Genomic DNA, 57671 nt, shown 5'->3' with positions numbered 1-57671 from the left:
ATATAGATGCTTTTAGTGATGTTTATATCTTTTATTTCCGTAAAGATGCAAGTGAGTTTGGTCCTATTAAGTCTGGTAATATCTTAAATACTCAACAAAAAATGATAATTGGAAGACTGTTATTTAATAGCCTAAAAACTATTTTAACTCAATTAAATTCCAATAGAGAAGCCATGATGGAATATAATAAAAGTATTTCAGAAATGGTTCAGTACCAACAGCAACAATTGAAAATACATAAACAAGAATCCGATGATTTTAAATCTCAATTGGATGTCATTCTTTTTAAATTGGTAGATTCTGTTAAAAGCCCTGGTGATATTATTGTTTTAGAGGATAAAGCTAAGGAATTACTAAGGCCATTCTTATATGATTATGATAAAGTTAAGCTGGCTTTAAGAAAAGCTTTAGTTTTTGTAAAAACACTTCAGTTTGGCTTAAATCATAATCAAATTATTCTATCTGCAGTTCATTTTAAAGAATTTGAAAAAATAGAGGAAGCTGCAAAAGATCAAATTGAGCAAGGAAAAGGATCCTATGTAACCCATACTAAGACCTATCAGTTTTTGGAGGATTTAGAATTTGCTGCAGAACAATTGACATTGAAAGGAGTAAAGTTGACGAGTGCTAGGGTAGGACAAACTTTAGAGAATTCAATTACAGCGGCAGCTATTTCTGATAAGATTAAAAACCATAGGCGTAAGATTATAATGTTATTGGAGCAGTACCCTGAGAAATGGAATTTGATAAGAAATAGGTTTAGGCCTATTATTAATATTCAAGAAAGAGCTAATGAATCAAAGGTAGCTTAAAAATTATCTTCTTCTTCGACCAAAAGCAGATGAGCCTTTTGTGTCTGCAAAGCCAAATCGATATCTCAGCCCAGCTTTCAAATACATGAAATTATCTTTCCCACCATCAGTGGTGAGATCCAATTCGTCCGACATTCCATAATGGTAATCTAGTTCAACTAATATATCTATTTGGTTAAATATCTCATAGGAGACACCAAGCCCAATATTAAATTCTAAAGTTGAAACTTTAGTGGCGTAGTTGAGGCTGTCGATAGGGGTTCCGTATCCTTCTTCTTCTATACTATAAAGAATAGGCTTTGTGCTTGCTAAGCCAACTCCTACAATTCCATATACAGAGAATATTGGGATATAATCTGTATCGCCAAATATGCTAGAGAAATTGATTAAGAATTGACCACCATAATTTGTAAGGCTAGCATCATATCTTATTCCTCTTTCATTATTAGTGGCTTTGAATCCTCCAGAAGTGAAATAGGCTCTTGCTGAAAGGTATTTGTTAAAGCTTTTTCCAGCAGTTATACCAAATGCAAATTTACTTTCCTCTTTTATTTTTAAGATGGGATCATAATTGAATACTCCAAGGGTGCCATAAAAACTTGTAACACCTGTGTTTACATCTATAAACCAGCTGTTTTCGTTTCTTGAGTTATCTTGGCGAAATTTCATTTGTGCATTGGAACTGATGTATATTCCAAGTAAAAACAGAGCCAGTAAGCTATATTTAATTTTCATCAATTGTATAAATTATATAAAAAATCCCCTTGGGGCAAAAGTAAAAGATTTCTTGATATATCGTTTCTATTAATGTGTAATAATAAAAGATTGGCTGATATTCAACACAGACTTCTGAAGAGCTATTGGGATAACTAGAGGAAATTTGAGGAAGATAGTGAGCTAAGTATAGAAATCCACTTGTGGAAAAGCCAATAATATGTCATTTTTCAACTAAAAACAATTTGATATCGCCTGGTATATCTTCTTGAATTTCAGATTGAACCTAATGTGTTTTTTGCTTTATATGGAAGCTATTTATTAATTGACCTCAGGTTTTTAGGAATATATTTGAGCAAATATATATTACTGTACTTTTGAATTCATTAAAAAATATCACTTATGCAAAGAGATACAGTTGGGGTATATCCCTACAGAATTAAATCTTATGAATCTGATTTTAATGGCAAAATGTCATTAAATGCAAGTTTTTTATTTCTCCAAGAAAGTGCTTGGCAAAATGCCTTAGAAAATGGTTTTGGATACGAATATCTAGAAAAAGAAAATGCCATATGGGTATTGACAAGGGTTTTGATTCAAATTGATAAATGGCCCTCTTGGAAAGATGAAGTAATAGTAAAGACTTGGCCTCGAATTGCTGAAGGTTTATTTGCTTTGCGTGATTATCAGATCTTATTGGGGGAGCGTGTTGTGGCTAAGATTGCTAGTTCATGGTTGGTTTTAGATAAAGATACTAAGCGTCCTCGTAGAATAAGTGATTTTGACTTTGGAAGGCAGGATTTTCTAAAAGCTCAGGCCATTGATAAACCACTTAGGAAACTTGGTTTATCTATGCTAATGACAAAAGTAGACCATAGAAAAGTATATTCCAGCGATCTAGATATTAATAAACATGTTAATAATGCCACCTATGTTAAATGGATAATGGATGCCTATTTTAGTGCGGAATCAGAATATTTAAAAGAGTTCGAAATTAATTTTATAGGAGAGTTGGTTTTAAATGATGAATTCGGAATTTTTGAGGGCCAAATAGAAGGGGAGTATTTTTATCAAATTAAAAGTATAAAGGATAAAGAAATCTGCAGGGCTCGTATTCGTATAAAATAAATATGAAGCTCTAAAAAAGTTAGTTTTAAATCTGCAGGTTTTTCTCTAATGTTTTAACTTAGCTCTAACATTGAGTTTACCTACTTTTTTCTAAATCCACCTAATCTTGCTTTATCAAAAAAGCAAAGATGAAAAGGACTTCAAATTATTCTATATTTCAATCCCAACTTCAAAAAGGGCTTGAAGATTTTACCGCAAAATAATTCCAATTTGCAGGCTCTTCAGAAATTATAAAACTCGATATGCACTGTCACGACTATAACAGTGATAAGCCAGATGAGATATTGGGGCGGATTTTAAATGTTTCTGAAACTTGGTTAGAGTCGGAAACCCTCCTCCAATCATTAAAAAAGCATGGCTGCAATGCTTTTACCATCACCAATCATAATAATGCGCGTTCTTGTTGGGAGATGCAGGATAAAGGATTTGATGTTTTATCTGCTGCAGAATTTTCATGTCATGTCCCCGATTTTAATGTTGGTATTCATGTTTTAGCCTATGGTTTTACCCCCCGTGAAGAACAGGTATTACTCAAATTAAGGCGAAATATTTATCATTTTCAAGAATATGCACTGCAGCAAAATATTCCCACGGTTTGGGCGCATCCATTATATTTTTATGCTCCAAAAGGCTTGCCTTCCATAGATTTTTTTAATAAAATGCTATTGGTTTTTGAACGATTTGAGGTGTTGAACGGGCAAAGAGATACCTGGCAAAATATGTTAAGTCTAGAATGGTTGAAAACTTTTGATGAGGAAAAAATGATTCACTATGCCAAGAAATATGATGTTCAACCCCATGATTATTGTTTTAAACCTTTAGAGAAAAGCTATACAGGTGGCTCTGATAGCCATATGGGTATTTTTGCAGGATTAACAGGTACTCAGTTATATATTCCTAACTTGGCTGTTAGGAAGCTTGATGAGTCCATGTCTTCATTGGCATTAGAAGCCATTATAAATGGAGATATGATCCCTTTTGGGGCTAATAATAGCAGTGAAAAGATGGCCATAGCTTTTCTTGATTATGTTTGTCAAATAGCCATTCATCATAAAGATCCTGGTTTGTTTAGGATTCTTTTACATAAAGGAACAATGGCAGATAAATCCATAGCGCTTTTGGTGACGAATGCTTTTGGTGAGATTCGTAGACATAAAGTAACCATGAATTTTATAGAGTTGTTTCACAAGAGTTTTTTAGGGAAAGTGCCGAGCAAAACTAAAAAGTGGTTTATTCCATCAGTTTATAAGCCTGTCTTTGATGATGCTAAAAAGATAGCGGATACTTTTAATCATAGGCCGACTGATATGGTGAAGGATTATGATGAAGCCATTAGTTCGATTAGTAATCAATTAAATCTTGTTTTGGCGCAGCGATTTGGGCTTAAGATGCAAGAAATGTTGAAGGATGGGCAATTGCAAAAACTGAAATTGAGTACCATCATCGAGAAGCTTGAGCTGCCTTCTGAACTCAGGGTATATTTGGATGAAAATATAAAATCTAAAAATAAGAGGATTCATAAACCAGACATAGGGAAGTTTTTAGATGGTTTGAATTTTCCATTTTTGGCCTCCTCATTAATACTTTCGGCTCATTTTACTTCCGCTAAAGTATTGTATAGTAATAGACCTCTGTTGAATAGTATTTCTGAAATCACTGGAAAATATAAACATCCAAAGCGTATGTTATGGATGACCGATACCTTTAACGATCAGAACGGGGTATCCATGGTTTTGAAATCGGTTTTGCAGGTCATTAAAGAAAGAAATTTGCCTATTGATATTTTAATAGCGAGTTATAAAATAAAACCAGAGGAGCATTTGAAAGTGATTAAACCTATTTCGGAATTTGATATTCCCAATTATAGTTCACAATCCATAAGGATACCTAATTTCTTAGAAATACATCGTTTGTTTCAAGATGGAGACTATGACCGCTTAATGTGCTCAACAGAAGGGCCAATGGGTTTGGCTGCTTTATATTTGAAACATGCTTTTTCAGTGAAATCATTTTTTTATTTGCATACTGACTGGATGATGTTTGCCAAAAAGGTTCTTAAATTCGATCGGCCAGCCTCGAGTCGATTGAGAAGAATACTTCGGACTTATTATAGCAATTTCGATGGTTTGTTTGTGTTGAACAAGGATCAGAAGAAGTGGTTGAGTAATAAACAAATGAACCTAAAAAGTAAACACCTGCATCTTACCGCTCATTGGGTTGATGAAGCTTTTAAGCCTCAAAAGGTGAAAAAAGAGGAGGTCTTTGGAATTGCAAGTGATGTGCCCGTGTTGTTGTATGCAGGACGTGTAAGTAGAGAGAAAGGAGTAGACGAGCTTGTCGAGATATTTACGCAGGCTAAAAAGGATATTCCGAAATTAAGACTTCTCGTAATCGGAACTGGGCCTTTTGAAGAAGAAATGAAAGAAAAACTACCCGATGAATTATTTTTTGGATGGGTGGAGCGCCATGAATTACCTAGATATTATTCCGCTGCAGATCTTCTTGTTTTGCCAAGTAAGTTCGATACTTTTAGCATGGTAGTTCTTGAGTCTATTTCTTGTGGATTACCTGTTGTAGCATATGATTCAAAAGGCCCTAAGGATATTTTATCTGGAACAGAGGCAGGGTTTCTTGTCAAAAGAAAATTAGAAATGAGTGGGCAGATTGCAAGCTATTTTCAAGATGAAAGCTTAAGAAGTAAAATGATAAAAGCGGCGGTTTTGCGTTCTCAAGACTATTCTTCAAAATTAATTATGGACGACTTGCTTAAAGTGGTAGAGCTCTAAAAATGAAAGAAAATCAAGTTAAGAGGGATTTTATTTGGTGGAAACATGGAGTTATTTATCATATATATCCACGTAGCTTTTATGATACCAATAATGATGGTATTGGGGATTTGCAAGGAGTGATAGAAAAAATCCCTTACCTTAAAGAGCTTGGCGTCGATGCTATTTGGCTTTCTCCTGTTTATCCATCACCATTTAAAGATTCAGGCTATGATATTTCAGATTATACTTCTATTGATAGTAGCTATGGTGATTTGGCTGACTTTAGACTTCTGTTGAATAAAGCTCATGCATCAGGTATAAAAATTATTATGGATTTGGTGATGAACCATACTTCTGATCAACATCCATGGTTTTTGGAATCTTCATCTTCTATTGATAATCCTAAAAGAGATTGGTATATCTGGGGGAAGCCAAAGGATGGTCAGGTTCCGAATAATTGGAAGTCGGTATTTGGTAAAAGTGCTTGGCAGTATGAAGAGCAAACTCAGTCTTATTATTTGCATAGTTTTTTTAAGGAGCAACCAGATTTGAATTGGAGGAAAAAGGCAATGAGGGAGCAGTATTTTAAAGAGATTGAATTTTGGCTGAATTTGGGTGTAGATGGTTTTAGGCTCGATGTGATCAATATGATAGGTAAGGATAGAAAGCTTAGAGATAATCCATCTTTATTACGTTTTCTCTTAACTGATTCTCATTGGTTTAATAGAAATAGGCCTAGATCCTATAAAATTGTAAGGAAATTGCGAAAATTAGTCGATTCTTATCCTGATAAGGTTTTGATTGGGGAGGTTTTTAATCCACCACCTGGGGATGCTAAACTAGTAGCTTCTTATCTTGGAAATGGTAAAGATAGCTTACATATGGCTTTTGATTTTTCCTTGTTCTTTAAGCGCTGGGATGCTAAAAAATTCTATAAGAGCATTGCGAAATTGCAGAAGGAAATACCTGTAAAAGCTTGGCCCTGTTTTGTGCTTTCTAATCATGATTTGAGTAGGGGGATGAATAGATTTGGTAAACATAAATATGAAAAAGCCAAAATTGCTGCATTGCTTCTGTTGACCATAAGAGGAACTCCCTTTATTTATTATGGCGAAGAAATTGGAATGTCTAATATCAAATTAAAAAGGAATACCATAGTAGATCCTTTGGGGTTAAAATATTGGCCTTTTTATAAAGGCCGAGATCGGTCTCGTTCACCTATGCAGTGGAATGCCTCTAAAAATGCGGGATTTAGTTATCATGAACCTTGGTTGCCCATAAATGATAATCATGCCTTTATTAATGTTGAAGATCAGAAAAATGAGCCTGATTCAATATTGAATTTATATAAAAGTTTGATCAGCTTGAGAAAGCAGTATAAGAGTCTTCAAAAGGGAAAGTGGCAAACCATTTTAAAAGGTGATGACCAGCTATTGGCTTATTATCGTTCTTATAAAAAGGAGAAGCTTTTAATTGTTCTAAACTTTTCGGCTAAAACTAAAAATATGGAACTTCCCAAAGGTAAATTTGAATTGATTTTCAGTATAGCGCCTCGATATTCAGATTTAAACAATGAAAACCGATTTTTTGAAATCATTCCATACTCAGGGCTAATTTTTAAGAAAGAAATGAATCGATAATGGCATAATGAATTTGGTAATTTTGTTATCATTTTCCAAATTAGCTCTAAATAGGGCCGTTTTATATAAAAGGGTAGAATTTCATGATAAATTATCTCTAATTTTATTTATCTTTGCCCTCGAAATGAGTGGAAAGATTTGATTTGCTTGCAACCACATTAAAAAAATGCTAAAACAATAATGTCTTTACATTTCCTTGCAAGCGTCTTTCCCGTAAATATTTAAAAAATTATAAAATATAAATAAAATGGGATATTTATTCACATCCGAATCTGTTTCCGAAGGTCATCCAGACAAAGTTTCTGATCAGATTTCTGACGCATTATTAGATGCTTTTATCGCTTATGACGCTGATTCTAAAGTTGCCATCGAGACTCTTGTTACTACTGGTCAAGTAGTTTTAGCAGGAGAAGTTAAATCTAATACCTATGTTGATGTTCAGCAGGTGGCACGTGAAGTCATTAATAAAATAGGATATACCAAGAGCGAATATATGTTCGATGGTAATTCTTGCGGTGTTTTATCGGCTATTCATGAACAATCGGATGATATTAACCGTGGAGTAGATAAGGTAAATAAAGAAGACCAAGGTGCTGGTGACCAAGGAATGATGTTTGGTTATGCTTGTAAAGATACTGATTCTTACATGCCTTTAGCATTAGAGATTTCGCATATTCTTCTTTATGAAATGGCTGCTATTCGTCGTGAAGGTAAAGAAATGACTTACTTACGTCCTGATAGCAAGAGTCAGGTAACTGTAGAGTATGGTGATGATAACCAACCTGTCAGAATTGATACTATCGTTGTTTCAACTCAGCATGATGAATTTGATGATGATGAGCCTATGGTTCAAAAAATTAAAGAGGATGTTATTAATATTTTAGTGCCTCGTGTAAAAGCTTTATTGCCTGAAAAAATACAATCATTATTCAATGAAGAAATCATATATCATGTAAATCCTACAGGAAAGTTCGTGATAGGTGGTCCCCATGGTGATACTGGTTTGACAGGCCGTAAGATTATTGTTGACACCTATGGTGGTAAAGGTGCTCATGGTGGTGGAGCTTTCTCTGGTAAGGATCCTAGTAAAGTAGACAGGTCTGCGGCTTATGCTTCTCGTCATATTGCAAAAAACATGGTGGCAGCAGGAATAGCTAATGAAGTATTAGTACAGTTGAGTTATGCTATTGGAGTCGCGCAACCGGTTGGTGTTTATGTAAATACTTATGGAAGTTCTCAGGTAGAATTGTCTGATGGTGAAATTGCAAAAATGATTCAAGAAGTATTTGACCTTCGTCCAGCTTTTATTGAAGATAGGTTAAAACTTAGAAACCCAATTTATGCTGAAACAGCATCTTATGGTCATATGGGAAGAACTCCAAAAACTGTGAAGAAAAAATTCCATAGTCCTTATCAAGGTGATAAAGAAGTAGAAGTAGAATTGTTTACCTGGGAGAAATTAGACTATGTTGATGTATTAAAAACAGCATTTGGTTTATAATCTATGCAAAATTTAGATATTGAAAGCCTGGCGGATGTCAGGCTTTCTTTTTAGGTTTGGATCAATTTATCATATTGGCTGACTATGCTTATTATACCAATTAAATATCAAACTTACTCAATTGTTCTAGGGTATAACTTATTTTAGGTCATATATACAGATTTCATTAGATCGCTTTTGTTAAACTTGATATTTTTTTTAAAAAAGTGGTGCCCATTTAAATAGGCACCACTGAAATTGAAATTAAAACCAATCTTTTTAAAGCTCAAGTTTATACTTTATACCTCCAAGCATCCAAAGCCCAGGCTGAGCCACACCAAACTCTACAACTTTAACATCGTTTATATTGTTGGCTTCTGCAAAAAACTCCATGGATTTGTATTTATAGCTCAATTTAGCATTGATAGACCAATAATCTTCATAAGGATGGTCTTCGTACGTAGACTCCTCAAAATTATAAGTTTGATAAGAGCCTAATCTATCTTTATAGGAAGATGCAATCTGAAGATTTAGATTCTTAATCAATTTAAACTGAAAGACCAGATTAAACTGATGGCGAAGATTATTCAAGGCATATTTGCTCTGAAGGTCTATATCTTCTTTTTTCATATCCAAATAGGTGTAGTCTAAGTTCATCTGCTTCCAAAACTTCACATTCCACAATACATCGGGTTGTATTCTTGTGGCCAATTCTATACCATTGGTGGTAAGGTCTGTGATGTTTTCTGTTCTCCAAATGGTGTCATGCCATACCCAATCAATGATATCGTTTCCATAACGGCGGAATACTGCTGCTTGAATCTGATATCCTTCTTTTTGGTATTCAGTACCCATTTCTAAAGTGAATGATTTCTCTGGATTTAATTCTGTATTACCCATATTAGCAGGTCCAGAATAGAATAAATCAGTGAATGTAGGAAGTCTCATGGCATGATTAGCGGAGGCTATTAATTTGAGTTCTGGATTCAGTTGATAGCTTATGTCTAAACCAGGATAAACGGAGATATCTTGGTCTTTAGTGGAATACCAGTGGGCCAGTAATCCAAGTGAAATCTGCCACTTTTTACCCAATTCTTTAGATTGTTCCACATATAAACCTGCATGGTCGCGCTCAAAAGAATATTTAAACTCTTGGTCTTTTGCCCAGCTGATATTTTCTGGCTCGTCCAGCTTTTCTCCCATACTCGAACTCAACAAATGCTCTCTTTTGATATTTAATCCCACCGAAGTTTTTCCCAATTTAGAATAGAATATCATTTTTACCCTTCCTCCGTAAACATCTGTTTGGTGGAAGTTCTGATAGAGCTCTGGCTTCTCTCTGGTGAGTTGCCAATTGTCTCTATGCTGACGATAATAGGGGAGCACAGAAAGCCTCAACTTGTTGCCAAAATGAAACCCAAGTGCTGCATTTCTGCTCTGGTTGCTTTCGTACTGCAAAGGATATTTGGGAGAGTAAAAAGAGTTGGCTCCAAAGTCCTTCTGCATAAATCCCAGTTGGGCATCCATCAATAGGGCTTTCAATTGTAGACTTGACTGTAAAAAAGCATTATAGCTTTTAAAGTCGGTATTTTCCATATAACCATCACTGGCTTTCTGGTCGTAGGAAACTCGTGTTTTCCAGTTTTTCACTTGGAAGTTTCCCGTAGCTCCATAATGATATAAACCATTTTGTCCACCCATCAACCTGGCCGATAGATGGTTTCCTTCTTCAGCTTTGGTAATAATGTTGATGGCACCACTAAAGGCATTGGGTCCGAAAACTCGAGCACCAGGGCCTTTCAGCACTTCTACTTTTTGAATATCGGAAATATCAACCGGGATATTCAAATTAAAATGACCAGTTTGGGGGTCAGAAACGGGAATTCCGTTGATTAACACTAAAACTTGATCGAATGAGCCACCTCTGATGCTCACATCTGCTTGTACTCCTTGGCCTCCTCTTTGGCGGATGTCTACCGACTGTACAAAAGAGAGAAGCTCTGCCAAATCGCTGACGGGCGCCGACTCAATCTCTTGTTTAGTGATGGTAGTAATCATCCTTCCATGTTGCGAGAAAACCAGAGGTTCTGCTTGTGCGGTCACTTCTAATTCTTCCAACTCCACATCTTCACCTGGAATAGCCAAGGTGGCGCTTTGTGCTACAACAGCACTAGCAGCCAGTGTCAAAATGCTGAAAGTAAGCTCCAATCTTCCGATTTTCACTACGCTTTTCAAACTATTAAACACTGCATAGGCTTTTCGACTCCATTGACGGAAATGAATAGAACGAGGACCACTAAAACTTCTAGATTTCATAATGAAATATTTTAATGATTATTAAGCCGGCAAAAGTAGTCTAATTTCAAAAAATGAGAAGTTTTTTGAGAAAAATAATGAGTTTTTTTAAAATTGTATCTTAACCTAATTTCTCAGCATGTTCCCATATGCCATGAAGATTACAGCCAGCTTCTACTTTTACAATATCTCCTGATTGTAGTTTTAGGTAATGCTCACCATATCCTCTTATAGGGCCATTTTCTAAAACTAGATTAGAGACCAATTTGTCATTTTTATATATAGTCAGGTAATCTATCCAATGGTTTTCTTCGGTAGGATGTATGATACCACCTTGCCCAATGGTGATGATAACTTTTGTAAATCCTTTTGAGTCTTGTTCTCCAAAAGTAATTTGAGGAGTGTGTTTAAGTTCATGTGGAGTAGGGTTTTTAGGATCGGCAAAACTCATTTTCATGCGATTGATAATAAGCTTCTCTTGCTTTTGTTCTTGAGCTTGGGCTGAAGAAGAATTTAAAAGAGCTCCTCCGACTAATATGCCAGCACTTGCTGCACTTATTTTCTTAAATAAATCTCTACGTTTCATTCTTTATAGGTTTTTTGTGAGTAGCAAAGATAAAACATAAAAACAGGCTATAAAAAAAACCGTCCTTAACAGAATGTTAAAGACGGTTTTTGAATAGTTGATGCTCAACTATAGGTATTTTTTCTTTAAAAGCTTACCGAATTGTTGAGCAGCCGTAAAATAGGCATCACCAACTCTAAGCCCTGTATCTGGAGCTGCAGCTCCAGGAGCTTTAGTAATTTTCACTACAGCAAGGGCCTCATCAGTAGCATCTGTTTTTACAAAAGTGATTTCTAGGTCGATGGCAGATTTTTTGTTCTGAAATCCCATAAAGAAACCAGGCTCTGTAAAAGTAGTTTTTACTATCATGGTGTATTCATAATCAGAATCGTCTTGTGCTACAAAAAGGTCACCAGCATACTTTTCCATTCCTTCCATAAACATGGGCTCATAATGGTCTTCTCTATCTGCAAAATAAGAATCTTTCCATGCTTCTCCAGCACCTTCTTCTTTTTCCTCAGCATCAGCCATTTTCTTCTCAATATATTTATCTTGAGTAGTTTTGCCAAATTTCATATCCTCTGGATATTCGAAAGTAACATTCAGTTCTGCTAAGTCTTTCATAAAACCCATATCACCACTAACGATTTTAATTTTTTGTGCTTGAGTGAACCCGATCATCATAAATGATGCGATGAATACTAGAATAATTTTTTTCATAAGATTTTGATTGTGTTAATATTAATACGCAAATGTATAAAATGATTTGAGAGATTAATAATTTAGATTATAATTTATTTGAATATTTTTTCTTTGTTTAAAAACTCACGATAAGCATTGGCATTATTAATATGTTGTTTGCTGTTTTTTGCAAAGTTATGATAGCCAGAATAGTCAGGCTTGGCACAGAAAAAGAAGTAGCTATGCTCTTCAGCATTTAGTACTGCATTTATCGATGAAATACTAGGGATGCATATGGGGCCAGGTGGAAGGCCTGTATACTTATAGGTATTATAAGGTGAGTCAATTTCTTTATATACATTTAGAACTCTTTTAATATTGAAATCCCCTAATGCATATATAAGAGTAGGGTCTGCTTGTAGCCTCCAACCACTTTCAATTCTGTTTATATAAACCCCAGCAACCCTTGCTTTCTCGTCGTTCTTTTGGGTCTCTTTTTCCACAATACTTGCTAAAATACTTACTTCTATAGGGTTTAGGTTTTTGTCATTAGCTTTAGTCACTCTTTCTTCTGTCCAAAATTGCTTATACTCAAAGCTCATTCTGTTTAAAAACTCATCAGTGGTGGTATTCCAATAAACAAAATAGGTGTTGGGCAAAAACATGCTTTTTACGGTTTCAGTACTAAAGCCAACAGAATTACAATAAACAGAATCGTTTAATTTTTCAAGAAGTAAATCTTCGTCGATATTAATTTGCTCGGCAATTCTTTTTGATAAATCCTCTTTTAATCTTATGTTGTTGAAAATGAGTTTTATGGGTTCTTGATTACCGCTTCGTAATAGGTTAATCAGTTCATTATTATTCATTCCATTTTTTATGGAATAGCGACCAGGTTTAATATTGTCAGCGTATTTCTTGTAATCAGCTAATAGCTCAAAATTATTGCGGTGGATGATGTTCCCGTTGGCATATAGTTGATTCTTAATGCTTTCAAAATCATCCTCATTATTAATATAGATGTATTGTTCTTTTTCTTCTTCGGTCCAAATATTAGGTGCCATCACTATTTGATAAGCCATATATGCAGCAATACCACCGATTATAATGATTCCAATAAGTAAAATGAATAAGACCATGCGGAATGGATTTTTCTTTTTCCTAGAATTACGGCGATAAGAACTATGATAATTAGACATAAATTTAGTTTTTCCTGATTAATTGCAATAAAATCTCGTCGTGATATTTACCTTCAATAAATACCCAATCCTGTTTTACTCCAATTTCGGAAAAATGTTTCTTTTTAAACAGATTTAGACTCTCGGTATTTGAACTTAAGATATTGCAATACAATTGATGCAGTTTCAATTGTTTAAATGCGTAGCCAATAATCAGTTCCAAAGCTTCACTGGCCCAACCTTTTTGTCTATATTTCTCATCAATTAAAATCCCCAAACCAGCCCGCTCATTATGGGCATCAAAATCAAATATATCCACACAGCCTAATACTTCATCATTTTCTTTATTAGTGATCATGAAACGAAATTGTTTGTCAGCATAGATATCGTGATTTCCTTGTAGAATAAATTGCTCTATATCGAATCGAGAAAAGGGGAGGATAGTATTGCTTAAATACCAAAATTCAGATTGGTTTTCCCAATCAAACAAAATTTCTAAGTCGCTAAGCTCTGGAGCTCGTAAAGCTATTTTATGGTTTTCTATCATATTAAAAAGGGATATTTATATGGCCTTCGTATACAAATACTGCAGGACCTGTAAGATAGATAGAATGAAAAAAATTACCATCCTCTGTTTCAAATTTTACATTTAATTGGCCACCCAATACTTTGATATTGAAATTTTTATAAATCAAATTTTGGCGAATTGAAGAAGCGATAGCTGCAGCTGTTACGCCAGTTCCGCAAGCTAAGGTCTCATTCTCAACACCTCTTTCATAGGTTCTTACATAAAGCTGATTCTTTTTTTGCTCTACGAAATTTACATTAATACCTTCTTCTTGATAAGCATCGGAATAGCGAATAGCTTTCCCTTCTTCAACCACATCTAGTTTTTCCACTTCTTCGCGAAAATCGAGATAATGAGGAGAGCCAGTATTGATTTCGAAGTTGTTGTTTAAAGATTTAGTCTCATGAACATCACTCATTTTTAGTTCGACGAGTTTTTCAGTGGGATGCTCTTTTAAAATTCTTCCTTCGTGATTTCCGTCAATGGCTATAAAGCGATATACCTCCTTTGTAATTCCCATATCATAAGCAAATGCGAGCATGCATCGACCACCATTTCCACACATACTGCCTTCTTTGCCATCGCTGTTATAATACTTCATTCTGAAATCAGAATCCTCCGAATTTAAAAGCATCATTAATCCATCAGCTCCTATACCTTTGTGTCTATCACATATAAACGCAATTTGCTCAGTTGTTAGTGAAAAGGAGTTTTTTGTCATATTAATAATGACAAAATCGTTACCGGTTCCGTGATATTTGTAAAAGTGAATCATTTGCCAAATTTAGTAAATAATACAAATAGATAAGTCTTAGTAAATCACTATCATTTGTGGATTTCTCAAATTAACATAATGCCATAGAAGTAAAAGACCCATCACAAGTCTTAAGTTCCTCTAATTTACCTGAAAAAATCAATTCTCCACCAGCATCTCCACCTTCTGGACCTAAATCGATAATCCAATCAGCTGCTTTAATAATATCTATATTATGCTCAACAATAATAAGAGAATGCCCTTCATCTACTAATTTTCTAAATACTTTTAAAAGTAGTTCCACATCTTGTATATGTAATCCTGTAGACGGTTCATCAAAGATAAAGAGGGTTTTGGAACTGCTTTGCTTGTTCAACTCATGGGCTAATTTCAACCTTTGGGTTTCGCCCCCCGATAGGGTAGAAGTGGCTTGTCCCAGCTGTATATATCCAAGTCCTACCTCCTCTAAAATGTTTAAAGCAGGAGCTGTTTTCTTTGCATGAGAAAAGAACTCTTTAGCTTCTGAAATACTCATTTTTAAAACCTCATCAATAGATTTCTCTTGGTGCTTCACCTCGAGAACTTCCTCTTTATACCTTTTACCATCACAGATTTCGCAAGTCACCCAAACATCGGAGAGGAAATCCATAGGGACTTTATTTTGTCCCATTCCCTTACAAGCGGGGCAGCTGCCATCTTTGCTATTAAAGGAAAAATGTGATTTCTTAAAGCCTTTTGCTTTGGCTTCTGACTCTTTGGCAAATATATCTCTGATGTCTTCAAAAATGCCAGTATAAGTGGCGCAATTACTTAGTGAAGATGTTCCAATGCTTTGCTGGTCCATGATGGATATGGAATTGATATTATCGAAGGAGATGGATTCACAATTTTCTGCTTTACCACTTTTATAGGATTTGGCAATCACAGTGAAAACCAATGAGGATTTCCCCGAACCTGAAACACCAGTAACCGCAACCATTCCTCCACTAGGGATTTTGAGATCGATATTTTTTAGATTATGAGCATGGGCCGCTTTAATTTGTATTCCAGTTTGGAGCTGTGCTTTTGATACTGGAATATTGATTTCTTGATGGAGATATTTTCCAGTGATAGAATCCTCAGAATTTTTAATTTTCTCTATATTTCCTTGAGTGATGATTTCGCCACCATTATTACCGGCTTTTGGACCTAAATCGATAATATGGTCTGCATTTTTAATCACTTCCATATCGTGTTCCACCATGATAATGGTATTACCGTTTTCTTTGAGTTGAGAGATGGTTTTTAGAAGTTTTTCAGTATCTCTAGAATGTAAGCCCACTGTTGGCTCATCTAAAACATAAGTTAAACCGCATAAGTCAGATACCAGCTGACTGGCAATCCTTAATCGTTGAGCTTCACCACCAGAAAGGCTTTGTATGGGGCGATCTATATTTAAATATCCCAATCCTAATTGCTGAAAAATATTGAACTTCTCATTTAATTGTGTAAAGATTTGTGCAGCGGCTATGTCTGATGATTTTGCTTGTTCTTTAAAATAATCTTGCGCTTTTTGGATATTCCAAGATGAAATATCTGAAATATTAAACCCTTTAAATTTAATGGACAGGGCTTTCTCTTTTAATCTTTTTCCATGGCATTTCGGGCATTTTATTTCACTCATGATAAACTCATAAATCTCACCTCTTTTGCCATCCTTTTTTATTTGGTAATCTTCGTTAAGCTCATTGATAAATCCATGCCAAGGTATTTGTAGCTGATGCGTTCCACTTCTATTTCCTCTTTTAAACTGCCATTCCACATAGAAAATTCGTTCTCCACATCCATAAAATGCTATTTCTTTGGCTTCCTCGGAAAGTTCTTGATAGGGAAGAGAAAAATCAATAGCTAATTCCTTTCCAACTTGAACTAAAGTGGGAACAAACTGACCATGGATATCTCCAAAGAATTTCCCTGGTTTATTTCCATCCATGGCGCCATTCAATAGTGATTTATCAGGAAAACTAATGAACTTTTGTGGGTCAGCAGTAATCATAATTCCCATTCCATTGCAATGTGGGCACGAAGATTCAGCTCTGTTAAAAGAAAAATCGGACATGGTTAAATTACCCTTTTCTCCTTTTTCATTTTCTCCAAAACGAGAAAATAATAAGCGGTATAAATCATAGATTTTGGTAGCGGTTCCTACAGTGGAACGAGGATTTTTCTGAAATCGATTCTGACGAAAAGCTATGGCAGGAGTGAGGCCAGAACATTGTTCTAAATCTGGCTTTTTTACTTTATTCATCATTCTTCGGGCATAGGAAGAAAGGTTTTCGGTAAAGCGGTTTCTGCTTTCTGAATAAATAGTATCGAAGGCCAAGGAACTCTTTCCGCTACCCGAAACTCCTGTGATGACGGTAGTTTGGTTTAGAGGAATCTCCACATCGATATTTTTCAAATTATGAGTATTCACGCCGTAAAAATGAATATTCTGTTGCTCAATGGCTGGACGAGAAGTTGGAGTTCCCCACTCTTTAGGCTCGTACTTCTTTTTCAACTCCTGTCCGGTAATGGATTCGGAGCATTTTATTAATCCTTTAGGACTTCCTTGAAATAATAGCCTTCCTCCGTTTTCTCCTCCTTCTGGGCCTAAATCTATAACTCTATCAGCCTGTTCTATAATATCCAAGTCGTGTTCTATGACGATAACCGTATTTCCTTGATTTACTATTTTCTGAAGAGCTTGAATCAAATAGCTAATGTCTTTTTTATGCAATCCCACCGAAGGTTCATCCAAAATATAAAGCACATGACCTTTCGAACTTTTATAGAGTTCCGAAGCCAGTTTTATTCTTTGCGCTTCGCCACCAGAAAGGGTGGTCGATGCTTGTCCGAGTTTCAAATAACCCACATCGAGTTGAATGAGTTGGTCGAGGATTCTAGTGATTTTACTATGCCCTTGAAAAAACTCAAAAGCTTCTTCTATGGAAATTTCCAATACCTCATATATGTTTTTTCCTTGATAAGTGACTTCTAAAGTTTCCTCCGAAAATCGCTTTCCATGACAATGCTCACATTCAATTTCCACATTTCCTAAGAAATGCATACCGAGCTGAATTCTACCAGCACCTTGGCAATGTTCGCATCTTCCTCCTTTATTATTAAAAGAGAATTGTCCTTTTTTATATGCTCTATTTTTCGATTCTTCTTGCTTAGAAAATAAATCTCTGATATGGTCGAATAAGTCAGTATAAGTTGCAGGATTACTTCTGGGAGTTCTTCCAATGGGAGATTGATCGATTTCAATTACTTTTTTGATTTCTTCAGAGGATTCTAGCTTACCAATTTCTGATTCTGTTTGCTTGTTACGCAACATATGGGCAAGAATTTGATTCACTAAGGTAGATTTCCCAGCACCAGAAACTCCAGTCACCACATTGAGTAGGCCTAATTGAAAATCAACATCTATATTCTTCAAATTGTTTTTGAGGAGTCCGGTGAGTTTGATTTCACCAATGCTTTTTCGGTTTTTGCTAGTAATAAAAGTAGAATGAGTAGTGGAAAGTGATTGAGCGGTTATACTTTTGGGATATTTCTCTGGGTTTTGAAGTAATTCTTGGGTTTCCCCTTGAAATAAAATTTCTCCACCATGAACTCCTGCTTTTGGTCCAATATCTATTAAATAATCAGCAGCCTTTATGGTTTCTTCATCGTGTTCCACCACGACTACGGTATTCCCATTGTCTCGTAAATCTCGTAAAACCTGAATCAATTTCTGATTGTCACGAGCATGTAAACCAATGGAAGGCTCATCTAAAATATATAGAATCCCCTGTAATCCTGTTCCTAGTTGAGAAGCCAATCGTATTCTTTGGGCTTCGCCACCCGAAAGACTTGCGGATTCTCTTTCCAAAGTGAGATAATTCAAACCCAATAATTCTAGATGATATAATCTCTTAAAAATAGGTTTGAGGATATGTTCGAGTACATCTTGTTGAATGTCTTCATGTTTCAAATTATCCAGAAATGATTTTAGGTCCGCTACGGTCATAGCACTTAAATCGCTGATGTTTTTTCCTAAAAGGTGTACATTTCGTGCTTCTTTTCTCAGTCTAGTACCCTCACAATCAGTGCAAGTAAAAGAGCTGGCAAATCGGAGAATATTATCATTTCTATCTCGTTTCAAGATTTCCTCCATAATAGGAAGCATGCCTTTATAAAAAGCTTCTTCACGAGGTTTTGCAGTAATTCCTTTCCATTTTAAACGAGATTCTAAGGAGTGTTTTCCAAATAGGATTTTCACTCTGTCGCTACCATACCAAATAATATTTTGTTGCTCTAAAGTCAACTGCTTCCAGGGGATGTCTACCGAAAAATCATGAGCTCTACAAACCTTATCCAGCTCATCTACTCTCACCTGAGAATAAACAATATAGCCAGTAGGAGTAGTGGGGACGAGTGCACCTTCTGTTAAGCTTTTTGTTTCATCAGCAATGAGTTTTTTTGGATCTATTTGCTCTGTTAGTCCTAAGCCTTTACAAGTAGGACAAGCTCCTGCACTGGAGTTAAAAGAAAAGAGTTTGGCCCGTATCTTAATATTTGAATAACCACAATTGGAGCAGATATTTTCCGCTTTGCTTTTCATTTCTGCGCCACAGTTTAGGCATTTTACTTCTCCTAAACGAGCAAATAGCAAGCGTAAATAATCATAAATACCAGATAAGGTGCCAACTGTAGAGCGAGGATTTGAAACTGCGGTTTTCTGGTGAATAGCCAAGGCTGCATGTAAACCTTTTATTTCCTCAACTTTTGGTTTCTCCATTTTGCCTATATACGACCTGGAATAGGAAGAAAATGATTCTAAAAACCTCCTCTGGCTTTCATTAAATATCACTTGGTAGGCTAAACTCGATTTCCCAGAACCCGATACCCCAGTAATTACGGTAAGAGAGTTATGAGGAATTTGAACATCAATATTTTTGAGATTGTGTTCTTCAGCATTTTTAATGATGAGCTTATTGTTCTTGGAATTCATCCTTTGATTTGTTTTGCGAAATAATCAGTACAAAAGTATGGTTTATGGGAGAAAGAGAAAGGGCAATTTTTTAGTTTTTCTAAATTTATAATATGTGGGAGGGGAATGAATAAAGGAATGATAGAATGTTAGAAAAAAATAACCATGTATAATGAAAATAAAATATTCAATATACATGGTTAGATTATTCTGTTTTGCTTGTTGAATAATGCAATAGTTGAATGAGTAGCGCTTATTACCAGTTTAGTTGGTTGATTTGTTCTTTCACAAAATTCTCATCAGGGTCAATATCAAAAATCAATGTAGGCTTTAAGTAGAATAGTTCTTTTTCCGATTTGAATCTTTCTTCTCCACCACCAGTAATATTGAGCATGATCAAGTCATCAGTATTTACTTTTTTATCTTTAACAGCAGATATTAAAGTGGCAACAGCAACTGCAGCGGCTGGGTGAATATCTATTCCTTCTGATTCTAAGAATAATTGAGCTGCATTTCTAGCTTCTTCATTGGTCGCTAAAAGTACTTCACCTCCAGCATCTTTCATGGCATCATATAAACCACCAGCTAATGAATAGGGAGGTTTTCTATTGGATAATACTTTGGCATCAATGATTTCAACTTGTTTGCGTGCTTCATCGTTGTTGAAATCTAATAAAGGACGAGAATCAGCTTCCCAAGCATCGTAAATAGGGTTAAAGGGAGAATTCTGAGAAACCATTAATTTGGTTTTTCTGTTTCCAAATCTACCATCCTCTAATAATCTTAAATTGGCTTCCCAAGCTGCAATGGCGCCTGTTCCACTACCTATGGCCTGGAAATAATATTCTGGGATTTCTCCAATGGTAGTAGCTGCCGATAGCATGGTTGTTGCCATTCCATCTCGTCGGGCTACATTTTTGGCTCCACCTTCTGCGAAAAAACCATTCATCTCACATGCTATATTAGATAGATGGATGGCATCAAAATAGTCTCCTCCAGTTTTGCTGGCGATAAGTTTCACACAATCGTTTAGAGGTGCATCAAACCAAAGGGCGTTCAAATTATCTTCAGGGACACTTAATAAAAGAGGTATTTGGTTGTCTGAGCATACTTGGGCAAAGGCACGAGCCGTATTTCCAGCGGAAGCCACCACTAAAACCTTTTTCTCATCATTATCCATTCGAGAGCACACAGAATAACTTTCCGTTTCCTTAAAAGAACAAGTTTTCATTTCTATGTTCTTTTCTGGCCAATACCCACTAAAAGTAATATATAAATTATTGAGTCCGATTTCTTTTGCTAAACCTTCGCTTTTAAAAGTGACTGGTGCAAAGGAGCCTTTAATCATTTTGTGGATAGGCAGCCAATCAGCAAATTTGAATAAACCATAGGAATCATCCTTGACTTCCAATTGTTTTTTTTCATAAATAGCTCTCACCAAACCGGCTTGAGCTTCATTGGGAGCATTTAATGTCCAGCCCTCGTCATTAAAGGTTTTCTTTGTGGCTTGGGATTCTAAAATATATTGGGTTTTGTCAATTTTCAGACTCATAATATTGATTTTAAAAAGATGCGCAAATATAGAAATTTATGATTGTTTTAATATTTTAGATAGACTTTGTCATTCTGTAAATGTGTGCCAGAAACATAATACCATTTTCCATCTATTTTCTCAAAATTAGATTGTTCGTGCAGTGCTTCTGTATATCCATCCTCAATATAAATGGCTCTAAATTCTACCATTCCAATTTCATCATTGGCTTGTCCAGCTTCGGTTTTTACAATAGATAATCCCAACCATTCTATGGAATTCATCCATCTTTGCATCTTTTTTCTTTCTTTAACGGGACGTATTTTCTCTATATGAGTATTAATTATATAATCAACTTTGCCTAGTGTAAAAGCAGTATAGCGAGAACGCATTAGCTCTTCTGCAGTATCTGGGTATTCTTTTTTATCGATGAATGGTTTGCAACATTCTTCATAAACTTTGTTGTTTCCACAAGGGCAATATTCTATCATAATTATTCTTTTGATTTTAAGCAGGGCAAAATTAAGCTTTTAATTCATATTTATGGGTTGCGGTGAATTTTTTGAAGTGCAGTTCGCAAAGAACAATGGGGAGAAAGGGGTTCACCACTTCTGTACTTCATTAAAAGCTTAACAGATTCTTGTGCTAGTTGACGTCTTACAGCTCGTCGTTCTCCTTTAATTCTTGCAATATTAAGATGGTCGTAAGCGGTAGTTTGGTGCCTCATCCAGGCGATAACGGCTTTTGCTGCTCGTTCTTCTATGGGAATCATGGCTGTTCTTGCAACGGTGCCACTACCCACAGGAACGGCATGTTTGGTAATAGCTTCTGCCATCAGTTTCTCCATGGTTTTATATTTGAGGTGGAATTTTAAATATTTCTCCACTTCTTTCTGAAAATCCTCCTCATATTCGTCTTGCTTTTTGGCTCGCCTTTTTAAATCGCTAAGTCTTTTCTTTTGGTAGGCATCGGTGTTTCTAGTTTCTTCTACTTCTTTTTTTGCCCACGCAATGGTTTCACTGGGCGCCCAAACGCCTTTTGAAATCATTCGTCTGCCCTTTTTATATTGAACCCTCCAGAACAATCCTTTGGCTGTTATCTTTCTGGTGATTCCAGCATCTCCAGCAGCTAAAAAACTCCATCCTGCAGGAGGAGTCACTTTTTCTCCATATTTATTGAGGAGTGTATTATTTGGGCCTGGACTTACGATTTCTTGATTCATTCTTTGCAATCTGTATTTTCTGCAAAAGAAGGGATTTTTGAGGAATAAAGTAAGTGAAAGTATATTTATTAATGACTATAATATAATCTTCATCCCAAATAAAGGGCGAAGAAACTTCACCCGCCTTAATACCAATTCATAAACCATAAATGAAGCAAGAAAGGTAATAAAAAAGACCAATAAGTATTTAATAAAGGCAGAGATTTCCAATGGGAAAATATAATACGAAATTGCATACTGCATGATCATGTGTATGATATAAACAGGATACACAGCTTGACTTAAATAGCTTAGTGATTTGCTAGGACGGTTAAAATATTGATTAGCAAAACCGAAAACAGAGGAGGTCCAGAATACTGTTTCTAAACTCATTAATATATTTGGGGATTCTAAATCATAAATAGATAGTCTGATTACAAATAATACATTTGCAAAAATGAGAAATATATATTTCCATTTTTTCAGCATATGCCAAATGTTTGACCCCGACATTACAAATGTAAAGCCCCATAGAAATGCCAATCCTCCCATAATAAAGCCGTGTAAAGACATGGCATAAAAGGTATACATTTCGGGATTTACTAAAACACTCTCAATAACAAATGTAAGAGCCACCAATAGTAATGACAATGGATTTTTGAATATGGTATTTAGCTTTTCGGGGAATTTGGAATTTCTATTTTTATCCATATAATAGAATATGGAGCTAAACAGAAAAACATAAATATAGATAAAGCCAAGAAACCATAAATGTGCAGCATGAGGAGCATAGCTGAGTTCTTGAGAATAGTAATCTTGCCAAATGAAAACATGAATGGGTACAATAGCTATGACTCCAAAAACAAAAGGCATCAGTATTCTAATGGTTCTGTCTAAAAAGAGTTGTTTAAGGTTTCTATTGCGCATGGCAAAGGCAATCCCCATTCCTGATACAAAAAACAAAAGTGGGATTCGCCAAATGTTTAACATGGACATAGGATACCAAATCCATTCTAAAAAAGTATTATTTTGTATGAACTGGATAAATACACCCCAGGGTTGAAATCCAATTGCAGTGTGATAAATAATTAAAAGGCCAATAGCAATTACTCTCAACCAATCTATATCATGTCTTCTTTCCATCATTATTATTTAAAGTGATTTTAGCTATTTGTTGTTTTTGGTTAATGATTCCCCTTTATTAAAACCTGTTTAACTGCTTATGGTTGATTGATTTAGTAGCTTAGTCAAAAAAGGGAAATCATTTTGTGTCAGAGGTCAGTTTTAAATACCAATTCTTTTATTTTGATAATAGAACAGCAACCTCAGGTCTTGTATTCTCTAGTCTCTCTAAATCTAATCTTAAACCTAATGCTCCTAAATCTTTTGCAATTTGCTCGTAAATAGGTTGAACATCGCTAAATGGTCCAGAAACAGATTGTAAAGCAGTAGAACCATATTGATTGATAAGTGTTTTATCTGCTCCACGAGTCAATAATTCTTTTACAATTTCTGTTCTACAATAAAAAGCAGCGGTGTGTAATGGAGAAGAGCCATCGGCATTAGTTGCATTAATGTCAGCATTGGCATCCATCAGCATGATAGCGATATCTGTTTTGCCAAAAGTACAAGCAATATTTAAAGGAGTTGAACCATAAGCGTCTCTTCCATTTAACTCGGAACCTATTTTTATATGTTGTTCTACAGCTTTTTTATTGCTCATAAACACCGCTGCAAAAATATCCATGCTTGGTTTTTCTACCTTCTCCGTTTTTGTTTTTTGTTCTTCAGGAGTATGACATCCTTCACATGAATACCCTCCTATAATAATAAGAGAAAGTGAAATAATAAAAGCTGTTTTTCTTAAAATGTTGATTTTTGTTGTCATCGTTTTATTGTTTTTTAATTTTGAGCAAATATCTGTCGAATAATTCTAAGTGATTAAATAACAGTGTTTCATAAAGTTTAAACTTTCATTCATTAATAAAAATGATGCATCATTTGTACAAATGATGCATCATTTTTTAATTAAAGTCTGAAATTGTGATTAAATATTTTCAATTTTCTTCCATTTATTAATTCAAGGATAATACTACCTTTGATGAGCTTAAAAATGACAACAAATGCCAAATCAGGAATTGATAGATAAATTGAAACAGATTATTCTCAAGCATATTTCCAATGAGAAATTTGGAGTGGCAGAACTAGCAGAAGAATCTGGTATGAGTCGTTCTACTTTGCTCAGGAAAATGCAAAAGGATACAGGTTTATCTGCCAGCCAATTTATTAAGAAAGTGCGTTTAGAGGAATCTAAAACTCTTCTTGATGAGACTGATTTGAGCATATCTGAGATAAGTTTTAAGGTAGGGTTTAACAGTATTTCATATTATATTAAATGTTTTAAGGAGGAATATGAACTTTCGCCAGGAGAATATCTGAAGAAAGAAAAGACTGCAGGAGAGCAGATTGAAATAGAGAAGGTTCATGTTAATAGAAAACCATATGTTTGGTTAATTCCTCTTTCGGTTATCATCATTGGCCTTTCCATTTGGGTGGGAACGATTTTTAGTGAAGAGGGTAAGCCCATTGACAAGTCCATAGCTGTATTGCCTTTTAAAAATGACAGTAAAGACTCTAGTAATGTATATATAGTCAATGGTTTAATGGATGCCATTCTCAATAATTTGCAAAAGGTGAAAGACCTAAGGGTGATTTCACGCACATCAGTCGAGAAATACAGAAACTCAAATAAAACCATAGCTGAAATAGCTGAAGAACTTGGGGTGAGCTATTTTGTGGAAGGAAGTGGTCAAAAAGTTGGAGATCAGATTTTATTGAATATTCAATTGATAGAAGCACAGAGAGATAAGCACATATGGGCGGAGCAATATGATAGGAAACTGAATGATATTTTTGAAATTCAAAAGGAAGTAGCCTCGAAAATTGTGCAGCAAGTAGAAGTGAAAATTACACCTGCTGAGATGGAAAGGATTGAAGAAATACCTACTGATAATATTGTAGCCTACGATTTCTTCCTACAAGGACTTGAATTATTATATAATCCTACTGGAACTAGTTTAGATTCCGCTATTGTTTTCTTTTCACTTGCCATTGAACAAGATAAAGATTTTGCAAGAGCCTATGCTGCCACTGCTATGGCCTATTATTATCTAGATATCTTTCAGGTTCAAAAACAATATATAGAAAAGACCGAGTTTTATGCTGAAAAAGCGTATTTGCTTGACCCTCAATCACCACAATCATTGGTAGCCAAGGCATTTTCTTATATGACGAAGAAAGAATATGAAATCGCGGTTTCTTATTTTGAAAAGGCTTTGGAATATCATCCCAACTCGGCTTTTGTACTCAATTTCTTATCCGACTTTTATACCAATTACATACCCAATACAGAGAAATATTTAGAGTTCGCCCTAAAGGGATTACAAGTGGATAAGAGCTCTAATGACTCGTCTGCTAGCTCATACCTTTATTTACACCTGAGTAATGCTTTTATACAAGCAGGATTTATAGAAGAGGCTTTAAAATATTCCAATCAGTCTTTGGCCTACTATCCTCAGAATATCTATTCACATTATTTGAAAGTTTATATTGAGTATGCAGAGCATAGGAATATGGAGATAACGAATGATAAACTACTTGAAGTATATAATATGGATACCACACGTTTAGATGTAATACAAGAAGTGGCAAAAAGCTATTATATATTGGGTAATTATAAGATGGCTTATCATTTTTATAATAAATTAATTGTAGCTAAAGAGAAGTACGATATTTATTTATTTGTACATGAAAATATTAAAATCGCATGGACCTGTAAGGAGTTGGGCTATGAGCAAGAGGAACATGATTTGCTGGAAGAATATCGTGTTTATTCCGAGAACGATCAATCCATATACCAACCATTATTAATGTGCGGCTATTATGCCTATATAAATGATACAGAAAAAGCCATGGACAATTTGAGGTTGTTTTCAAATTCCGATAATTATCACCTTTGGACTTTGTTCTTAATCAATGAAAGACATCTGGAAAGTATTTCTTCAAGTCCTGAATTTATTGAAATTTTGGAGGGTTTGGAGAAGCGGTTTTGGGAAAGACACGAAGTGTTAAGTACAAAACTGGAAAGTGAAGGATTGATAAAAAAACGGTTCTAATTTCTTAGCCTTAGAAAGTTTTCAAATTCTCTACAGATATTATTAAATAATTGAGGTGTTCAATTACTTACTTATTTTAATGGTGTCTATTTCAAGTAGGCTATAAGTTTGTTTTTTACTAAACTGTAGAACTAATTGTTTTGGAGTATGCTTTTTTCGCTCCCCTTGGGGTTGGGGCAAACGAAAAAAAGACTGAATATCATTGTATTAGGTGTTTGTCTTCTAGTTTTGAATAAGTACTTATCTAAATACTTCAATTAAATAAATGGAATGTTTCTGATATTAGCCCCAAGTTATTCTAGTTTAAATCCAATGAATTTGTCAATATTTTTCGTTAAGAAATCGCTAAATTGAACCTGTTGTATTTTATTTTGTACCTTCGGGAATCCAAAAAAAACTAATCAATGAAATCACTTCTCAATAAAGTAGTTATCCTTTTGATAGCGCTAATCTTAGGTCTATCTGTACAAGCTCAAAAGAAAAGTAAAGAAGAAAAAAAGAACCCTATCAATTCCCAATTGCTATCAGGGATTAAATTTAGAAACTTGGGTCCTGCATTTATGTCTGGACGCATTGCAGATATTGCTGTAAACCCAAATAATCCAGTAGAATGGTATGTGGCTGTGGGCTCAGGAGGGGTATGGAAGACTTCCAATGCAGGTACAACTTGGAACCCGATTTTTGATAAATATGCAGTCTATTCTACGGGTTGTATTACCATAGACCCTTCTAATGAAAATAGAATTTGGTTAGGAACCGGAGAAAATGTGGGTGGCCGACATGTAAGTATCGGAGATGGAGCTTATCTCAGTGAAGACGCCGGAAAATCCTGGAAAAATATGGGATTGAAAAAATCTGAGCATATTTCTAAAATCATTGTTCATCCATCGAATTCCGATATTATTTGGGTGGCCAGTCAGGGACCATTATGGAGCAAAGGAGGAGAAAGAGGCTTATACAAATCTTTGGATGGTGGGAAGACTTGGAAAGAGAGTTTAATCATAGATGAGTGGACTGGCGTGACTGATTTGCAAATAGACCCTCGGAATCCTGATATACTATATGCTGCTAGTTGGCAAAGGCATAGAAATGTAGCTGCCTACATGGCTGGAGGTCCAGGAACTGCGCTTTATAAATCCACTGATGGAGGAGAAAATTGGAGGAAACTGGAAAATGGGATTCCCGAAAAAGACAAAGGTAAAATAGGTTTGGCCATCTCACCAATCAATCCAGATATACTCTATGCAGCCATTGAGTTTGAAAGAAGAACAGGAGCGGTATATCGTTCAGAGAATAGGGGAGAGACTTGGGTGAAAATGTCGGAAACGGTATCTGGGGCCACAGGCCCACACTATTATCAGGAATTATATGCTGATCCCAATCAATTGGATAGAATTGTATTGGTAGATGTGCGAATGCAAGTTTCTAATGATGGAGGAAAAACATTTACGAGAGTTAAGGAAGAATTCAAACATTCTGACAACCATGCCATTGTGTTTAGAAAAGGAGATCCTAATTATATGTTAGTAGGTTGTGATGGAGGTATTTATGAAACCTTTGATAAGACCCTCAACTGGCGTTATATTGATAATCTTCCTGTCACACAATTCTATAAATTGGCTTTGGATGATACAGAACCCTTTTATAATATTTATGGTGGAACACAAGATAATTCTACTCAGGTGGGGCCTAGTAGAACCGTAAATGCCCATGGAATTACCAATGCAGATTGGCAAATCGTTTTGGGAGGTGATGGACATCAACCGGCCACAGAACCTGGAAATCCCAATATTGCTTATGCCGAATCACAACAAGGTTATTTATTCCGATTAGATAGAAAAACAGGGGAGCGTGTTTTTATACAGCCCCAGCCTGGTAAAGGTGAAATGGCAGAGCGATATAACTGGGATGCACCTATTTTGGTAAGCCCTCATCATGCATCGCACATATATTTTGCTTCTCAGTATTTATATAAATCGGAGGATAGAGGAGATAGCTGGAAAAGAATTTCCGGCGACCTCACCAAAAATGAAAATAGATTTAAACTGCCTATAATGGATCAAACTTGGGGCTGGGATGCCGGCTGGGATTTATGGGCTATGAGTAATTATAATACCATTACATCCATTTCTGAATCACCTTTAAAAGTAGGTTTAATTTGTGTTGGAACTGATGATGGTCGCATTCAGTTGACAAAAGACGGAGGTGAGAACTGGCAATTAATTGAAGTGAATCGTTTACCTAATTGTCCAAGTACAGCGTTTGTAAACGATATTAAATTTGATTTGCATCAAGAGAATACTTTATATGTGGCTTTAGATAATCATAAATATGGCGATTTTAACCCCTACCTATATAAATCCCAAGATTTAGGAAAGTCATGGAATCCTATTATCAATGGTTTGGACTCCGTAGATTTAGTTTGGAGAGTGGTACAAGACCACCTTAAGCCTGAATTGTTATTTGCTGGGACCGAATTTGGTCTGTATTTTAGTATTAATGGGGGACAAGAATGGGTGAAGTTCAAAGGTGGATTGCCTACCATTTCCTTTAGAGATATAGCCATTCAAAAGAGAGAAAACGATTTGGTTGCAGCTTCTTTTGGTCGTGGTTTTTTCGTTTTAGATGATTATAGTTTTATGAGAAACCTCAGCGAAGAAATGCTTGAAAAGCAAGCCTATTTATTCGATTCTAGAGAGGGGCTTTGGTATTTTCAAAGCCGACCGATTGGTGGGTCCAAAAAGGGTTCTCAAGGGGCTTCCTTTTATGTAGCAGATAATCCTGAATTTGGTGTCACCTTTACTTATTTATTAAAAGAGGAGTCTTTAACGAAAAAAGCCAGCAGACAAAAAGAAGAAAAGGAATTGAAAAAGAATAAGCAAGACTTGGTGTTTCCTGAGTGGAACGAGATAGAGGAGGAGTTGAGAGAAATAGAAACTAGGTTTTGGATACAAATTCTAGATGCTGATGGTATGATTCTGAGGAAATTGGCAGCTAAAAATAAAAAGGGTATTCATAGAATAAGCTGGAATTATACTAAGGAATCTATAAAACCCATTGATGTACCTGATAAAAGAACAGAGAACTCAACGGGTCAAATGGTAGCCCCTGGAGAATATTTTGCTGTTTTAGTAAAGGAGAAAGAAGGAGAATATATAAGGATGACTGACACTATCCAGTTTAATGTTACGAAACTATTTGAAGGAAGTTTGGCTTCAGCTTCTTTAGAAGAGATGGCCTCTTTTTGGAAGGAATTGGATGAGGTTTCTGCAGAGCATCAGAGTATTCAAATTAAAATGAAAAAGACTTTAGAAAAATCTAAAAAAATACAAATGGCTTATAAAAAGTCAAATCAAACTTCCAAATCTTTGTCGAAAGATATTTATAATTTGATAAAAGAATTACATGCGCTCGATAATAAGCTTAATAATCCAAAGGTTATCAGAGAATTAGAGATAGACTATAGGCCAACCATTTCAAAAAGAATAGGAACGGCATATGCTTGCGTTAGTAATTCTTCTTATGGTCCAACCACATTGGCCAGAGAGAATTTAGAAATAGCCAAAGAGGAAATGGAAGATCTAATGATAAGCCTAGAACGAAGTCAGCAAAAAATAAATGCCATAGAGTTGAGGTTGAAGGGTTTAGGTGCTCTAGAAATCATTGATTAAGGCATTTTGATAAAAGATAAGCCTCATGATTAGTATTGTGAGGTTTTTTTTAATGATATATCATTGGGTTAGCTATATCATTGCTTTAAGCCGTGTACATATTTAACATGAAGATTGGGTATGATTGAGATTAGATTGGAGCGCCTGAGATAGGCTAAAATAGCAAAAGAATCTTTCTAAATCATATGATTTTCAGGTTTATATTATACAGCATCAATAAACTTATTTATCTTTTCTTTTAAATCACAAGCCAGTATAGGTTTTGCTAGATAATCATTACATCCAGCGGCAATAGCCTTTTCTTTATCTCCTCTTAGGGCATAAGCTGTTTGAGCGATAATATATACGTCTTTATTAAACTCACGAATTTGTTGGGTAGCTTCATAACCATTTAACTCAGGCATTTGGATATCCATTAATACGAGGTCAATATCAGGATTCTGTCTACAAGCAGCCACAGCCTCGATACCATTTTTTGCACTGATTATCTCTTTGCCAAATTTCTTTAGCATTATAGAAATATATTCCTCTGAAATAAGGTCATCCTCAGCAATCAGTATTTTTAATTTACGTGCTTTGGTTTCTAATCGAACCATTTCTTCAGGAACTTCTTTGTCAAGGTTTATGGATTCTTTTTGACAAGGAACATTAAAATAGAAGGTGCTTCCTGTTTCTTTTTCTGAGGAATCTTCCATAGAGTTAGATGTTATCCAAATTTTACCACCAAGCATTTCCACATAGGCTTTAGCTATGGAAAGCCCTAAACCTGCTCCCTGTCTTGCTTTTTTATTTGGAACATCGGCTTGAATAAATCTTTCAAATATGTCTTCTTGTCTATTTTTTGGGATTCCAATTCCATTATCTTTCACATAGAATTCAATACATCTGTTATCAGCAGTATATCCAAATTCTATATGTCCTCTTTCGCTATACTTAATAGCATTTTTGATCAGATTAGTGAGTATAGAAAATACTTTCTCGCCATCAGTTTTTATGATGGCCTCCTCGTTTGAGAAGGCTTTTTTTACGCTAAATGTAAATCCTTTGGCTTCTACCTCTGGCTTAAACATGTTATAAATATCATCTAATTGAGTATTGATATTGATGTCATGTAGAAAGATCTCCATGGCACCTGATTCTATTTTGGATATATTGATGATATCATTGAGAATGTTAAGCATTCGAACGCCACTTTTTTCGATGATTCGAATATAGTTTTGTTGTTCTTCTCCACTTAAATTGGGTTCTTTTAAAAGTCCAGCAAAACCAAGTATTCCATTCATAGGAGTTCGGATTTCATGGCTCATATTGGCTAAAAAGGCAGATTTCAATCTGTCAGATTCCTCTGCTTTTTCTTTTGCCTTTATGAGTTCTAGTTCGGCTTGTTTGCGTTCTTTTTTTTCTTTAGCTTCCTCAAGAGCTCTGATAATAGAATAGGGTAGTTTCTCGGGTTTATCTTTTAATATATAATCGACAGCTCCTTTTTTGATCAGGTCAATAGCGGTTTCTTCACCTATAGAACCAGAAACAATGATAAAGGGAATCTCGGGGCATATTTCGAGTGCTTTTTGAAGTGCAGGGTAGGCGCCATAGCCAGGTAGTCTGAAATCGGAGAGGATGATATCGTATTTCTGAATAGAGAGTGCTTTTTCAAATTCTATTTCATTCTCAACTCTATCCATTTCAAATTCGAATTCGGCAAATTCCAATAATTCTTGAATAATCTCAAAATCCATAATAGAATCCTCTATAGATAATATTTTTAATTTCCCATATGTGTGGCTTGATGCGTCCATTTATCTATTTATTTGATGGGATTTCATTAATAAGAGCCCAAAATATTCCAATATTTTTTACTGAGTCTATAAATTCTTTAAAATCAACGGGCTTTACAACATAGGCATTAACACCTAAAGCGTAGCATTTTTGTAAATCAGGATCCTCACGGGAGGATGATAGCATAACGATGGGGAGGGTTTTTAGTGTATTATCATTACGTATAATTTCTAATACTTCTATTCCATCCATTTTAGGCATTTTAATATCCAAGAGAATTACAGCAGGGATTTCCCTTTCTCTATCAGCAAATTTCCCCTGGTAGCGTAAAAACTCTAAAGCTTCTACACCATCATTTACATGGGTAACTCTATTTGATAGATTATGATCTGCAAGAGCCATAATGGTTAATTCGGCATCTCTAGGATCATCCTCAACTAATAATATTGGTTTTAGTTTATTCATTTTTTTTCCTCCTAGCATTTTGGTATTGTGAAATAAAATGCAGCTCCTTTATTAGGTTCTGCTTTAGCCCAAATTTCTCCATTGTGACGTATTATAATTCTTTGAACATTAGCTAGTCCTATACCTGTTCCCTCATATTCTGATTTTGAATGTAGGCGCTGAAATACTCCGAATAATTTATCAGCATATTTCATGTCAAAACCAACACCATTATCGGATAGGCAAAATACAAAATATTTTTCATTTTCTTGATAATCAATTTCAATTATTGCATTTTCCTTCTCTTTTGTGAATTTTATAGCATTGTTTAAAAGGTTAACCCACACTTGTTTAATCAAAGACTTGTCGCAATAAGTAATAGGAAGTTTTTTCTTTTTCCAAATAATATTTCTGTCTTCGGAATTGGAAATGGCTCTTTGGTAGGCTTGTTCAAAGACTAAATTCATATCTACATCTGATTTTTTCATTTCTTGCCGTCCTGTTCGAGAAAACTGTAGTAAATCATCAATTAATTGTCCCATTTCATGAGCAGAATCAGCTATGATATCCATATATCTCATACCTATTGTGGATATGGATTCTGGGAATTGTCTCCTAAGCATATCTATATATCCATTAATATGCCGCAGAGGAGCTCTTAAATCATGTGAAACCGAATAACTAAAAGCCTCCATTTCTTTGTTTGCAGATTCGAGCTGTTGAGTTCTCTCTTTAACTCGTTTTTCTAGGTTCTCGTTCAGCTTTTTAATTTCTTCTCGTGCAAATCTCTCGTCTTCCAAAACACTAAGCAAAACAATTCCAGATTTTTTAGAGGCCCTCAATAATTCATGAATTTCCTCTTCCGCTTTTTTACGTTCTGTAATATCTTCAATACTTGACCAAATGAATTCTTCACCATCTCTTTCTAAGATGATTCCACTAAGATTAACAGGAACTAAATCTCCGTTACGATTGATGAATTCTTTCTCGTAAGGACCATATTTCCCCGTTTTTACTAAGGTTTCAAATTGTTTATCATCCTCCAAATGGTATTTTTTAGGACTGATATCATGATAGCTGAGCTTTAGAATTTCAGGATTATCCATTCCTAATATCTTTTCAAAAGAAGAATTAACTTCTATAAATGTGCCATCCATTTTGCTTAATACGAGGCCCACAGGTGAGAAGTTCAAGAGAATTTGATTGCGTTCTTCACTTTCAATTAAAGCGGACATGGCAATATCTCGTTCTTCTTGTCTGATGTTTATCTGGTTTAAGAAATTATTAAAACCATCATATAGTAAACCTACCTCGTCGTTATATTTTTTTGAAATGGATTCCGAAAAATCTTGGTTAGATGCCATTTTATTAACATGATTACTTAATGTTAATATAGGCTGAGAGATGTGTTTCTGCATCGAATTGGCTAAAATCAATGATAATAGAATTAGAATGATCAGAAGTATAGAAAGAATGATGAGCATGTTTCTTTTAGCCTGAATGAGGGCATTTGAGTTTGCTTTAATAAAAAGGGTTCCATATTGTTCATTTTGGAAAATGACGTTTTCAGTTATATAAAAATAATCATCTTTAAAAGTGTTTGTATTATTAATCGAAAGCGGTGATTTTTTATTGTGATTTTCATCTTCATAATATTGAGCGAATACTTCACCATCCTTACTATACAATATTGCTACTTCGATAAAATTGATGTTTTTTAATTGTGATAAGAGTTCGGTCGCTTGTTGATTATCGTCAAATGTTAAAGGAGCAATACAATAACTAGCCACTAATTTGGCATTCAGTATAAGCCCAGAATGTATTTCATTTTTCAATCTGTTAGTATTCCATAAACTAATGAATGTAAACCCTATACTAATGGTCAAAAAAGTAATGAATAGAATAATGGCTATCATCTTATTTTTAATCGACAAATTATTTATGTAGTTTGGCTTATTCATCTGTTTCTACAATTTTTGCCGAATTGAGTAGGAGACTACTAACATTCAGATTAGAATTTTTAATGGATTCTTCATTAATTTCATAACGGATATGATTATCCTCAATATACATGTTTATGTGTATTCCCTTTACTCCAAACCCTTCTGACCCACTTATGGTGAGTATTGGGTATTCATTTGTGAAAGAAAGGATTTCAGCGATTCTGTTTTTTTCACTTGAAGAGATATATACCAAGTTAGCCTCTTTGATATCTTGTATTTCATTGGTGTATTTTATTTCTACATCTAATTTTTTGATATTGGTGTTTTCAAATAATTCATCAAGAGATTTTTGAATAGGTGTTTCTCCAATGACCACGATTTTAAATGTATCGCTTTCGCTGTTAAACTCCATGGGCCATTCCACAAAACGAGTAAAACGCTCAATAAAAGCGGCTTTAAATTCGTTTTCTGATACTTGAGCTTGGATGGAGCTCATCAGCATAAGGAGAAATAATAAGATTTGAATTTTTCTGATTTTCATTTTCTATTCTATTAAAACTTAGCTGTTAAACGAAAACCAAAACTACGTGGTTCATTAATGAATCCAACTTGTCTGGGATATTGCCTATTATTTCCATCCTCCCAATATTGAAAAACATATCTTACATGATTGACCGAGAATAAATTCATAACATAAGCAGTAAATGCAAAATCAGTCTTACTAATATCGAAGTGATAAGAAATAGAAAGATTAGAAGTAAAGGATGGTTTTGCATATCCTTTATCAGTTACATCATTATATATATCATTCATTTCGATTTGGGTAGGGGTATCACCATAGTTATTATGGATATCTCTAAACATATTTAACATATCTATTTGTCCGTATTCCGAGGCAAATCGTGCATTAAAATGTGCAGAAAAGGACGAATTGAATTGATAGTTTGTGATAAGTTTAATTTGGTGTTGAGGGAAATTATTAATTCTATTATTTCCAGCATCATTCATGGGAATGTCTAAGCTATCTAATCCTATGTTTGATAAATAGGTATTGAGTTCAAATTCTGGATCCCAATTCAATTGTTTGGTAAAAGAATAGTTAAGTCTTATGCCCAATTTCTTTTTTTTATAGGATAAATCCACAACAAAACCTGCTGTATTATAATTACCAATTAATTCTGATTTTTCATTTTCTGTCCATGCTATTTGATTAAGAGACCGATAAAAAGTCGAAAGATTCATGGTGAAGTTTTGTAAAATAAGGCTAGAATAGATTAGCTCAATCCCTTTTATCTTCTCAGGATTAGGATATTCATCATTTGTATATCTGATGGTATATAACTCCCTGAAATTCGGTAATCTAACCGATTGTTGAGCAATAAGTTTTACATAATTATTTTTATTTATTTCTTGAATTAAAGCTATTCTTGGTGAAAATGCGATTTTAGCCAAATTGTGTTTGTCTACTCTACCAGAGAGCAAAATGGTGGTTTTATCAAAAACTTGGTAGTTAAGCTCAAAAAAACTAGATATTTGGTGGGCATCAATTGGCGATTCAATAAGGGTAACAATACCATTTTCATTATACTGTTGATAAAAGCCAGAATTAGAATCTTTAACTGCAAATTTAACAGGTGGTGCAAAGTCCATGACAAAAGAATCTTTGGATTTCCCCCATTCTGTTCCGTAATACCAATAATTATATTCTACACCCAAAGCTAATTTTAACTTTTTACCAGGTTGATAGTTTAATAGGGATTGGAAGTTCAGTCTATTTTCACTGTATGAACCATTTCTTTGAGTGATATCATGAAATGGTTTTTTGTCTCCTTGATAGAGTTGTATATCTCCTATGCTTTGAGATTGGAAGCCAACATTAGTTTGTAATTCGATTTTATTAGAAAACTGATGTTCATTTCTTAGTGAAGATGTAAATTGTTGACCATAATGTCCTGAAAATGCTGGGCCTTCAATGGACTTTCCTTGTTGGGTTTGTTTGACAAAGCTAAAACTAGTGTATCGAGCTAAAAACCGGAACTCCTTTAAGAAGTTGATGTCTAATTGTACTTTTGCTTCTGGTCTATTGTCAAAATCAGCATAAAAGTTTGGCGCAGGACTTCCTTTTCCTTTGTTTCCCCATGTACTTGACATAAAACCATAACCATAGCCATGGGCACGATCGATATAATAAAATTCAGGGTCTTTTATCCCATCAGATTTCCCAATAGAACCAAATATCGAAGCAGAAAATGATTTGTTTTTATGAGAATATTGGCCATTTAAATAAGAATAGCGATAGGTGAAATCATGAGTTATTCCAATATTAGCTTTATCAGCATTTTTTGCAGAAATAGTCGTAATAGAAATGACCCCGCCAATGGCTCCTGGTCCATATGTAACAGAACCTGGTCCGCTGATGATCTCAATTTTTTCAATATCTGAAAGGTCTTTATTTAGGATTTCGAAAAATGGGCCATTATTATATCTCAGGTTCATTTGTTCCCCATTAACTATCAAGAGAAAAGAATTATTTTGATCACTCATAATACCACGAATACCAATGCGAGGACCAAGCCAATGATTTACAAAGGTTCCACTAGGAACATAAATCTCCAGTAGGTCTAATAGATTTCTAGCAGGAGTGCTTTCAATATCTTGCTGTGTAATTATGGTTAGTGTTGCAGGAGTTTTTGAACGTTCAAGACCAGTTAAAGTACCGGTTTTAATTTGAATGTTCATTAATTCTTGAAAAGAGAGCTCAACAAGATCTTTAGCTTTTAAAGTTTCAGCTGTACTTTGTCCCCAAGAGAATGGTGATAGAAAAAACAGACATTGAATGATAATGCAATATTGTATAAGTTTTTTCATATAATTTCATTTAGTTACCAAATATACTTAAATATTTCATTTGTTTATGCTCGTATGCTATCTTTTTAATTTGGAATGGCTTGTATATGAGTTGTTTATTGCGGTTTGCTTTCAGTGCTTATTCCTCTTTTGAATTAACATCCAAAACACTAGAATATTTAATGGGTTGTCCTAATTTCTGGAGTAATCGGTTAATCTCAATTTTTAACTCGATGGTTTTTTCTTCTCTGTTGATCATGGTATCGTGCCAGCGTTGTAATTCACTTAATTGTTTGTTGATTTTTTCTTCTGCCTCCTTTCTTTTTGTAACATCTTGAACAGTTGAAATCATAATGTTTTGATCGATTAATGGAATATTATAAGCTAATACATAGCGTGTCTCACCTTTATTGGTAGTAATCTTTAGGTTGTTCCACCTCATTCTTTTTGGATCGCCACTCTGCATATCAGAAACGATTTTTGTTTTCATCTTATCATGATATTCTTTCTCAGGAAAAACTTTTTCAAAAAATATGCTCGTATTGGTTAATACCTCTTTGGGCCAGCCATAAATAGTTTCGAATAGTTTGTTTAAATATTTAACATTTCCATCATCAATAGTATTGACTGCAAAACCTATGGGCATATTTTCCATAATGGCTTCAATATAATTGTTTCGATTTTCAAGCTCTTCAAATATTTGTTTTCTTTCTGTAATATCTGCGGTGGCCAATAATGCTCGTACCCTTTCTTTTGAGCTTTGGTCAATTTTTAAAGTAATATGGATATTTTTTACTTCTCCAGTTAAGGCCTTTACCTCAGCTTCTGATTCATAATAATTTTCACCATTAAAAACAGTAACTAATTCTTCTCTAAAAACATTGAAAGAATTTTTCGTAAATGTTTTGTCTAACTTCCCAATCAATTGTTCTTTGTTTTCTGCGCTATGTAATGCTAATGTGGCTTTATTAACATCGATTATTTTAACCATTTTTGTACAAGCAGATAATTCATTAGGAAACTCATCAAAGTACTTATTTAAATCTTTTACTCCTTTATTCTTAAGTGTATTAAAGAATTGAGTAAGTTCAGTGAAGTCCTCTTCCCATAAAGGTATAGGCGAATCATTAAATAATGTCTTGTATCGTATTTCACTATTTTGCAATGAAGCCAAGTTTTCCTTTTCTTTAGTAATATCAGTTACAAATGCAAAATAGTATTCAACTTCACCTTTATTATCAAAGCGAGGATGCACTAAAAGTTCTATAGGTACTCTAGAACCATCTTTTTTAAAATACTCCTTTTCATAGCTAACAGGCTTTTTTGTTCGATGAAGTTCTTGTAGTTTGATAGTTTCTGGTTCTTCCCACTCAGGAGGAGTTAATACCTTATTCCAATTCAGGTTTTGTAATTCCTCCTCCGTATAGCCAGTAATGGTTTGATAAGCTTTATTACACATGCCAAGCTTGCCATTAGGATAACCAATGGCTATACCAATAGAAGACTCTTTAACGATATCTGCCATGAGTTTTTCTCTGTCTCTACTTTGTTTTAGAGCCATTTCGGCATTCTTGCGTGAAGTAATATCTTGAACAATTCCTATTATTGATTTAACTTCATTTTTATCGTTTTTTTCAGGTTCACCTACAACATTTATCCATTTGATTCTGCCATCAGGAAATAGTAAACGATGTTCAATTTCCCAAGGAATTCCATTTTCTATACCATTATTGATATGGAGAAGATCCATTTCACTGTCATCTGGATGTACCACCTGCAGGAAGGTGTCTACAGTTAGGTTTCCTTTCTCTAATTCGAAAATTTTCAATAGTTCATCTGAGCCTGTCACCTCATTCGTTTCAATATGAATGTTCCAAAAGCCCATTTTAGCAATGACTTGACCTCTTTTAAGGCTTCTCTCACTTTCTTCAGCCCTTTCTTTGGCTTTTGTTAATTCTATTTCATGAAGTTTTTTCTCGTTGATATCAGTAAAGAGAACACCAAATTGGTTGGGTGCTGTTTGAAAGGCATTCACACGATAAAAAATATTTAATGGGCCAAACATAGCTTCAAAAGAGATGGGTTCTCCGGTAATCCCAACCTTTCCATATCGTTTAATCCAATAATCTTCCGAAGTAGGGAATAATTCGAGGAGGGTATGTCCTAGGGTTTGGTCATTTATTAAACCTGTTTGCTTTTCAAATGCAGGATTAGCCTCCATAAACCTTAAGTCAATAGGGTTTCCAGCTTCATCAATTATCACATCTTGAATGGAAAAACCTTCGCTCATACTCCCAAATATATCACGCAATTTTTTCTCAGTCTTTTTTAGATTCTCTATTTCTTCTTCAGCCTTTTTGAGTAAAATATGAGTTTCATCTACTGGCTTTTTAGCTGTTTTTAATTTTAGTAGTAAATTAACTTGTGCTATCAAATTGACTTCATCTATAGGACTGGATAAAAACGCGTCAGCACCCTCCTCTAAAGCTTTTATTCGTAGGTTTTTATCTTCTTCAGAAGAATAGATAAATACTATTGGAATGTGAGAAACAGAGGAGTCTATCTTTAATTCTTTGCAGAGATCAATGCCATTTTTCTTCGAAGCATTAAAGCTTAAAAATATGATGTCGGGTTGGTGGTCTTTGGCAAACAGGAGCAGGGATTCAGTACTTGGAACATTTATAAAATCCGAATCTGTCCATGTTTTCTTTAAAATGGATTGCAGTTTCGTTAATTGGTCATATAGTCCTTCAATGCTTAAAAAACGTATCATAATCACAGAATAATAGGGTTAAGACAAAATCTTTAAAAAAAATGGTAAGCAATAAATTACTGGCAATGATTGGTTATCTATGTTTGTGGTGATATAAATGTGCTTTAGTCAAGAGAACTAAAATAATAACAAAGTTCACCATTCAAATATAGTGAAATTTTACTTGATTTAAAGTTCTTCTCATGAGTTGATGGATTTCTAGATATTTCAGGTTAATTAGGTGTTTTGAGTGCTATCTTTATAATAAACCTTAAATAAAACATAAGCAAGTTCTTCAAAAATAGTGATGTAAGCAATATTCTTTACAAATTAAAGCAAAGAAAATAGTGCATATGATGAGGATTGGTTTTTGAAAATGACATAGCAAAATAGGGGAGAAATCTGTGATTATGGTTATGGTGCTTTTTTTACAAAAAAATTGCAGCAGTCTTTCATAATTCTGTTCATAATACTTTTGCATTTGATTTCAGGAGGAAGTGTTATCAAAATTTAATGAAGGTTTAATTTCTGATTAATCATTGTTCTATTTTATGTATCGATTAAAGGTGTTTTTATGAGGGATTTTACCATGTTAATTTGCTAGATATAATCGGAATTGTAATAGCAAATTAAAGAGGATTATAAATATGATAAGAAATCTTACATTTCTTTACCTGTAAAAACACTTTACAGCTTCTCTTTTTTAAAAGAAAATCAGCTTATTACAGTCTGTTTTTCATTCTTAATTTTCCCTTAACAAATCGCTTAATAAATTATCTCAATGCTATTAATAATATGACTACTTTTGCAGCCATTTTAAAAAGACCTAAATGCTGGATATTAGAAACATTGCTATTATAGCCCACGTTGACCACGGTAAAACTACCTTGGTTGACAAAATTTTACATCAGGTGAAATTGTTCCGTGACAATCAAGAAGTGAAAGAATTAATTCTTGATAATAACGACTTGGAACGTGAAAGAGGAATTACCATTCTATCTAAGAATGTGTCGGTTAGATATAAAGATACCAAAGTAAACATTATCGATACTCCCGGTCACAGTGACTTTGGAGGAGAGGTAGAACGAGTGTTAAATATGGCCAATGGAGTACTATTGGTAGTAGATGCTTTTGAAGGCCCAATGCCTCAAACTCGTTTCGTTTTACAAAAAGCTATTGAGTTGGGATTGAAGCCTATCTTGGTGGTGAATAAGGTAGATAAGCCAAATTGTGATCCTGAGGAGGCTGTTGAGAAAGTTTTCGACTTAATGTTCAGCTTAAATGCTACTGAAGATCAATTGGATTTTCCCGTTGTTTATGGTTCGTCAAAAGAAGGTTGGATGAGTGAAGATTGGCAAAAGCCAACTGAAGATGTTAAATATTTAATGGATGTGGTTTTAGAGCATATTCCAGTTTCCCAGCATGTAGAAGGTAGTACTCAAATGAGAATTACTTCCTTAGATTATTCTAGCTTTGTAGGTAGAATTGCTATTGGAAAATTAACTCGTGGGACTTTACAGTGGGGGCAGAATATTTCTTTAGTCAAGCGTGATGGAACCATTACTAGATCTAAAATTAAAGAATTATATGTTTTTGAAGGCTTAGGTAAAGAAAAGAAAAAAGATATTGTTCACAGTGGTGAAATAGTAGCTTTACTAGGAGTTGAAAATTTCGATATTGGTGACACTGTTGCTGCTTTTGAAGACCCTGAAGGATTGCCAGCTGTGAAGATTGACGAGCCTACTATGAGTATGCTTTTTACCATTAATAATTCACCATTCTTTGGGAAGGAAGGTAAATATGTGACTTCTCGACATATTAGAGAAAGATTATTTAAAGAGATTGAAAAAAACTTAGCTTTAAAAGTTAAGGAAACTGATTCTCCTGATTCATATAATGTATTTGGTAGAGGGATTCTTCACTTGTCAATTCTGATAGAAACCATGCGCCGTGAAGGCTATGAGTTTCAATTAGGTCAGCCTCAGGTTTTATATAAAGAAATTGATGGGGTAAAGCATGAGCCTATTGAGTTATTGACTGTTCATGTTCCTGAGCAATTTAGTGGAAGAGTGATTGAAATGGCTTCTCAGCGTAAAGGTGAAATGAAGATTATGGATACCAAAGGAGACCGTATTCATTTAGAATTTGAAATTCCATCAAGGGGTATTATCGGTTTGAGAAATAACATGCTCACAGCAACAGAAGGAGAGGCTGTAATGGCACATCGTTTCCTAGAATATCAACCTATGAAGGGGGAGTTGAATACGAGAAGAAATGGTGCTTTAATAGCCATGGAAACTGGAATGTCTATTCCGTTTTCTATAGATAAATTACAAGATAGAGGAGCTTTTCATATTGGACCTAACGAAGATATTTACGAAGGACAAGTTATAGGTGAGCATATCAGACAAGATGATTTGGTGATTAATGTTACTAAAACTAAGAAGATGAGTAATATGCGTTCTTCTGGTGCTGATGATAAAGTGGTTATTGTTCCTCCAATTCGATTTTCTCTGGAGGAAGCAATGGAGTATCTTAGAAAAGATGAATATTTAGAAGTAACCCCAGAATCTCTTCGTATTCGTAAGATTCTATTAAGTGAACATGATAGAAAAAGAGTAAGAAATAACAGAATCTAATTTTAGAATTTTGTTCCTTATAAATGGCTTCTCCTGGTATTAGGAGGAGCTTTTTTTGTAAAAAGAACACTAATGGATACTCAATTGTTTAGTTGTCATTAATTCGCCATTAAGTCTGTATTTAAAATCCTTAATATTTTCCTTACAATTACTTTTTCTATTATAATTAATGTCATACAAAGTATCATACTTCAATGTGCTTTCAATAAGAAGGAGGTAATTTGGTGAGTTTTCTTTAAAGTCAATAAATATGGTGTAAGAATTTTGTTCATTTAATACTCCTAGAGTTAAAGTGTCAATGAGTTCATCAAAATTATTTCTTTCTGTAATATAAGCGTTTAAAATAGAAGGAGAATCGAGATTTGGGTAGGATATAGAAATTGAAGAGCCAAACAATATTTCAAAAACATACAATTATGATCAAAATAATGCTTTAGGCTTGCTTAGCAATGCTAGTATTATAATTGGCAATAATAATGATCCAGACTATCTTGCCAATAATATAGATTATTATGATCCCCTATTTAGATTATCATCAAAAATAGAAAATGTAAATGGTGTAGACTATTCATACAACTATGATTACGACACTTACACCATCTCGCTCGGAAATGTTTTTCGAGTACATATAACACTCAAAACTATTTTATTACCTTTGTTAAATATCAGATAAATATAAAGTAGATGTACCTGATAAAGTGCTTAAAGTTAATAGTTTGGTGTGAATTCAGTCATGGGTTATTTTATGAAAAGCTAAGTATATACACCTCTAGCCTGAGGAGACCAGTGCAAGATATGATAGTTGAAAAAACACAGGATTATTTGTTTAGCTCAGCTAGAAACGATGCTGAATGGCCTTTTTTATTGGATGTTATTTTAGAAACACTTGAATTGAGAATATATGTTAGATAATCATTGTTGTAGACGTTCGGATTAGCATTGCTAGTTCCTTGTAGTCGTTTGCAATCGAGAACCTAGTGTGAGCTCAATGATTTAAACCCGAGTTATTGTGGTATTACACTATAGAAAAGAATTTACCTTAAGTTTGTTTCAGCAATTTCTCTTTTTTGGAGGAGGCAATTCGAATGATAGAGTCTGCTTTAGAATGAAGTCCTTTCTTAAAGTAAATACTTGCTAATAAGTAATAAGGTTCGCTATAGTCTTGGGCATTATTTATGGCTTTCTTTAAGCTTTTCTCGCTGGATAAGGTGTCGCCAAAATAAAGTTCAGCCTGAGCTTTATAATAAAATACCTTATCATGGTTTGGATTGATTTTACCAACAGAATCAAAAATGAGATAGGCATTCAGTCGGTCATCCATATTCCAAAGGATTAGAGATTTCCCAAAAAGGGCAATATTATTTCTAGTATTTAGTTTTAAAGATTGATTGAAATATATAAGTGCAGTAGACCAATCATCTAGATAGTATTGGCAGTAACCCAAATAAGCTATGGCCACATCATTTCTTGGATTTATTCTGGCAGATTTCTGAAGAGGGATGAGTGCTTTTTGATATTGGGCTTGAAAAAACAATTCTTTTCCATTCTCTAGAAGAATAAGATCTGCTCGCATTCCTGTTTGACAAGAAGCCAAGGTGAAAAATAGTGATATGAGTAAAATGGTTTTTTTCATTTGAATAAAAAGAGGAGTAAAATTAGTAAAAAATCAGTTCTAATGACTAAAGCGTATTTATATTCAAAAAAAAAGCTTGGTTTGTATTGTGTTGATAATCAATGGTGTGATAATTATTGATTTGTTTTGAAATTTCTTTTTTATACATTTGTTTTATAATATGTGATCTGTGAAAACTAAATTAGCGTATATCTATTCATTCCTTGTGGCATTTATTTCGGTAAATGGTTACTCACAGTGTGATATGCAAGTTAATTTTGAAGATTATACCACAAATGGAATGTCTTCTTTTATTGAATGGAATACCATAGATGACAATACCGTAGTATGTAGTTCATCTGATTGGCAACCTTCTTTTTTAGTGAATAATGATACCTTGTTAAATGTTAAGATCACAGGAGAGGTTTATGTGAATCCAATCATTAATGATGATGATTTTATCGGCTTTGTTTTTGGTTATAAATCTCCAAACATTAACACTCAAAGCAACGATAATCATTTTTATTTGTTTGATTGGAAAAAAGAAGGTCAATATTGTCCTGTGGCATTTGGTAGTTTTTATGCCAACGAAGGCTTTAGCTTGGTTGAAGCAAAAGGGTTAATAGAGGAGGATCCTGTTTCTACATATCGCCATTTTTGGGGGCATTTGAATAATGAAAATTTCAACTTATTAGATTATCGTTACAGTAGTAATATGGGTTGGGAATACAGCACTATTTATCAATTCGAACTTATTTATACCTATAAAAAAGTAAAGATTAGTATAGATGGTGAGTTAATATTTGAAATGGATGGCTGTTTTGACCCCGGTCTCTTTGGTTTATATAGTTTTAATCAAAATGCTGTTGTTTATCAGAACATATCTATTGAGCAATATTATCAAATTCATATTGATAATGAACAAGATATTTATTGTGAAGGGGAGAGTGTTGGATTTCATTTTATAGATCCAGATTGTGCTGATTTACCGCCTAATACTGTTTCTTTCCAATGGAATTTTGGTGATGATACTGAATTTTCGCAAGATTTAAATCCACAACATACTTTTGCTGAACCTGGAGATTATAATGTAGAATTATATTTAGAGAATCTATTTGGATGTATTGATACTATCCGTCAAGGTATTCACATCGAAGCAAACCCTAGTTTTGTTCAAGTGCCACATGATGTGGAGTGTTTTGTTGGTGATGATATTTATTTTGTGGTAGAGGCGAGTAATGCCTTAAACTACCAATGGTATTATAAAGATCGTGAAATGGACTCTTTTGTGATCTTACAAAACGATGGTTATTTTTCTGGTGTTCGTTCCGATACTTTAAGAATTAGTGATGTGAGGTTGCCATTTGATAAAATGGAGTTTTTGTGTTCTATAAATGGAGATTGTTTAACCAATATCTCATCAGAAGCCGCTGAAATCATTATCACAGATATTCCAATAAGGGCTAATCTTGATGTGGATTCCAAAAGTGTTTGTGCTCAGGATTCTAGCTACTTAATTTTGTCACTAAAAGAATTTTATAATATAGAAAAAGCACGTATTCTCTTCGAATATGATCATGAAAACTTGCAATTATTAGATTTTACATCTTATAATAATCATATTAATTATAGTTATCAGGAAGAGGATGGAAGATTAGAAATCCATCTAGAGAGAATAGGAGCCTTACCTTTTGGGGAGGCCATTATTGCGGCATTTGAATTTCAGTCCATTGGAAGTGTTAATACCATAGCTGAATTTAATTGGGTGAAAGATAGTACTTGGTTTATTGACATAACAGGTGATACCATTCTAGATATATTATCGAATACAGCCATCTCTATTAATCAGCCTATTACTTGGGATATGAATGATTCTATTTCACTTTGCTATGGTGAAAGTATTAATATTGAAAGCGATGACTTTAATCAAATTATTTGGAGTACGGGGGCTACAGGTAATGAAACGCTTGTCGTTGATGATGGGGAATATTGGGTTAAATTTGAAGATTATAATTCTTGTATCTCGGCAGACACTTTCTATTTTAATTCCAAACCATTGCCCCAGGAGCCATTGGCAATTCATATTTTGAACGACTTTTACTGTGCCAATGAGGACTCCATTAGATTCTCTATAGATGGTGGTTTAGGTGCAGAATTGGAGGTGCATTATAATGATATTTATAAATATTTTGCGGAGCCTTCTGATGAATATCGATTTCCTAATCAATCAGAATCTTTTGAAATATCAGCAGCATATATCAATGACTGCGGAACCTCATCAATAATAAGTCAGAATGTAGAAGTGCATCCAGTAGTCATTCCCAAAGTAAAAATTGACTTTAGTAATAATGAATTGTTTTCAGGTGAAACCATTAACTTTTCTGCTATTCCTGAAAATGAAGGAGAAGAACCTCAATATTATTGGCTAATGGATCAAATCATTGTTCAGTTTGGAGAAAGTTCAGTATTTCAAACTTCAGATATTTTAAGTAACCACAGATTGGATGTTATTATGTATTCTAATGCAGAATGTCTAGATGTCCAAGATTCTGCTTATGCTTCTGTTTTTGTGAATGCAATTGATCAGTTTCAGTACTATATTCCAAGTCTAGTTATAGCCAATGGTGATGGTAAGAATGATGAGTTTAAAGTAGATTTTATCAATACTGATTTTGAAGAGTTTGAAATACAAATCTATGACTTATTAGGAAAACTAGTGTTTGAAACCAATGATCCAGAGCAAGGGTGGGAAGGTGAGAATACCAGCTTTAACGGGCAGGCTGAAATGTTTGCTTATAGAATAAAATTCAAACATATTGGACAGCATGAAAAGTTAATCACTGGGAAATTCATTCTAAGAAAATAGTTGTTTTTACTGGTAATAGTGTAAATTTGTATTTTAAGAAATAATTTACATCATTCATATTCGGAATGTCACTTTCGAATTAAACCATTATATATGAAAAAGCATATTCTATCTATTTTATTAAAATCACTATTTATTTTTCTCTTAATTATTCCAACTTCATTAGCGGCACAAGAATCTAGGTTTACCAAAAATCTTTTGGATGATAATGGTCTAAAACAAGGCCTTTGGTCAGAAACAAATGGAAGCAAAAAGGAGCAAGGAAAGTATGTTGATAGCGTGAAAGAAGGTCAATGGGTGAGGTTTAATGAAAAAGGGTCTATCAAAAAAATAGAAAACTATGCTAATGGCAAACTAGATGGATTTGTCATTATCATTGATAATAGAGGATATATTCAAAAATCAACTTCTTATATCGATGGGATTAAAGATGGAAAAGAATTGGAGTTTACTTATGGAGGAAGAATTACTGGACAAAAAACTTGGACTGAAGGCTTGTTAAATGGTAAGGTTGAGATTTTCTATGATAATGGAAAGATTCAAGAAAAAGGGATGTATTTTAAAGGTAAACGTAATGGGAAAACCAAATGGTATGATTACGATGGGAAAATGATAGCGGAGTATCAGTATAAAGAAGGTAGTATGGAAGGTGACCAAAGGTCATTCTACCCAAGTGGTGAACTAAAGAGCATCGAATCTTATGAGAACAACCTTCCAGAGGGAGAAAAAATAGAGTATTATAGCAACGGTCAAATAAAATTAAAGGGTGGAAATAAAAATGGTTTAAAAGAGGGGGAGTGGATTGAATACGATGAAAAAGGTAGTCAAACCAATGTTCTCATGTATAAAAAAGGGGAATTAAAAAAATAATTTTATTTTCATAGAATATTTACACTTAGATTCTGAGTTTTTACTAATTTTAGCAGATAAATATGTCTTGGTTAATTATACTCATCTTATTATTGGGAGGTTTAATATTACTCCTTCTTGAACTACTCGTAGTTCCTGGTACAACTGTAGTTGGAGTTATTGGCTTCATATTAATGGCAGTTGGAATATGGCAATCTTATATCGAATATGGTTGGGTTTGGGGTTCTATGATTTTGTTATTCACCCTTTTGGTATCTTTGGGAAGCCTTTATTATAGTTTACGGTCTAATACCTGGAATAAGGCCATGTTGAAAACAAGTATTAAGTCAAAAGTGAATACAGAGGCCAATGCACTGGCTATTGGTTCTGTGGGGGTAACTACCTCAATTATCAATCCAATGGGAAAAGCCTTATTTGATAATAAGTTTTATGAGGTTTCTAGCCATGGTGAGTTTATTGAAGCCGAGAAAGATGTGAAGGTAGTGGCCATTGAAGGAAATAAAATCTTCATCAGCCTGAATACATAAAAAAGAATTTTTTAATCAACTAAAAGAAAAAAAATGGACGCAAGTGTTGGTGTATTAATAGCAATGATTATTGGAGGAGTGATTCTGTTATGGATTTTACTCTATTTTATACCTGTAGCTCTTTGGTTTTCTGCATTAGTTTCTGGTGTTAGAATATCATTGTTACAATTGGTTTTAATGAGATGGAGAAAGGTTCCACCTCAAATAATTGTAACAGCAATGATTGCTTCTAAAAAAGCAGGAATTGATTTAAAACGAGACGATTTGGAAGCCCATTTTCTTGCAGGGGGACAAGTGAAGCGAGTAGTGGATTCCCTCATTTCTGCTGATAAAGCCAATATGGGACTAGATTTCAATACGGCAACTGCTATTGATTTGGCTGGTCGTGATGTGTTTGAGGCAGTTCAAATGTCAGTAAATCCAAAAGTAATTGATACTCCACCTGTTACTGCCGTTGCAAAGGATGGTATTCAGTTAATAGCTAAAGCTCGAGTAACTGTTCGTGCCAACATTCGTCAATTAGTGGGTGGAGCAGGTGAAGAAACTGTTTTGGCAAGAGTTGGAGAAGGTGTTGTCTCTTCTATTGGTTCTTCTGATTCGCATAAATCTGTATTGGAAAACCCTGATTCTATTTCAAAAGTTGTATTATCTAAAGGATTAGATGCCGGTACGGCCTTTGAGATTCTTTCTATTGATATTGCAGATATCGATATTGGGAAGAATATTGGAGCAGTTCTTCAAATGGACCAAGCCAATGCCGATAAAAATATTGCCCAAGCCAATGCTGAAAAACGTAGAGCTATGGCCGTTGCTCAAGAACAAGAAATGAAAGCCCTTGCACAAGAAGCTAGAGCCAAAGTAATTGAAGCAGAAGCAGAGATTCCTAAGGCATTAGCAGAAGCGTTTAGATCTGGTAATCTTGGGGTGATGGATTATTATAAATTTGAAAATATTAAAGCCGATACAGCAATGAGAGAGAGTATTTCAAACCCTACGAATAAACCTAAGGGTGGCGCAAAAAAATAAGGTAGATAAATAATGATTAAGAAGCGTTTATGTCTCACCTGAAGCATAAACGCTTTTTTTATAAAAACAGACCATGTCAGCACCAGAGTATATAAAGAATAAACAAGGACAACTTCAAGAAAACAAGTATTATGATTTCAAAATATTGAAGACAACAATAGCACCCGATGAGATGTTATATTTTATTATTGAAGACCCCTTTGGTCAGAAACATATGATGGAAGCTGAGTGTTATGAATCTTTTGGATTTAATATAGGAGATGTCATTCCAGTGAGGATAGATAGAATTAATTGTAAAGGTCAAGTGTTTTTTGAACCCAAACATCCATTATATAGTGAAGGAGAAATATATACCTGCAACTATATTGGTCAAGAATGGAAGAAGAATAAATTTAATGAGGAAGAACTGTTTTTAGCCATTGAAGGACCTGATGGTATAAAGACATTATTGCAAACCATTTCGCATCATCAAGAAAAAAAAGGATATCAGGTGAAAACCATTAGGTGCAAAATAAGAAAGATAAGCAAAGGAAAACTGAGGATGTCACAGTATTTAGATTAGCATTTTTTATATCTTCAGTTTCTGTTGTTTGAATGTTGTAGCGTTTAAAGGAGAATGAGGGAATGAGAGAATGAGAGAATAAGTTGAGTATTGATGCTTTTGCATTTTACTACTAAAAATGAATACCAATGAAAAGATTAGAACCTTTTATCAATTATATAGATAAAGTAGCAGATGAAAAAGGGGCCACTTTATACAAGAAAGTACTGAAAGAATTTGATCAAAAAAAAGTCGCTTCAGATATTTATCAAGGAATTCCAAACATGGAACTCATGCTTGGAATGAAATCAATTTTACAAACAAATTTAAAAACACAGAGTAATGTATTTACTGCAGCCACTCTTGCATTTATCTATCCTTATAAAGAACCACCAAAGGAAGTTAAAGATAATTATGGAGAAGAAATCCATCGGATTTTAGAAGGAGTTCAAAAGGTAAGAGCCGTAAAGCATGATAAAGCACTAGGACAAGCCGATATGCAAAGACAATTGGTGCTCAGTCTTGCTCGAGATACTCGTTCTCTTTTGATTTTGCTATCGGCTAGTCATTACCTCCTCCGGAATTATGAAAAAATCCAATCCTTTGAGCAAAAGGTTCAGGTGCTCAATGGAGCCATTACTGTTTTTATTCCCATTGCACATCGGCTGGGTTTCTATGTGATTAAATCGGAAATGGAAGATTTGGTTTTGAGTATACAAGAACCTGAAATATACGATAGCATTAAAACCAAACTTGCAGAAAGTGAAAAAGAGAGGAATAAAATCATCAATAAATTTATTGCTCCATTAATTATGGAAATGAATGCACAAGGTTTGCAGTACAAGATTAAAAGCAGGCTTAAGTCCATCAACTCTATCTATACTAAGATGCAGAAGCAAAATATCCCTTTTGAAAAGGTTTATGATTTGTGGGCTATTCGATTAATACTGGATAGTGATAAGGAGAAGGAAAAAGAAACTTGTTGGCATGCTTATTCGATTGTGACCAATCTTTATGAATCTAGTTTGAGTAGAATGCGGGATTGGATTACTATGCCAAAAGGATCTGGCTATGAGAGTTTGCATACCACGGTAAAAGATGAGGATGGCAGATGGACAGAAGTACAGATTCGCACTGCTAGGATGGATGAGGAAGCGGAAAACGGTATGGCGGCCCATTGGCGCTATAAAGGAGGCAAGGGAAGTCAAGGCATTGATTTCTGGTTGAGTGAAATTAGAAAAGCTATTGGTGATGAATCTAAGATTAAAGATTCAGGTCAAATTCAGCCTGATAAATTTACTAACGAGGTTTTTGTTTTTACACCTGGTGGTGATTTAAAAAAACTAAAATATGGAGCTACGGTATTGGATTTTGCCTATTCCATACATAGTGAAGTGGGAAATAAGTGTATCAATGCCCAAGTCAATGGAAAAGTAGTCCCCATAAAGCATGTGCTTCGTAATGGTGACCAGGTGAGTATTATTACTTCAAAAAATCAAAAGCCTAGTGTAGATTGGATCAATTTTGTAGCCTCCTCAAGAACGAAAACAAAAATTCGTAAAGCATTAGATGTACAGAGAACCATTGATATCAAACGAGGGAAAGAAATATTAGAAAGAAAGTTTAAAAATTGGAAACTAGATTTTAATCAGAATGTAATCGATGAATTGGTACATAAACTAAAACTAAGAGAGCATTATGAGTTGTTTCAAAATATCGCTTTGGAGAAAATAGATCCTCTTGATTTGAAAAAACTCATCCAAGAGGAAGAAAATGAGGAGGATAAACATATTACTACTTCCTTCGATTCAATAAATGACAGCTTGCATGAAGTAGAAGAGGATGAGTTAGAATCTTCTCATCAAGATGTTTTGGTCATTGATAAGATTGATGGCATAAATTTTCAATTGGCTAAATGTTGTAGCCCCATACAAGGAGATAAAATTTTCGGCTTTGTTACTGTTACCAAAGGAATATCAGTACATCGTAATACCTGTCCCAATGCTGCAGAAATGAGGAAACGGTATCCTTATCGAATCATTGAAGCTAAATGGCGTGCTAATAATAAGAAAGTCAATTTTAAAACCAGCATTAGTATTTTAGGTACCGATACAATGGGACAAGCCAATCGCATTACACAAGTGATATCTAATGAAATGAAAGTGAATATTATTTCCATGAATTTTATCTCAAAAGGAGGTTTATTCGAAGGAAAAGTAGGATTGTTGGTTCAAGATAGTCAGCATTTAGAGGCGCTTTTAGAGAAACTCAAATCGATAAATGGTATCAATCAGGTATTTAGATTGGATTCATAAAAGCGTATGGAAATTAGGAATTATTTCCTAATTTTGCAGCTCATGGGATATTAACTCAGTTGGTTTAGAGTGTTACCTTGACAGGGTAGAAGTCACTGGTTCGAATCCAGTATATCCCACAGATTTAGCCTTGCTTTTGCAGGGCTTTTTTTGTTCTGAGTAGCTTAGTTTCCTAAAGTGAGTTGGTTGTGATTTATGAATCCCAAAATCTTATCATTCCACAAATTTCCCTAAATTTGCTCACATGTCCATAACCAAAGAAATAAAGAAACTTTTAAAACAGGAATTCGCAGAGTTTGAGATAGTATTTAAGGAAGCTATGAATACCGATGTGGCTCTTCTCGATGTGATACTCAAATATCTCTATAAGCAGAAAGGTAAGCAAATGCGTCCTATGTTTGTCATGTTGACTGCTCATATTTCTGGTGAAATAAATCCCGCAACCTATAGAGCTGCTTCTTTGATAGAATTGCTTCATACTGCAACTTTAGTACATGATGATGTGGTGGACGATGCCAACGAAAGGAGAGGGTTCTTTTCATTAAATGCACTCTGGAAGAATAAGATAGCGGTGCTATCTGGTGATTTTTTGTTGTCAAAAGGCTTAATGTTATCCTTGAACCATGATGACTATCATCTATTAAAGATAGTCTCAAAGGCCACTCAGGAGATGAGTGAGGGAGAATTATTGCAAATAGAGAAAGCGCGCCGATTAGATATTACGGAGGAGGTTTATTTTGAAATCATTCGCAAGAAAACGGCCAGTTTAATCGCCAGTTGTTGTGAAGTGGGTGCAGCTTCGGTAAATGCCTCAGCAGAAGTGGTGGAGAAAATGCGTTTGTTTGGAGAAAAAGTAGGACTAGCTTTTCAGATTAAAGATGATATTTTCGATTTTAAAACAGCAGGAGATATCGGAAAACCAAAAGGAATAGATGTTAAAGAGCAAAAGATGACTTTGCCATTAATATATATGCTTCAGAATATGGATTCCTCTGAAAAGCGAAAAGTCATCAGAACCATAAAGAAACACCATCAGAATCCAGAAAAAGTTCAGGGAATCATAGCACAAGTAAACCAGAGTGGAGGAATTGATTATGCAAAATTTAAAATGAATGAATTGGTAGATGAGGCTTTAGCACTCTTAAATGGACAAGAACCTAGTCCTTATCTTGATGCTTTGAGAGGTTTGGTGGAGTATTCTATTTCTCGGGAGAAGTAGGTTCTTTTAGTGGGAGGTAAATTCTTCGGTTAAATGTTTTGTTGACACTCTAAATGGTAATAGGTCACGCCCAGCCAAAGAGACGCAAAGAATTATGAAGCATTAATCTTTTACCATTTTTAGCATTCTTTACAACCCAATTTACTATTTTTAGCCATTTATCACTCGGTCTCCAGCTCGGCAGCTCTTCATTTCCTTCCTTCAACAGGACTTTTAAATTGGGAGTAGGAGTACTAAATAATTACTTTCTTTTAATTTACACATAAAAGAAAACAGCTACAAAATGCGCAATACTGCCTAGTAATACGAAAACGTGGAAAATGGCGTGATTATAAGGTAGTTTGTGTAGCAAATAAAAGATAGCTCCAATACTATAGCTTACTCCTCCAGCTATTAACCAGAAGAGTCCAGGACCGCTGAAGCTTTCTATCAATGGCTTAATGGCAATAATGATCATCCAGCCCATCAATACATAGATGGCAGTAGAAATTTTGTCGAAGCGACCAGTAAAAAACAATTTGAGGATGGCTCCGGTGATGGCTAATCCCCAAATGACTCCGAATAGTGACCAACCCCAAGGGCCTCTTAGTGTAACGAGTAAAAATGGAGTATAGGTTCCTGCTATCAAAAGAAAAATACTACTGTGATCAAAAACATTGAGTTTCAATCGTGTCTTTTTCTTTTTGGTCGCATGAAATAGGGTAGAAGCAGCGTATAAAGTAACCAATGTTGCTCCATAAATACTAAAACTTACGATATGCCATGCTGTTCCATATATGCTTGCAAACACCACCAATAATACCAATGCAGGAATACTGAGTGCCAAACCTAAGCCATGAGTTAGGATGTTCCAAAACTCTTCTTGTTTGCTATAATCTCTTGCTTTTATTTTCATATTCACTTTTTTTTGCCACTAAGGCACGAAGAATTTATTCATAAATTTACAATTCTTCAACTCTGAAACATTTCTTTTTAAGTCACTAAGTCTATCGATCCCCCAATCTCCCCACCTACATCAACTTTTTTAGCAACCATAACTTCAATCCATTATAGGGTGCATATTTTACAAATGGCTCAAACCAATTTGTTTTTTGAATGATACTTTTTTGATGACTAAAGGCTTTAAAACCATTTTCGCCATGATAATTTCCCATTCCTGAGTATCCCACTCCTCCAAAGGGTAGTCCGGGATTGGTTAGATGCATGATGCATTCGTTTAATCCACCTCCACCAAAGGAAAGCTCACTGAAAACTCGTTTACTCGTACTTCTCTTGTGGGTGAATAAATAGAGTGCCAGTGGCTTTTCACGAGATTTAACCTGCTTAATGGCCTCCTCTAAATTTTCATATTCTATTATGGGTAATATAGGTCCAAATATTTCTTCTTGCATCACCTTGTCATTCCATTCGATATGATCCATGATGGTAGGGGAGATATATAAATCTTTCTCATCGGTTTCTCCACCGAAGATGATTTTCTTTTCGTCTAATAATGCAAGTAAGCGATCGTAATGTCGATTATTTATAATTCTTACAAAGGCCTCACTTTTTTGAGGATGTTCACCATGAATTTTTTTGATTTGTTTGATGAGTTCCGCTATTAATTTTGCTTTCACACTTTTATCAACGAGAATATAATCTGGAGCCACACAAGTTTGACCACCATTAAGGAATTTCCCCCAAGCTAGTCTTTTGGCTGTCATTTTAATGGAAGCGCTCTTGGTTACTAGAGCCGGACTCTTACCTCCAAGTTCCAAAATCACTGGGCAAAGATGCTCAGCTGCAGCTTTCATCACTATCTTACCCACTATAGCGCTACCGGTATAGAATATCTTATCAAATCGAAGTTTGAGGATTTCCGTGGTCTCCTCAATGCCGCCTTCCCAAACTTGCATATAATGAGTAGGAAAATTCTCATTGATGATTTTCGCCATGACTTGGCTGGTATATGGAGCCAATTCACTGGGTTTAATGATAACAGTATTTCCAGCTGCCATGGCTGAAATCACAGGTTGTAATGACAAAAGATAGGGGTAATTCCAAGCCCCTATCACTAAAACATTCCCAAGAGGCTCGGGCATGATATAGCTAGAACCTAAGAAATTGGCCAGATTGGTGGAGATGTATTTTTTCGTCGACCAAAGTTTGATATTCTTGAGGTGATGAATCAGTTCTTCATAAATCATTCCTAACTCTGTGGCATAGGTTTCAAATTCTGATTTCTTAAAATCCTTAAAGATGGCTTTGTATAATAAAGCTTCATTAGATTTTAAAACGGATTGAAACTTTTTCAATTGTTCTTTGCGAAAATGAAGTGGTTTGGTCGCATTGGAATTAAAAAAATCCTGCTGACTTTTTATGATTTCTTGATAATTCATGCCCTAGTATTAATTAAATTCAAGTTCTAATTGAGCTTGACGATATTCTTTTTTTACTAATATTTGAATCATGATGTCTAATGATTCATGTAAATGTGATTTTATCTTTGCTGCATCATAAATACCATCTAAAACGGTCATCCCCAAAACAATGCTCAGTAATAATCGCGCCGTTTTCTTGGCGTCAATAGCTATGGCCATATTTTGTTGTTTCAGCTCTTCTTTAAGCAATAACTCCAAATAATAACCTTTCTTATAAAAATGTCTATTGATTTTATATTGTATGGAGTCTTGTGATGCTGCCGATTGAAAAAGGAAACGAAAATAAGCCAATAAATCTTTGCGAGAGGTTAGTTCCAGTAATTCCTCATAGGGGCTAATCAAATGCTCCACAAACTCACCCAGCTTGTCTTTCAGATTTTTCTCCTGACTATAATCGAAATCCGATTCATTAAAATAATTGAAGAAAAATCGATTTAAAACCTCCTCATATAAATCATTTTTCGATTTGAAATGGTGATAAAAGGCACCCTTAGAAATACCACAATGGCTCACTATATTTTGAATAGAAACTTCTTTATAGCCCTCGTTTATAAAGAGCTGAAAAGATTGAGTAAGAATGTTTTCCTTAGTTTTCATACTGCAAAGATACGGTAAATACCGACTGATTGGTATGGCAAGTGTTTAATGTGATGATTTACTGAATGATTTTATTCTAAAATTCTAACTTCAGTAGTACAACAACCATAATAAAAAAACATTCTATCCTTCAATGTGAATACCATTTAAGTTTTATAAATTGCAAGAGTAAAATCTGAATACCATAAAATGTAAATATTGAAAACACCATTTAAAATATCTTTTAGGCAAGAATTGGATGATACGCCAAATAATGCTGTTTTAAAGAACTTTTGGTTAAGTTTTAAAGATTCCTATTGTGATGAAATGTTTTATAAAAGGAAAAATGAGATATTGATTGAAAACGATTTCTTTAGATTAAAACCAGATTTTAACTTTAATCTATGGATAGGAATTGGGAATGCAAGACTTATAATAAAAGAAAAAGAAGGACTAAGACTTGTTGAATATACTATTGATTATACTCGTTTAACAATTACTTATTTTTTAATAATAATTTTATATCCTTTAATCTTATTAAAGGGTGTTGGAGATATTGAGTTCCCTCTTTACTTTGCTTTAGGTTTATTGATATTGGCCTTTTTTAGGCATGCTATCTCTTTTTTAAGGCATTTGTCTTTATTTAAACGAACTTTAAATTATGGTACTGGCTATATAGGTAACTATGATTGGGAGACTATTCTAATGAATAAAACTGATAATGAATTGCTTGAAATGAAAAATGGGACTAGACAGTTGCCAGAAGCTGTTATAAGACTTGTTGAAGTTGAAATAGAAAACAGGAAATATAGTTTTGATAATGAGTGATTCTGATATTGTAATAAATAGAGCTTTGCTCTTCAGCTTATACTATATCTATGAGCAAAAAAAAGTAAGTACAGTCAAAGGTTGTAATATTATTATTATGTTTGTAAACCAATTATTAGGTCTATTTTTTAATTTCAAAATTTAAAGAAAAAGAAAAGATTATAATGAATTTTTGTCATTTCGCTAGAGTCATTTTATACTTTACAATAATTTGGAAACCAGGAATCATAGCGAAGCGATATGGGTTGAAAATTAGCGGATAGGGTTACCCATTTAAGTCTCGTGTAATTTAATCGAAGCGTAAGCAATCGGT

40 protein-coding genes and 1 tRNA gene (1 of these 41 running past the window's edge) are annotated in these 57671 nt (G+C 34.4%); 17 read left to right on the top strand and 24 right to left on the bottom strand.

What is annotated here, in order from left to right:
* Nucleotides 1-812, top strand: the 3' portion of a protein-coding gene (locus tag HNS38_RS07065; protein WP_172278783.1) for a hypothetical protein. 343 nt of this gene lie to the left of the window's left edge; 812 of the gene's 1155 nt are visible here — the last part of the coding sequence; its start codon lies beyond the left edge, outside the window; the stop codon is at nt 810-812.
* Nucleotides 813-815: 3 nt separating this feature from the next.
* On the opposite strand, the gene HNS38_RS07060 is transcribed toward HNS38_RS07065, so the two are convergent.
* Nucleotides 816-1547: an outer membrane beta-barrel protein gene (locus HNS38_RS07060; protein WP_172278785.1), complete on the bottom strand. Its 732-nt coding sequence runs from the start codon at nt 1545-1547 to the stop codon at nt 816-818.
* A 381-nt stretch (nt 1548-1928) separates the two neighbouring features.
* Here HNS38_RS07060 and HNS38_RS07055 point away from each other — a divergent pair, with 381 nt between their 5' ends.
* From HNS38_RS07055 to metK, 4 genes are all read left to right on the top strand, one after another.
* Complete coding sequence (locus HNS38_RS07055; RefSeq protein ID WP_172278787.1) at nt 1929-2654, top strand: acyl-[acyl-carrier-protein] thioesterase; 726 nt, start codon at nt 1929-1931, stop codon at nt 2652-2654.
* 242 nt (nt 2655-2896) lie between these two features.
* Entirely contained in the window at nt 2897-5440 is a 2544-nt protein-coding gene (locus HNS38_RS07050) for a glycosyltransferase (protein ID WP_172346194.1), read from the top strand.
* 2 nt (nt 5441-5442) lie between these two features.
* A complete protein-coding gene (locus tag HNS38_RS07045) occupies nt 5443-7062 on the top strand; it encodes an alpha-glucosidase (RefSeq protein WP_172278791.1) in 1620 nt (539 codons plus the stop codon).
* Nucleotides 7063-7309: 247 nt separating this feature from the next.
* The gene (metK, locus tag HNS38_RS07040; RefSeq protein WP_172278793.1) at nt 7310-8563 is read left to right on the top strand and encodes a methionine adenosyltransferase; all 1254 of its coding nucleotides are present in this window, start codon (nt 7310-7312) and stop codon (nt 8561-8563) included.
* A 258-nt stretch (nt 8564-8821) separates the two neighbouring features.
* On the opposite strand, the gene HNS38_RS07035 is transcribed toward metK, so the two are convergent.
* The 12 genes from HNS38_RS07035 to HNS38_RS06980 form a co-directional block, all read right to left on the bottom strand.
* On the bottom strand, nt 8822-10858 hold the full coding sequence (locus HNS38_RS07035) for a TonB-dependent siderophore receptor (RefSeq protein WP_172346193.1): 2037 nt from the start codon (nt 10856-10858) through the stop codon (nt 8822-8824).
* Nucleotides 10859-10958: 100 nt separating this feature from the next.
* Nucleotides 10959-11423 (bottom strand): desulfoferrodoxin family protein, encoded by a 465-nt coding sequence (locus tag HNS38_RS07030; RefSeq protein WP_172278797.1) that lies wholly within the window; start codon nt 11421-11423, stop codon nt 10959-10961.
* 108 nt (nt 11424-11531) lie between these two features.
* Complete coding sequence (locus HNS38_RS07025; protein ID WP_172278799.1) at nt 11532-12122, bottom strand: hypothetical protein; 591 nt, start codon at nt 12120-12122, stop codon at nt 11532-11534.
* 74 nt (nt 12123-12196) lie between these two features.
* The gene (gene mltG / locus HNS38_RS07020; protein ID WP_216663655.1) at nt 12197-13282 is read right to left on the bottom strand and encodes an endolytic transglycosylase MltG; all 1086 of its coding nucleotides are present in this window, start codon (nt 13280-13282) and stop codon (nt 12197-12199) included.
* A gap of 4 nt (nt 13283-13286) precedes the next feature.
* Nucleotides 13287-13808 (bottom strand): GNAT family N-acetyltransferase, encoded by a 522-nt coding sequence (locus HNS38_RS07015; RefSeq protein ID WP_172278803.1) that lies wholly within the window; start codon nt 13806-13808, stop codon nt 13287-13289.
* A gap of 1 nt (nt 13809) precedes the next feature.
* Entirely contained in the window at nt 13810-14604 is a 795-nt protein-coding gene (dapF, locus tag HNS38_RS07010; protein WP_172346192.1) for a diaminopimelate epimerase, read from the bottom strand.
* Between the two features lie 70 nt (nt 14605-14674).
* Nucleotides 14675-19600, bottom strand: a complete 4926-nt coding sequence (gene uvrA, locus HNS38_RS07005) for an excinuclease ABC subunit UvrA (RefSeq protein ID WP_172278807.1) — start codon at nt 19598-19600, stop codon at nt 14675-14677.
* 235 nt (nt 19601-19835) lie between these two features.
* Complete coding sequence (locus tag HNS38_RS07000; RefSeq protein WP_172278810.1) at nt 19836-21131, bottom strand: cysteate synthase; 1296 nt, start codon at nt 21129-21131, stop codon at nt 19836-19838.
* Between the two features lie 47 nt (nt 21132-21178).
* Nucleotides 21179-21601: a YchJ family protein gene (locus tag HNS38_RS06995; RefSeq protein ID WP_172346191.1), complete on the bottom strand. Its 423-nt coding sequence runs from the start codon at nt 21599-21601 to the stop codon at nt 21179-21181.
* 50 nt (nt 21602-21651) lie between these two features.
* The gene (locus tag HNS38_RS06990) at nt 21652-22332 is read right to left on the bottom strand and encodes a DUF2293 domain-containing protein (protein ID WP_172278814.1); all 681 of its coding nucleotides are present in this window, start codon (nt 22330-22332) and stop codon (nt 21652-21654) included.
* A 75-nt stretch (nt 22333-22407) separates the two neighbouring features.
* Nucleotides 22408-23454: an acyltransferase family protein gene (locus HNS38_RS06985; protein ID WP_216663654.1), complete on the bottom strand. Its 1047-nt coding sequence runs from the start codon at nt 23452-23454 to the stop codon at nt 22408-22410.
* Between the two features lie 157 nt (nt 23455-23611).
* Nucleotides 23612-24199 (bottom strand): ankyrin repeat domain-containing protein, encoded by a 588-nt coding sequence (locus HNS38_RS06980; RefSeq protein WP_172278818.1) that lies wholly within the window; start codon nt 24197-24199, stop codon nt 23612-23614.
* A gap of 235 nt (nt 24200-24434) precedes the next feature.
* Between HNS38_RS06980 and HNS38_RS06975 the strand changes: the two genes are divergently transcribed.
* Together HNS38_RS06975 and HNS38_RS06970 are read left to right on the top strand one after the other, a co-directional pair.
* Nucleotides 24435-26486 carry a helix-turn-helix domain-containing protein gene (locus HNS38_RS06975; protein WP_172278821.1) on the top strand — a complete coding sequence of 684 codons (2052 nt, stop codon included), beginning with the start codon at nt 24435-24437 and terminating at the stop codon, nt 26484-26486.
* A 404-nt stretch (nt 26487-26890) separates the two neighbouring features.
* Nucleotides 26891-30157, top strand: a complete 3267-nt coding sequence (locus HNS38_RS06970) for a glycosyl hydrolase (protein WP_172346190.1) — start codon at nt 26891-26893, stop codon at nt 30155-30157.
* A gap of 203 nt (nt 30158-30360) precedes the next feature.
* Here the strand turns inward: HNS38_RS06970 and HNS38_RS06965 are convergent, their stop codons facing one another.
* The 6 genes from HNS38_RS06965 to HNS38_RS06940 all read right to left on the bottom strand — a co-directional run bounded on the left by HNS38_RS06965 (nt 30361) and on the right by HNS38_RS06940 (nt 39940).
* Nucleotides 30361-31953, bottom strand: coding sequence for a hybrid sensor histidine kinase/response regulator (locus HNS38_RS06965; RefSeq protein WP_172278825.1), 1593 nt, complete (start codon nt 31951-31953; stop codon nt 30361-30363).
* Between the two features lie 4 nt (nt 31954-31957).
* Entirely contained in the window at nt 31958-32398 is a 441-nt protein-coding gene (locus HNS38_RS06960; RefSeq protein ID WP_172278826.1) for a response regulator, read from the bottom strand.
* Between the two features lie 11 nt (nt 32399-32409).
* Entirely contained in the window at nt 32410-34338 is a 1929-nt protein-coding gene (locus HNS38_RS06955; RefSeq protein WP_172278828.1) for an ATP-binding protein, read from the bottom strand.
* On the bottom strand, nt 34331-34861 hold the full coding sequence (locus tag HNS38_RS06950; RefSeq protein WP_172278829.1) for a YfiR family protein: 531 nt from the start codon (nt 34859-34861) through the stop codon (nt 34331-34333). Before HNS38_RS06950 ends, HNS38_RS06955 begins: the two co-directional genes overlap by 8 nt.
* 11 nt (nt 34862-34872) lie before the next feature.
* A complete protein-coding gene (locus HNS38_RS06945; RefSeq protein ID WP_172346189.1) occupies nt 34873-37188 on the bottom strand; it encodes a TonB-dependent siderophore receptor in 2316 nt (771 codons plus the stop codon).
* Nucleotides 37189-37306: 118 nt separating this feature from the next.
* Entirely contained in the window at nt 37307-39940 is a 2634-nt protein-coding gene (locus HNS38_RS06940; RefSeq protein ID WP_172346188.1) for a PAS domain S-box protein, read from the bottom strand.
* Between the two features lie 809 nt (nt 39941-40749).
* On the opposite strand from HNS38_RS06940, the gene typA reads away from it, so the two are divergent.
* Nucleotides 40750-42558: a translational GTPase TypA gene (gene typA, locus HNS38_RS06935; protein ID WP_172278837.1), complete on the top strand. Its 1809-nt coding sequence runs from the start codon at nt 40750-40752 to the stop codon at nt 42556-42558.
* Nucleotides 42559-42627: 69 nt separating this feature from the next.
* Here typA and HNS38_RS06930 read toward each other — a convergent pair whose 3' ends face one another.
* Both HNS38_RS06930 and HNS38_RS06925 read right to left on the bottom strand, forming a co-directional pair.
* A complete protein-coding gene (locus tag HNS38_RS06930; protein ID WP_172278839.1) occupies nt 42628-42954 on the bottom strand; it encodes a hypothetical protein in 327 nt (108 codons plus the stop codon).
* Nucleotides 42955-43597: 643 nt separating this feature from the next.
* Nucleotides 43598-44191 (bottom strand): tetratricopeptide repeat protein, encoded by a 594-nt coding sequence (locus HNS38_RS06925; RefSeq protein WP_172278841.1) that lies wholly within the window; start codon nt 44189-44191, stop codon nt 43598-43600.
* 169 nt (nt 44192-44360) lie between these two features.
* Between HNS38_RS06925 and HNS38_RS06920 the strand changes: the two genes are divergently transcribed.
* The 8 genes from HNS38_RS06920 (at nt 44361) to HNS38_RS06885 (ending at nt 53534) form a co-directional block, all read left to right on the top strand.
* Complete coding sequence (locus HNS38_RS06920) at nt 44361-47036, top strand: gliding motility-associated C-terminal domain-containing protein (protein ID WP_172346187.1); 2676 nt, start codon at nt 44361-44363, stop codon at nt 47034-47036.
* Nucleotides 47037-47129: 93 nt separating this feature from the next.
* Nucleotides 47130-47906: a toxin-antitoxin system YwqK family antitoxin gene (locus HNS38_RS06915; RefSeq protein ID WP_172278844.1), complete on the top strand. Its 777-nt coding sequence runs from the start codon at nt 47130-47132 to the stop codon at nt 47904-47906.
* Between the two features lie 62 nt (nt 47907-47968).
* The gene (locus tag HNS38_RS06910) at nt 47969-48433 is read left to right on the top strand and encodes an NfeD family protein (protein WP_172278846.1); all 465 of its coding nucleotides are present in this window, start codon (nt 47969-47971) and stop codon (nt 48431-48433) included.
* Between the two features lie 63 nt (nt 48434-48496).
* Entirely contained in the window at nt 48497-49459 is a 963-nt protein-coding gene (floA, locus tag HNS38_RS06905; protein ID WP_371742921.1) for a flotillin-like protein FloA, read from the top strand.
* A gap of 73 nt (nt 49460-49532) precedes the next feature.
* Entirely contained in the window at nt 49533-50021 is a 489-nt protein-coding gene (locus HNS38_RS06900) for a hypothetical protein (protein WP_172278850.1), read from the top strand.
* 128 nt (nt 50022-50149) lie between these two features.
* Nucleotides 50150-52315 (top strand): bifunctional (p)ppGpp synthetase/guanosine-3',5'-bis(diphosphate) 3'-pyrophosphohydrolase, encoded by a 2166-nt coding sequence (locus tag HNS38_RS06895; protein WP_172346186.1) that lies wholly within the window; start codon nt 50150-50152, stop codon nt 52313-52315.
* A gap of 44 nt (nt 52316-52359) precedes the next feature.
* Nucleotides 52360-52434, top strand: a tRNA-Val gene (locus HNS38_RS06890).
* Between the two features lie 125 nt (nt 52435-52559).
* Complete coding sequence (locus HNS38_RS06885) at nt 52560-53534, top strand: polyprenyl synthetase family protein (RefSeq protein WP_172278853.1); 975 nt, start codon at nt 52560-52562, stop codon at nt 53532-53534.
* A 256-nt stretch (nt 53535-53790) separates the two neighbouring features.
* On the opposite strand, the gene HNS38_RS06880 is transcribed toward HNS38_RS06885, so the two are convergent.
* The 3 genes from HNS38_RS06880 to HNS38_RS06870 all read right to left on the bottom strand — a co-directional run bounded on the left by HNS38_RS06880 (nt 53791) and on the right by HNS38_RS06870 (nt 56551).
* A complete protein-coding gene (locus HNS38_RS06880; RefSeq protein WP_172278854.1) occupies nt 53791-54429 on the bottom strand; it encodes a hemolysin III family protein in 639 nt (212 codons plus the stop codon).
* Between the two features lie 115 nt (nt 54430-54544).
* A complete protein-coding gene (locus tag HNS38_RS06875) occupies nt 54545-55912 on the bottom strand; it encodes an aldehyde dehydrogenase (protein ID WP_172278856.1) in 1368 nt (455 codons plus the stop codon).
* A gap of 9 nt (nt 55913-55921) precedes the next feature.
* Nucleotides 55922-56551, bottom strand: coding sequence for a TetR/AcrR family transcriptional regulator (locus tag HNS38_RS06870; RefSeq protein ID WP_172278857.1), 630 nt, complete (start codon nt 56549-56551; stop codon nt 55922-55924).
* 198 nt (nt 56552-56749) lie between these two features.
* On the opposite strand from HNS38_RS06870, the gene HNS38_RS06865 reads away from it, so the two are divergent.
* Nucleotides 56750-57358, top strand: coding sequence for a hypothetical protein (locus HNS38_RS06865; protein WP_172278859.1), 609 nt, complete (start codon nt 56750-56752; stop codon nt 57356-57358).
* Nucleotides 57359-57671 lie beyond the last annotated feature (313 nt).

The sequence above is a fragment of the Lentimicrobium sp. L6 genome (genome assembly GCF_013166655.1).
Classification (GTDB): Bacteria; Bacteroidota; Bacteroidia; order Bacteroidales; family UBA12170; genus UBA12170.
This window is presented reverse-complemented; position numbering and strand designations above follow the sequence as displayed.

Coding starts and splice junctions, on each gene's coding strand:
- HNS38_RS07055 (WP_172278787.1), top strand. CDS start 1,929: ATGCAAAGAGATACAGTTGGGGTATATCCCTACAGAATTAAATCTTAT.
- HNS38_RS07060 (WP_172278785.1), bottom strand. CDS start 1,547: ATGAAAATTAAATATAGCTTACTGGCTCTGTTTTTACTTGGAATATAC.
- HNS38_RS07050 (WP_172346194.1), top strand. CDS start 2,897: ATGCACTGTCACGACTATAACAGTGATAAGCCAGATGAGATATTGGGG.
- HNS38_RS06875 (WP_172278856.1), bottom strand. CDS start 55,912: ATGAATTATCAAGAAATCATAAAAAGTCAGCAGGATTTTTTTAATTCC.
- HNS38_RS06925 (WP_172278841.1), bottom strand. CDS start 44,191: ATGAAAAAAACCATTTTACTCATATCACTATTTTTCACCTTGGCTTCT.
- HNS38_RS06975 (WP_172278821.1), top strand. CDS start 24,435: ATGCCAAATCAGGAATTGATAGATAAATTGAAACAGATTATTCTCAAG.
- HNS38_RS06940 (WP_172346188.1), bottom strand. CDS start 39,940: ATGATACGTTTTTTAAGCATTGAAGGACTATATGACCAATTAACGAAA.
- HNS38_RS06915 (WP_172278844.1), top strand. CDS start 47,130: ATGAAAAAGCATATTCTATCTATTTTATTAAAATCACTATTTATTTTT.
- HNS38_RS06895 (WP_172346186.1), top strand. CDS start 50,150: ATGAAAAGATTAGAACCTTTTATCAATTATATAGATAAAGTAGCAGAT.
- HNS38_RS06990 (WP_172278814.1), bottom strand. CDS start 22,332: ATGAATCAAGAAATCGTAAGTCCAGGCCCAAATAATACACTCCTCAAT.
- dapF (WP_172346192.1), bottom strand. CDS start 14,604: ATGATTCACTTTTACAAATATCACGGAACCGGTAACGATTTTGTCATT.
- HNS38_RS06985 (WP_216663654.1), bottom strand. CDS start 23,454: ATGGAAAGAAGACATGATATAGATTGGTTGAGAGTAATTGCTATTGGC.
- HNS38_RS07000 (WP_172278810.1), bottom strand. CDS start 21,131: ATGAGTCTGAAAATTGACAAAACCCAATATATTTTAGAATCCCAAGCC.
- mltG (WP_216663655.1), bottom strand. CDS start 13,282: ATGTCTAATTATCATAGTTCTTATCGCCGTAATTCTAGGAAAAAGAAA.
- HNS38_RS07035 (WP_172346193.1), bottom strand. CDS start 10,858: ATGAAATCTAGAAGTTTTAGTGGTCCTCGTTCTATTCATTTCCGTCAA.
- HNS38_RS06955 (WP_172278828.1), bottom strand. CDS start 34,338: ATGAATAAGCCAAACTACATAAATAATTTGTCGATTAAAAATAAGATG.
- HNS38_RS06960 (WP_172278826.1), bottom strand. CDS start 32,398: ATGAATAAACTAAAACCAATATTATTAGTTGAGGATGATCCTAGAGAT.
- floA (WP_371742921.1), top strand. CDS start 48,497: ATGATTATTGGAGGAGTGATTCTGTTATGGATTTTACTCTATTTTATA.
- uvrA (WP_172278807.1), bottom strand. CDS start 19,600: ATGAATTCCAAGAACAATAAGCTCATCATTAAAAATGCTGAAGAACAC.
- HNS38_RS06870 (WP_172278857.1), bottom strand. CDS start 56,551: ATGAAAACTAAGGAAAACATTCTTACTCAATCTTTTCAGCTCTTTATA.
- HNS38_RS06970 (WP_172346190.1), top strand. CDS start 26,891: ATGAAATCACTTCTCAATAAAGTAGTTATCCTTTTGATAGCGCTAATC.
- metK (WP_172278793.1), top strand. CDS start 7,310: ATGGGATATTTATTCACATCCGAATCTGTTTCCGAAGGTCATCCAGAC.
- typA (WP_172278837.1), top strand. CDS start 40,750: ATGCTGGATATTAGAAACATTGCTATTATAGCCCACGTTGACCACGGT.
- HNS38_RS06900 (WP_172278850.1), top strand. CDS start 49,533: ATGTCAGCACCAGAGTATATAAAGAATAAACAAGGACAACTTCAAGAA.
- HNS38_RS06980 (WP_172278818.1), bottom strand. CDS start 24,199: ATGACAACAAAAATCAACATTTTAAGAAAAACAGCTTTTATTATTTCA.
- HNS38_RS06950 (WP_172278829.1), bottom strand. CDS start 34,861: ATGAAAATCAGAAAAATTCAAATCTTATTATTTCTCCTTATGCTGATG.
- HNS38_RS06995 (WP_172346191.1), bottom strand. CDS start 21,601: ATGATAGAATATTGCCCTTGTGGAAACAACAAAGTTTATGAAGAATGT.
- HNS38_RS07030 (WP_172278797.1), bottom strand. CDS start 11,423: ATGAAACGTAGAGATTTATTTAAGAAAATAAGTGCAGCAAGTGCTGGC.
- HNS38_RS07045 (WP_172278791.1), top strand. CDS start 5,443: ATGAAAGAAAATCAAGTTAAGAGGGATTTTATTTGGTGGAAACATGGA.
- HNS38_RS06945 (WP_172346189.1), bottom strand. CDS start 37,188: ATGAAAAAACTTATACAATATTGCATTATCATTCAATGTCTGTTTTTT.
- HNS38_RS06885 (WP_172278853.1), top strand. CDS start 52,560: ATGTCCATAACCAAAGAAATAAAGAAACTTTTAAAACAGGAATTCGCA.
- HNS38_RS07015 (WP_172278803.1), bottom strand. CDS start 13,808: ATGATAGAAAACCATAAAATAGCTTTACGAGCTCCAGAGCTTAGCGAC.
- HNS38_RS06880 (WP_172278854.1), bottom strand. CDS start 54,429: ATGAAAATAAAAGCAAGAGATTATAGCAAACAAGAAGAGTTTTGGAAC.
- HNS38_RS07025 (WP_172278799.1), bottom strand. CDS start 12,122: ATGAAAAAAATTATTCTAGTATTCATCGCATCATTTATGATGATCGGG.
- HNS38_RS06910 (WP_172278846.1), top strand. CDS start 47,969: ATGTCTTGGTTAATTATACTCATCTTATTATTGGGAGGTTTAATATTA.
- HNS38_RS06965 (WP_172278825.1), bottom strand. CDS start 31,953: ATGGACGCATCAAGCCACACATATGGGAAATTAAAAATATTATCTATA.